This is a genomic window from Streptomyces sp. NPDC001156 (assembly GCF_053598275.1).
The window spans coordinates 1-57,671 of record NZ_JBSFJX010000032.1 but is presented as its reverse complement, the minus strand read 5'-3'; the positions used below and the strand labels follow the sequence as shown (position 1 = coordinate 57,671).

Sequence of the window (57,671 nt, the reverse complement as noted above, 5' to 3'; positions counted from 1 at the left end):
GAACTCGTCCCGGTGGCGCACCAGCGGCAGCAGCAGCATCAGCGAGATGACCACGCCGATGACCGAATGGCGGTAGACGTACTCGGCCACGGCACCCGCCGGAAGGAGCCCCACGGCCGCACGCCAGGCGCGGCGTTTGCGGCGCCGCAGTCCGTGCGCGAGGAGCAGCAGGAGGACTCCGGCGCTCAGCGACAGGGCAGCGGCGAAGGGGCCGAGCGAGCCCGGCAGGACCTCGGCCATGCGGTGCATGCGGCTGTGCCGGAAGCGCGGGAAGACGCCTGCGGCGACGTCCAGGACTCCCACGAGTGCGCAGGCCCTGGCGATCAGCGCGGGAACGGCTTCCGGGCGAGGGCCGCGCACTATGCGCCGCACCAGGGACCGCTTCGGAACCTCACCCGACTTTTCCCCATCTATCCTGACAGACATCGCATCCCGTAGTTCTGCGAGAGACCTTGAGCCCGGTGCCGATCGGGGCATCCGGCGACATTGCGCCCTCTAGGACGGTGTCTTGGGGAGAGAGGTTCACTCCCCATCACAAAGCCGGTTCAAAGCCGAAGGAAAGTCCCGGGCAAGCCCGCGTGAAGGCGCAGCGAAACCCGAGCGGACGGAAAGCGCGGGCAGGGAAAGCTCATGGGTCTCACGAGCAACAAAGTGCTGGTGCTGGCGGTCGTACTCGCCGTGCTGCTGTTCGCCGGCACGGTCTGGTACTGGCCGCGGCTGGCGCACCGGAACTGGCGGGCCGTCACCGGACGGGTGGGTCTGCTGTTCGCCACGCAGTTGATGGTCTTCGCATCGGTCGGGCTGGGCGCCAATCAGGCCTTCGGGTTCTACGCGGGCTGGGCGGATCTGTTCGGGCAGGAGAACGAGCAGGGTGTGGTGGTCGACCATGGCGCGTCGGGGGCGAGCGGCGGTCCTCTCCGGGTGGTCGACACACGGCAGGTGGCCGTGCCGGGCGGGGCGCGGACGCAGGACGGCGGTGAGGTCCAGCAGGTGGACATCGTGGGCCGTACGACCCGTATCGCCTCGCCCGCCTTCGTGTACCTGCCGCCCGAGTACTTCCAGGCGCAGTACCGCGCCCGGACCTTTCCCGCCGCGGTGGTGCTCACCGGTTACCCGGGTACGGCGGAGGCGCTCATCAAGGGGCTGCACTACCCGCAGACGGCGCACGAGCTGGCCAAGAACGGCAGGATGCAGCCGATGATCCTGGTGATGATGCGGCCGACGGTGGCGCCGCCCAGGGACACGGAGTGCGTGGACGTCCCGGGGGGACCGCAGACCGAGACCTTCTTCGCCAAGGACCTCCCCGACGCGGTCGCTGCCCACTACAGGGTGGGCAGGCAGCCCGGCAGTTGGGGCGTCATCGGCGACTCCACGGGCGGCTACTGCGCGCTGAAGCTCGCGATGCACCACCCGGACGCGTACGCCGCCGGGGCGGGGCTGTCGCCGTACTACAAGGCCCCGATCGACCCGACCACGGGCGACCTCTTCCACGGCAACGACGACCTGCGCAACCGCGCCGACCTGTTCTGGTGCCTCAAGCACCTGCCGGCCCCCGACACCTCACTGCTCGTCACCAGCAGCAAGGCCGGAGAGAAGGACTACAGGTCCACGGTCAGGTTCATACAGCTGGTGCAGGCCAGGAAGCCGACCCGGATCTCGTCGATCATCCTCGACAGCGGCGGCCACAACTTCAACACCTGGCGGCGGGAGATCCCGGCGGCGCTGCAGTGGCTGAGCGGGCGGCTCAGCGACCGGTAGCAGCTGAATGGCCGGCGCGCCGCCCGGATTTCGCGGCAAGCGGCAATCCGAAGGGGACCGGTACCGCCGGGGAGCGGTGCCCTTCGGTGTCGCCCGGGGCGGGCGCTTTTCCGGGCGGGAGCCGTCGAGTTCCTTTACCCGGTGGTGGAAGCCGGGACGGAGATCGTGATAAGCGTCCGGCAAGAAACGATCTTGCAGGGCCGCTTCCCCGTATCAGGGGCGCTTCCCCGTATTCGGAGGGCACGATCGCAGTTCCGAAGGGGGCCCGGCAGGGCCGCCAGGGCGGGCGGTGCCGGTCGTCGGCCGTACCGTGCCCGAAGGGGATGCGCGGGATTGGCTTTCTGCCGGATTCGGGGGCCGCGATGCCTTTCCGGAGGCCGTGGGACGGTGTGAAGAGTTCGCAGTGGCCGTGTTTTTACCACGCGGGCCACCATCATTCGCCTACGCGCGGTAAGTTTCTGGCCATGCCACGTGGACGTCACCGCCATTCTCCGCCCTTGCACAGGCTGCTGCCTCCTTCGGTGATCGCCGGTGTCTCGGTCGTCTGCGCCGTCGGGCCCTGGCTGTTCACGGAGCCGCTGGTGCTTCGTGGGCTGGCCGCGGGTGCTGCGGCGACGACGGCCGTGGGCTCGGTCGTCATGCGCCGCTGGGATCTGGCCGCGGGCAAACGCGTCGCCGACCTCACGCGCGCGCGGGCGAGCGACGAGTGGCGCCATGAGGAGCGGGTCGCCGAACTGGAGACCGACCTCGACGAATCGCGTGAGCTGCGCACCAAGCTGGAGCAGAAGCTGCGGGCCAAGCGCACGGAACTGGCCAATCTGCGCAACGAGCACGCCGCACTGCTGCGCCGGTACGCCACCGCGGAGACGGAGCGCGCCAGCGCCCTGGAGGGCCGCCGGCTGCTGGCCATCGAGACGACGGGCCCCGCGAAGGCGCTGCCTGCGGCGGAGCCGAAGCCCCCTGCCGAGCAGGAGACGCCCGACGACGCCGAGGACCTGGTCGCCGCGAGTGCCGGGGACGCCGCCGCCGCGGAGGACGCCGAACCGTCGGCCGAGGACGCCGAGCCGTCGACCGCCCGGGTGTTCTCGCCGGAGGGCTCCTCGCTCTTCATGCGGGCCGACTCGGCGCTGGTGCGTCTGATCAAGGACAACGCCGAGGCGCAGGAGGAGTCCGGCGCTTCCGAGTCGGACGACGCCGAGTCCGACGCCGAAGAGGACGGGACGCAGGCTGCCGGCACCGACCCGGCGGGCGACGACGAGGCACAGGCGGACGGCGCCGCGCAGGACGGCGAAGCGGCCGAGCCGGCTGCCGTCACCGGCGACGGGCAGCCCGGCCGGACGCCGAAGTCCGCCCCGCGGAGTGCCGGCCGCAAGGCGACCGCCAAGGCCTCTCCCCCGGAGGGCGGGCCCGGCAACGGAGGCGGCAGGAAGCCGAATGCCGCGCCCGAAGCCCCCGAGTCCGCCGCCAAGGAGGGCGGTTCCGCGGAGGCGGTCGAGGCCGAGGGGAAGCCCACGGCGGTCGCCGGCCCGGAGCACGCCGCCGCCCCGACCGCGCAGCAGCCCCAGCCTTCCGTCACCAGGCCCCCGCACGCCTCCGGCCACTTCACGGTGCCGACCGCCGTGGCCGTCGTACCGGCAGCCCCGCGGCGGCGCCCGACCGTCGAGGGCGGATTCGACTTCTTCGGCACGCAGAAGTCGCGGGAGTCGCTGGAGTCCGTGCAGAACGAGGACCTGGCGGACGTGGTCGGCCAGGAGGCGCTCGCGATGCACAAGGCGGAGTCCGAGTCCGGCTTCAAGGCCATGGACCCGCAGGCCCGCGGCATGGGCCAGGTCATCGATCTGACGGCGCACGACGAGACGGAGCAGATCGACGTCCAGGGGCTGCGCACCGCGGCTTCCTGACACCGGCCTCACACACGCCAGGGGCGGCGGCACTCCATGTGCCGCCGCCCCTCGTCGTGCGAGCCCTCGCCTACGAGGCCATCCACCGGTCCGGCCGGGCGCCACGGCGCCCCGTGCGCGACCGGTCGGCCTGCGCGGACAGCAGCGCCGCGGCCTCCCCAGCGTCCCGCAGACGGGCCGTGACCGTCTGGCCGGCGCCGGTGTCCACATGGACGTCGGCGACGCTCCTGAACCGTTCCCACGGCCCCTGGGTGAGCCGCACGCTCTGCACCTTGGCATGCGGTACGAGGGCAAGGTGCCGGCGCAGCAGTCCGTGCCGGGCGGCGAAGACCGTGTCGGTGACGGCGAGCCCGTGGCCCCGCCACCACAGCGGGACGCACCAGCGCGCCCGGCGCGGCGGCCGGGACAGCGACGCGGGCACGGTCACCCCGGGCAGCACTTGGGCGATCACCGCCTCCGCGATCGGGCGCGGGGCCACCGGCACGAGCACCGAGTTGGAGGAGCCCGCCACGTCCAGCCTGACCTCGACCCAGCCACGCCGCCGCCACAGCAGCGGCTCCACGATGCGTACGGTCTGCACCCGTCCCGGTGGCACGGTCTCATGGGCGCGGTCGAGCAGACCGTGGTCGATACGGAGCCCGTCCGGCGATTCGCTCACCGTCCAGTCGTAGGCCTGGGCGAACCGTCCCGCGCTCCGGGTGGCCGCCGTGCCGAGCAGCGGCAGCCCGACGGCGAACACCGTCCACAGGCTGTGGGTGACGAACCACAGCACCGGAGGCACGACGAGCGCGGCGAACAGCGATCCCCAGGTCGCACCGGAGAGCAACAGGGAGACGGCCAGTACGCGCGGTGGCACGTGCACCAGCACCCGGGACGGCGCCTCGCCGACCTCGTGCGCCGTCTCAGGTGCGAAACCGGCAGCGCGGGCGAGGAGTTCGGCCCGCAGCGCACGCGCCTCACCCTGACTGAGATATGCCAGTTCGTCCTTCTTGTCCGTACCGATGACGTCGAGCTTGAGCTTGGCGACGCCCGCGATGCGGCCCAGCAGCGGCTGGGTGACGTCGACGGCCTGCAGCCGCTCCAGCCGGATATGGGCCGTGCGGCGGAACAACAGGCCCGTGCGGATGCGCAGTTCGGTGTCGGTCACCGCGAAGTGGGTGAACCACCAGCTCAGGAAGCCGTACAGGGCGGCGGCCAGGACGAGTGTCGCGAGGCCTATGAAGACGGTGGTCCCGGTCAGCCTCGTCAGCTGCTGACGGGTCTGGCCGGGATCGTGCGCGGCCCAGCCGGCGACCACGGTGACCGGCGCCCAGGCGCGCCGCAGCGGGGTCACCGGGTGCAGCCGCCGCTCGGCGACCTCCCGGCCGCCGGGTATGGCGGGGCCGGCCGCGGTCCCGCTCACAGCCCGGCCGATCGGGCCTCGCCCAGCTCGGTCAGCCGGTCCCGCAGCCGTTCCGCCTCCGCCGGGTCGAGACCCGGGATGCTGGCGTCGGTCGCGGCGGCGGCCGTGTGCAGCTGCACGCTCGCCAGCCCGAAGTGGCGCTCCACCGGCCCGGAGATGACCTCGACCAGCTGCATGCGGCCGTACGGCACCACGGTCTGCTCGCGCCACAGCACGCCCCGGCTGATCAACAGGTCGTCGGCCCGCTCGGCGTATCGCCAGGAGCGCCAGTTGCGGCCCAGCAGCACCCAGCCCCAGCACAGCGCCGCGAGCGGCACGAGTGCGAACAGCGCCCAGAGGGGCCCGGCGAGCAGACCGAGGAGCAGCCCCACGGCCAGTGTCAGCAGTCCCAGCCACACCACCAGCAGCAGTCGCCGCATCCGCAGCAGTCCCGGCGGCAGCCCCGTCCAGACGGGCTCGCCGCCCCTCCCCGCAGTCCCCGTTTCCATGCCGCAAGCGTACGTAGGAGAGACTGTGTCCATGACTCCTACGACGGAGACCATGGTCGGGATCGGCGGTGCCGCGGAGAGCACCGACATGGTGCTCAACATCGGGCCCCAGCACCCGTCCACACACGGGGTGCTGCGGCTGAAGCTCGTGCTGGACGGCGAGCGCATCCTGCGCGCGGAGCCGGTCGTCGGCTATATGCACCGCGGTGCGGAGAAGCTGTTCGAGGCGCGTGACTACCGCCAGATCATCGTGCTCGCCAACCGTCACGACTGGCTCTCCGCCTTCTCGAACGAGCTGGGCGTGGTCCTCGCCGTCGAGCGGATGCTCGGGATGGAGGTCCCCGAGCGCGCGGTGTGGATGCGCACGCTCCTCGCGGAGCTGAACCGGGTCCTGAACCACCTGATGTTCCTCGGGTCGTACCCGCTGGAGCTGGGCGGCATCACACCGGTGTTCTACGCCTTCCAGGAGCGCGAGGAACTCCAGGGCGTCATGGAGGAGATCTCCGGCGGGCGCATGCACTACATGTTCAACCGCGTGGGCGGCCTCAAGGAGGACCTGCCCGCGGGCTGGACGGCACGCGCGCGTGCCACCGTCTCGGCGGTGCGCTCCCGCATGGACCGGTTCGACGACCTGGTGCTCGGCAACGAGATCTTCCGGGGGCGCACCCGGGGCGTGGGTGCACTGTCGCCTCGGGCCGTGCACGCGTACGGCGTGAGCGGTCCGATCGCACGAGCCTCCGGCGTGGACTTCGACCTGCGCCGCGACGAGCCGTACCTGGCCTATCCGGAGCTCCAGGACACGCTGAAGGTCGTCACCCGCCAGGAGGGGGACTGCCTGGCCCGCTTCGAGTGCCTCCTGGAGCAGACGCACAACGCGCTCGACCTGGCCGACGCCTGCCTGGACCGGCTGGCGGACCTGCCGCCCGGGCCGGTCAACCAGCGTCTGCCGAAGGTACTCAAGGCGCCCGAGGGCCACACCTACGCCTGGACCGAGAACCCGCTCGGCATCAACGGCTACTACCTGGTCAGCAAGGGCGACAAGACCCCGTACCGGCTCAAGCTGCGCTCCGCCTCGTACAACAACATCCAGGTGCTGACCGAGCTGCTGCCGGGGACACTGGTCGCCGACATGGTGGCCATCCTCGGCTCAATGTTCTTCGTGGTCGGGGACATCGACAAATAGCTCCCCGAGACGGGCCGCCGGGACGCTGACCGGCTGGAGCAGCCAGCCGAAGTCGCCGAGGCCTCCGGGCGCGATCAGTTCCGCGGCGGTTCCGGCCTGTGCGAGGGCGTGCACATAGGCCGCCGGGTGGGTGGACGCGAGGGCCAGCGGGGGACGTGCGCCGCTGACACCGAGAGCGCGCAGGGCGGCGCGCTGGGTCATGAGGCGTGCGCCCGGCAGCGCGCACGCGTCCAGTGCCACATGCGCGGTGATGTCGCAGGATCCATCGGGTACGGGCGCGCACTCCCGGCCGGCGCGGAATCCGGTGAGCGTCCCGAAGGGCGGCCGGGCGTCCGTGCGGTGCGCGTAGTCGACGGCGACGGCGAGTCCCCGGCTCAGGGTGGCGACGGCCTCGGCCCAGGCGGTGTCCCTGGGGAGGCCGATCTCGGCGCGGCACCCTTCGGCGGACAGCGGCCACCAGCGCTCGAGCCACTGCGCCTCCGCGCCCGCGACCGGCTCCCCGAGGCGCTCGCTGCCGTCCTGACGTACCAGGACCAGCCGGGGCGCGCCGTCGGCGCCGGCCTCCGCGACCTGGACCGGCACGTTGTCCAGCCACTCGTTCGCGAACAGCAGCCCCTCGATCCGCGCCGGGGGCTCGCCGAGCCATTCGATGCGGGAATCGAGGCCCTCGGGGCGCTCGGCGATCTCTACGGCACACGCGCGAGTGCGGTCCGCGACCTCCCGGGGCAGCGCGTCGAGGACGCCGGTGACCAGCTCGCCCCTGCCGGCCGCCATGTCCACGAAGGCGAGCTCCTCGGGCCGTCCCAGCGCCTCGTCGACCCGGCACAGCAGCCGGGCCACGGCGGCGGCGAAGAGCGGCGAGGCGTGCACGGACGTACGGAAGTGCCCCGCGGGTCCCTCGGGCCGCCGGTAGAACCCGTCCGCCCCGTACAGCGCCTCCTCGGCCGCCGCCCGCCATCCGCGCCACTCGCCGTCGCCTCTGTCTGCCACGCGTTCAGGCTAGGCGGGGTGCGGACGGGCCATGCGCGGGGAGCGTGCGGTCCGGGCACGAGCCGGGAGCCCGGAGGCGTGCCGCGCGCCCCGAGCGTGCGGCACGCCACCGGAGCGCACCCCGCGCGCCCGGCGCCCAAAGCCGCTCCTAAGCGACCGGAGTCACAAGACATCCACCTTGCGGAGTACGCGTGTCCGCCCCGGATCGGCCCTCCGGTTGACCCCGCACACGCTGGGCTTCCCTACGCTGGGTTACGTGCAGGGCCTCTATGACTTCCTCCGCAGACACCCCACGTGGGTCGACGGCTTCTGGGCCGTGGTCCTGTTCGGGCTTTCCTGCGTGAGCCTGACGAACCTCGACGGGGCGCGGAACTACCACGGGTCGCTCCCGGTGGGGCTCGCGATCTCGGCTGTCCTGTGCGTGGTCGTCGCGCTCCGCCGCCGGATGCCCGAGAAGATGCTCATCGTGGCGGCGGCCATGGGGGTGGCCCAGCTGGCCCTGGACCAGGAGTCGATGGTCGCCGACTTCGCCATGCTCGTGATCATCTACACGGTCGCCGCGGACGGCGCCGGCTGGGCCTCGCGCGTCGGGCTGATCGGCGGTCTGCTCGCCGGGCCGCTGGCACAGGCACGCTGGGCGCAGCACCACTCCAGTCCCCTGAGCAATGTGGCGATCGCCGTCTTCCAGAGCGTGCCGTTCGCGCTCGCCTGGGTGCTCGGCGACTCGGTGCGCACCCGCCGCGCCTATCTCGCCCAGCTGGAGGAGCGCGCCGCCCGGCTGGAGAAGGAGCGCGAGGCGCAGGCCAAGGTGGCCGTCGCCGCCGAGCGCGCGCGGATCGCCCGCGAGCTGCACGACGTGGTCGCCCACAACGTCTCGGTGATGGTGGTCCAGGCGGACGGCGCCGCCTACGTCCTCGACACCGCCCCCGAGCAGGCGAAGAAGGCTCTGGAGACGATCTCGGGAACGGGCCGCCAGGCTCTCGCGGAGATGCGCCGCCTGCTCGGCGTGCTGCGGACCGGCGAGCACAAGGAAGCCGGCGAGTACGTTCCCCAGCCCGACGTCGGGCAGATCGACGAGCTCGTCGAGCAGTGCCGCAGCGCGGGGCTGCCCGTCGACTTCAAGGTGGAGGGGACCCCGCGCCCGCTGCCCAGCGGCGTGGAGCTCACCGCGTACCGCATCGTCCAGGAGGCGCTCACCAACACGCGCAAGCACGGGGGTCCCAACACGGGTGCGAGCGTGCGCCTGGTGTACTTCGACGACGGCCTCGGCCTGCTCGTCGAGGACGATGGCAAGGGCGCCCCGCACGAGCTGTACGAGGAGGGCGGCATCGACGGCCAGGGCCATGGACTGATCGGCATGCGCGAGCGTGTCGGCATGGTCGGCGGCACCCTGGACGCGGGCCCCCGCCCCGGAGGAGGCTTCCGCATCAGCGCCCTGTTGCCGCTGAAACCGGCTCACTGACACGTGCGCGCCAGACCGCCAGCCGCCCGCCACACGATCCAGCCCACCGACCGAAGGCCGACCGGAGGACCCCCCATGCCGATCCGCGTGATGCTCGTCGACGACCAGGTGCTGCTGCGCACCGGGTTCCGGATGGTGCTCGCCGCCCAGCCGGACATGGAGGTCGTCGCGGAGGCGGGCGACGGCGTCGAGGCCCTTCAGGTGCTGCGCTCCACCGAGGTGGACGTGGTCCTCATGGACGTCCGTATGCCGAAGCTCGACGGGGTGGAGACCACCCGCCGCATCTGCTCGGAGCCCAACCCGCCGAAGGTGCTGATCCTGACCACCTTCGACCTCGACGAGTACGCGTTCTCCGGGCTGAAGGCGGGCGCCTCCGGCTTCATGCTCAAGGACGTGCCGCCCGGTGAACTGCTCGCCGCCATCCGCTCCGTGCACAGCGGCGACGCCGTGGTCGCGCCCTCCACCACCCGCCGGCTCCTGGACCGGTTCGCGCCCATGCTGCCGGGCGGCACGACGGAACCACGGCACAAGGAGCTCGAACGGCTCACCGACCGCGAGCGCGAGGTCATGGTGCTGGTCGCCCAGGGGCTGTCCAACGGTGAGATCGCGGCGCGGCTGGTGCTCTCCGAGGCGACCGTGAAGACCCACGTCGGCCGCATCCTGACGAAGCTGGGCCTCCGGGACCGCGTACAGGTGGTCGTCCTCGCCTACGAGACCGGTCTCGTACGGGCGGGCGGACACGGTTGAGCCACCGCGTTCCCCGGAGGTGAAGGGCACCCACTAGGGTCGGCGCATGCTCCTGTGGATCAACGGCCCCTTCGGGGGCGGCAAGACACAGACCGCACACGAGATACAGCGTCGCCTGCCCGGCAGCGTCATCTGCGATCCGGAACATGCCGGCTTCGGGCTGCGCCGCATGCTGCCGCCCGATCTGCGCGGGGACTTCCAGGACCTGGCGTCCTGGCGGCAGGGCGTGGTCGAGGTCCTCGACCTGGCGCTGAGCAAGCACGACGGCGACGTCATCGTCCCCATGACCGTCACGGATCCGGACTACTTCGCGCAGACGATCGGTCGGCTGCGTGAACTGGGCCATGACGTACGGCACTTCGCGCTGCTCGCCGACCGCGAGACCGTACTGCGCAGGCTGCGGGAGCGCGGTCTCGGCCACCTCATGCAGTACGTCGGCGGCAAGGACGCCCCACTGCGCAGGGAGAGCTGGGCCGTCCAGCAGCTCGACCACTGCCTCGAGCGGCTGCGGGAGCCCGAGTTCGCCGAACACCTGTGGACGGACCACTCCACGGTGCCCAAGACGGCGGACCGGATCGCGGTGCTCGCCGGACTGACCCTCACACCCAACACGGGCGGCGCCCTACGGACCCGGTTGCGCCAGGCGAAGGTGGGGCTGAAGCACATCCGGTTCGACTGACCGGAGGCCGGCTACCGGGCCGGTGCGCCGAGGGACGGGAGGCGTTTGCGTCCAGGAGCCGTGTGCCGGCGAGGTCCGGTCGCGGACGGGAGCCCGTCGCGGACGAGGGGCCGATCGTGGCCGGGAGCCGGGAGCCGGGAGCCGGGAGCCGGGAGCCGGGAGCCGGGAGGGCCCATCGCCCACGGGAGTCCGATCGGCCGGTGGGCGGCCACGGATCCGTGGACGGCCAGGGACCGGTGGATCCCACTGGTGCCACGTCTACCTCTGATCTTGCGCAGTGCTCCCCGTTTACGGGGGAGGTGAGGCGCATCTCAAAACTGCTCTGACCCGCACGTGCGCACGGGTCCGCACTGTTTCGGTCAGCCCGCGGGGCGCTGCTGGTTCTCGATGTACTGGCGTACGACGGTCAGTGGTGCCCCGCCGCATGATCCGGCGAAGTAGGAACCGGACCAGAAGTGCCCGCCCCACAGGTACCGGCGCACGTGCGCGCTGTACTCCTTCCTGAGCAGGCGGGCGGAGACGCCCTTGAGGGAGTTGACCAGCTTGGAAAGCTGGACCTTGGGTGGGTAGTGCACAAGCAGGTGGACGTGGTCGTGTTCGCCGTTGAACTGCTTCAGCTCGGCTTCGAAGTCCGTGCACACGTCTCGCATGATCTCCTCGCGAGGTGACATGTACCAAATGATATGGTGATCGCGTGATCTCGGAACTCGGCCTGGACAAGAGGCAGTTCGGGCATCGCGCCCGGCTGGCGCTGAGTCTGGCCGAGGTACGGCTCATCGACGACCAGGCCCACGCGGCCCGCACCATGTGGAACTGTCTGCACGCCTGGTGGACGATGCTGCCGAAGGAGAAGCGGTCGCTGGCCGGCGCTGATGCGGCGATACGGCAGGCCCGCAAGGAGATCAACTTCCTTGCCGTGCTCCCCGCCCAGGCGGCACAGGCCGTGTTGAAGACGTACGTCCAGGCGTGGAAGAACTGCTGGGAAGGCCGGGCCGAAGAGCCGAACTTCAAGGCCCGCTTCCGGTCGGCGATGAGTGTGGATGTACCCCAGGGCCGGGATCTTCAGATCACGCGGGTGCACCGCCGCTGGGGCATGGTCAACATCCCCAAAGTCGGGCGCGTCCGGTTCCGCTGGACTCGTGACCTGCCCGTTGGGAAGAAGGCGGACGCCGACAACCGGAACACCGGCGCCCGGCTCGTGAAGGACGCTTTGGGCTGGCACATCGCCTTCCGCATCACCACCATGGAGCCGAAGGCCGAGCCTCACCAGGGTCCGGAAGCCGGTATCGACTGCGGGGTGAACATCCCCCTCGCCCTCTCGGACGGCAACCACCAGGACCACGGGCGACCCGCCCGACTCCCGGACAAAACCTCCGACCGCGACAAGTGGCTGAACACCGACGAGAAGGCCAAGCTGCTTGGCCTGGAGAGGCAGGCCGCCCGTCTCAAGCGGCACCGCAAGCCCGGCCAGCGGTCATCGAACCGGCTGAGGGCGGTATACGACCAGATCAGCAAGCTCCGAGCGAAAGCCAAGCGCCGAGCCCAAGACTGGCAGCACCAGACCACCACCTACCTCGCCCGCTCCTACGGCGTGATCGTGGTGGAACAACTGGACATCCCGAACATGACCAAGAGCGCCCGGGGCACCATCGAGGAGCCCGGCAGGAACGTCGCGCAGAAGGCCGGTCTGAACCGTTCCATCAGCCAGGAGGCATGGGGGCGGACCGTGACGATGCTGACGTACAAGGCCGCCAAGTACGGCGGCACCCTGCACAAAGTCCCCGCCCCCGGCACCTCCCTGCGCTGCTCGGTCTGTGGTTTCACCACGCCGGGCAGCCGGGAGTCCCAAGCCGTGTTCGTGTGCAAGAACACCGACTGCGGCTGGTCGGGCAACGCCGACTGGAACGCAGCCCGCAACATCCTGCACCTGTACCGGATGGGCCTTGCGCTCATCCCGGCTGCCGGAAGGAGCAGTCGTCAGGCGCGGAAACGCGTCAAGCCCGCCACCGCAAGGTAGGTGGGAATCCCCTTCCTGAGGCTTGCCGAAGAGAGGAGAGCACTTCAACGGAGGATGCCCTCGAGGAAGTCGCTGCCCAGCCGGGCCACCGCCGTCACGTCCAGCTGGTGCAGGACGTACCGGCCGCGGCGCCGGGTGGCGAGCAGGCCCGCCTTCTTCAGGACGCTCAGATGCCGGGATATCTCCGGTGCCGTCATCCCGTGGACCTGGGCCAGCTCCCCGGTGGTGAACGCGCTGCGGGCCAGGCTGCGGCACATACGCATCCGCACCGGGTGGGACAGGGCCGCCATCCGCAGCGTCAGCTGCTCCAGCGACGGCGGAGCCGCCGGTTCCGGAGAGCTCACCGGGTAGTGCAGCACCGGCTGCCAGCCGTACCGGTGCAGCACCATCAGATGCGGCCGGCCCAGGCTGGTGGGGACGAGCAGCAGTCCTCCGCCCACCGTGGCGGTGCGGCCGTCACCGAGTTTGTCGACGGTGATCCGGGCCGCCTCCTCGTCGAGCGTCACCGCGGGCGACACCGATGCGAGGGCCTCGGCAAGGCCCTTGCGCCGCAGGAGGTCCGTCTTGTGGCGGGCGTCCGCCGCGAGCTGGTGGCGCAGCCGGGACCAGGTGTCCGCGAAGAACGCGGCGTCGCAGTCCTCCAGGAACTGCCGCAGCCAGGCCCGGATCCGCGGCGGGTCGGCCAGCAGCCGCTCGCTGAACCGCAGCTGCCGGGGCCCGCGCGCGGCGGCCAGCTCCAGGGCGCGCCGGCGCACCTCGGTGTCCGAGAGCGCGCTCGGCCCGCGCGTGCTGTAGCAGACGGCGCAGGTGAACTCCAGGGCCGCGTCCACGAACTGCTCGTCGCTGAGCTTGTCCAGAATGTCGAGGTCCTCGGCGAGCGTCGCGCCGGGCAGCGTCGCGCCGCCAGGGACGCCCGCGTAGGGCAGGAAGAGGTCCGAGAACGTCGACCGCCACAGGAAGTCGGCGTCGCACATCCGGTCCGCCAGGTGGGGGTCGAGGCCGGCGGTGACGCTTGTCACCCAGCCCTGCAGGCCCGGGTGGTGTCCCGGCTCGGACAGCGCGTGCAGCGCCATGCTGAGCTCGGCCAGGGGCGAGGGCACGACGGAGACCCTCTCCGGCCGCAGCCCGGTGATGTCGATGTCCACGCTCATGACCACATGGTGCACCGGACCACCGACAACGCGGGCATCGGTTGACGGCGGCCGTCAATCGGGGTGGAACGTGCCATGAGTGGCGGCCCTCCCCTCCCGTGCCCGGAGCCGGGCTTCCCGGCACGCAGGACGCGACGCCGGCGGGCACCCCGCGTCCGGGGTGCCCGCCGGCGGACGGCGCTCAGTTCACGCCGTCGAGCTTGGCGCGCTGCTCCGGGGTCAGCGTGAGGTCGACGGCGGCCAGGCTGTCGTCGAGCTGCTCGACCGAGGACGCACCGACCAGCGGCAGGATCGGGATGTCGCCGCCCATCAGCCAGGACAGGACGACCTGGTTCACGCTCGCACCGGTCTCGTCGGCCACCTCGCGCACGGCCTGGAGGCGGGCGGGCGTGGCCGCGTGCTCGAAGCCCGGGCCCAGCGGCTTGTCGTCGCGCACATACGCCCCGGACAGCAGCGGGGAGTAGGCGACCTGGGTGAGGGACGGGTTGGCCCGTACGTAGCTGAGCAGGTCCGCGCTGACCAGGCCCTGGTTGCCGTCGGGCGAGCGCAGGCTCGGGATGTCGGTGCGCTGGCGCAGGTAGCTGTGGTGGTGCTGGAGGACCTCGTAGCCGGGCAGCCCGGCGGCCTTGGCGATGCTGCGGGCGGCTTCCACCCGCCAGGCCCAGTGGTTGCTCGCGCCGAGCAGGCCCGCGACGCCGTCGGCCACGACCTCGGCGAAGCCGGTGACGGTCTCCTCGAGGGGGGTCTTCTCGTCCATGATGTGCGCGTACAGGAGGTGGATGCGCTCGATACCGAGGCGCTCCCGGCTGCGCTCGGCGGATTCCCGAATGGTTTTGGCCGAAAGTCCCTCGATGTCGAGGCTGAAACCGGTCGCCGGTGCGTTCGGGCGGGCGCCGAGTTTGGTGGCGATGGTGATCTCGTCGCCGATGCCCCGGCTGCGGATCCAGCGGCCGAGCAGTTCCTCGCTTTCCCCGCCCTGCGTTCCGTTGACCCAGAACGCATAGTTGTTTGACGTGTCGATGAAGGTTCCGCCCGCCTCGACGAAACGATCGAGAATGGCCAAAGACGTCGCTTCGTCGGTCACCGTCCCGAAGAGCATCGAGCCGAGGCTCAGGACGCTCACCTCGCGGCGGGTTGCCGGGTCGCTGCCGATGACGCGGTATTTCATGGAGAATCCTCTTCAGGGCTTCGGACGTTCATGGCGGAGGCCGGAATCATTAACTCCGGGTGAATGCTTGAGGGTCGCCTGTCGTGTCGAGAACCGTTGCGACACTCTCCACGACGGAAGCGAGATGCGGTACGAGAAAGAAGTGACCCCCGCCGAATACACGCAGCTGGAACTCTTCCGTCGTGTGCGCGGCCCAGGCCCGGCCCATGGGGGCGTCCACGCGGGGATCGGCGTCCCCGATGAACGCGGTGACGGGGCAGTCGAGCCGGGGCGCCCCCCGGTAGCGGTACGTCTCCGTGGCGACGTAGTCGCTGCGTATCGCAGGCAGGATCGCCGCGAGCAGCTCGGGGTTGTCCAGCATCCGCGTGTCCGTGCCGCCCAGGAGCTTCATGTCGGCGATCAGCTCGTCGTCGCTCGCCCGGTGCACCGAGCCTGGCGCGGGCACCGAGGGGGCGCGCCGCCCGGACACGAACAGGGCGCTCGGACGGGTCCCGGCGGCGTGCAGCCGGCTGCCCACCTCGAACGCCAGCGTGGCTCCCATGCTGTGCCCGAACAGGGCGAACGGCTCGTGGGCCCACGCGGTGAGCTCCGCGGCCACGGTGTCGGCCAGGACGTGCAGGTCCTCGATGCAGGGCTCGTCGAACCGCTCCTGGCGTCCCGGATACTGCACGACCAGCACCTCGGCCCGCGGTGCGAGCCGCGCCGAGAACGGGTGGAAGAACGAGGCGTTGCCACCGGCGTGCGGGAAGCAGAACAGCCGCATCGCGCCGGGTTCGGAGGTGTGGAAGCGGCGCAGCCACGGGGTGGACGGCGCGGTCACGGCCATCGTCGCGTCACCCGGCCTTGCCGGCGCCGCGGCGCGGCCGGGCGGTGATGGGCACGTGCTTCCAGCCGGAGACGAAGTTCGAGGCGAGGCGTTCCGGCTTGCCGGCCGGCTGGAAGTCCTCGAAGCGGGTGAGCAGTTCCTCGAAGAGGATGCGTAAGGTGACACGGGCCACACTGTGCCCGATGCAGTAGTGCGGGCCGATGCCGAAGGCCACGTGCTTGTTGGGCTTGCGGCGGATGTCGAAGGTCTGCGCGTCGGGGAACACGGCCTCGTCGCGGTTGGCCGAACCGAGCCAGACGACCACCGCGTCGCCCGCGCCGACCTTGGTGTTCCTGACCTCCACGTCGCGGGTGGCGTAGCGCAGGAAGTGGTTGACGGGCGAGGCCCAGCGCAGCGCCTCCTCGGTGGCCGAGGTGGTGACGTCCGGGTGCGCGGCCCAGTCCTGGAGCACGCCCTTGTCGATGAACTCCGCCATCACGTAGTTGGGGGAGTGCGGGGTGGTGACGTTCGCGCCGAGCAGCAGGCTGTAGCAGTTGGCCACGATCTCACCGGGGTCCATGTGGCGGCCCTCGAACTCGGTGGAGATCAGCACGCTCAGCAGGTCGTCGCCGAGGCTGTGGCGGCGGAAGCGCATCAGGTCCTGGAAGTACGCGAACAGGTCCCGGTGGGCCCGCGCCAGGGTGGCCGCCTTGCCGCCGGGGTCCTGGTACTCCGGGTCGTCCGCGGCGATGCAGATGGTCGTCAGACGGCTCAGCCAGGGCCAGTCCGCCTTCGGCAGCCCCATCATGGTGCCGGTCACGGACATCGGCATCGCCAGCATCGCCTCGGCGAAGTCGAAGGTGCCGCCGTCGCCGAGCGGTGCGATCAGGTCGACGACCAGCGGCCTGATCATGTCCTTCTGCCGCTCGACGGCCTTGACCGCAAGTGCTTTCTTCAGGCGCGTCTGCATCTCGGTGTGGCGCGGCGGGTCGGTGACTGCGAGCTGCTTGCCGCCGGCCGGGTCGTCCGTGCCGAGGAGGTCGAGCATGGTGCCGCGCTCCGAGGTGAAGGTCTCGGTGTCGCGCAGGACACGTTCGGCGTCGTCGAACCCCACGATGTTCCAGAAGCCGCGCTCTTCGTCCACCTCCTGGCGCGTGAGGGTCTCCTGCGCGCGCATCCGGCGCCATACGGCGTGTGCGTCGCCGCCGCTGTACAGCCAGGGGTCGACGAGATCGGCCGTCGCACCAGGGTGCACGGGGCATCCGGAAATCGCGGCGTTGGTTATGGCGGCGTCATGGACTTTCAAGGCGGCTGTCCTTTCGTCCGGGCGCGGAGCCCCTCCTCCTGGTGCGGTGGAAGCCGGCGGGGGCGGGGACGCCGCGAGACAACGTACACGATCGGTGTCGATTAAAGCTCAATGATTTGACCATGTACTCTCGGGTCACGCGAGCGTGCAATGAATTGGACATGTTCCGCGTGTCGGAATTGCTTTGAGCCAGGTGGCCGAAAAGCAATGCATAACGGTTGATCGGCAGGTCCGGGAGCGTTGAATTCCGCCGAGTCCGACCGCCCTTGACATGTTCATCGGGCGCTGCCTAGGGTCATTCAGCCATTGGACGTCGGTGCTGCCCTGCTTAGATTCACACCCCCTTCTGCGCCTTGCGGCGAAAACATGCCGCGCGGGGGTCGTTGTGTTCCGTGTGTCGTCGACTGTATTCGCGCTTCCAGTAAGCGGTTCCATTGCTGTATGAGTTTCGGGGGAATCTCACTTGTTGTCCGATTCGTCGTTACACGTGCCGGAAGAGTCTCTTTGGTACCCGGCCACTCGGATGCAGCAGGGTCTGTGGGTCCTCGATCGCGACGAACTGCAGAGACCCACCCAACTCGTCCCATCCGTCGTCGAGTTCACCGGTGAGGTGGACCACGGGCAACTCGTCGAGGCCGCCCGGCTGACCATCGCCCGGCATCCGTCGCTCCGGGCCCGCTTCCGGTTCAACGCCAGGCTCCGCCGCGTCGAGTACAGCACCCACGGTGAACCGGGCGAGGCGGTGCTGCGCGACGCCGAGGCCGAGGGACTCGGCGCCCCGGAGGTCGACGCGTTCGTGCGGCAGCTGTGCAGCACCCCGTTCGACCTGGGTGCCGACGCGCCCGTGCGGGCCGTGGTCGTCCGGCTCGACGCCCGGCGCACCCTGCTGGTCCTCGTCTCGCACCACATCGTGGTCGACGGCCTGTCGCGCACGATGCTCCTGGAGGAGATCTTCGCCGTCTACCGGGCCCGGCTCGCCGGCACCCGGCCGCAGCTGAGCGATCCCCCGCACCCCGCCTCGGTCGTCGCCGACCGCTCGCCCGACGAGGTGGCCGCCCAGGTCACCGAGGTCGTCGAGCGGCTGCGCGGCGCACCCGTCGACGTACGCCTTCCCTTCGATCGCGGCGCCGGAGACGACCTGGAGGCCGCCCGGCTCGGCGCCACCGTCACCACCCGCCTGGATGCCGAGCGCACCGCGAAGGCCCTGGCGGTCGCCTCCGAGGAGGGGTGCACGACCTTCATGCTCGGCGTCGCCCTGCTCGCCGGCACGCTGGCCCGCGGCAGCGGACAGCGGGACTTCCTGATCGCCTTCGCCTGGCCGGGCCGCGACCATCCCGACGCCGCCGACGTCATCGGCATGTTCATCACCACCGTGGTGCTGCGTATCTCCCTGGAGCCGGACACCAGCTGGCGGGAACTGCTGCGCGGCGCCCGGGGCGCGAGCATGGAGGCGTTCATGGACGCCGATGTGCCGCTCGACGCGCTCGCCGCCGAACTCAACCCCGACCGGACCCGGCTCTGGCCACCCCTGACCCCGGTCCTGCTCAATCTCGACGACGCCCCGCACACTCCCGTGCTCGCCCCCGGCGTCACCGGCCGGCTGCGCCCGCTCGACCCCCTCTACGTCAAGTACGACCTCGCGGTGTTCGTCCGGATCGCCGACGACGTCGACGGCCGGCAACTGGAGCTGTCCCTCGACCACCCGACGGACGTCACCGATCACTCCGCCGTGTCCGCCTTCCTGACAGATCTGCGGCACAGCGCCGCGGACCTTGCCACCTCACCGGAGGAACCCGTGCTCGAACAGCCCGTCGAGACGATCAACCTGGACGACCCCGAGGAGCGGCTCGAACTCGTACGGTCCATCTGGCGCGAGATCCTCGGCATCGACGCCGCCGACGACATCGACGACGACGTCAGCTTCTTCGAGGCCGGCGGCGACTCGCTGCTTCTCGTGGTCCTGGTGGAGCGCCTCAGCCAGACCTCCGGGCGGACCCTGCGCACCATCGACCTGTTCCGCTCCGCCACCGTCGGCGGCCAGGCCGATCTCCTCGCGAGCCCCGCCGAGGCCGTCTGATGGCGCCGACCCGCGAAGCGCTGGCCGCCGCCGTCCTCGGCGGGGCGGACCCGGCGAGCTTCGCCACGGAGACGTTCCTCTCCCTCGGCGGCGACTCGCTGCGGGCCATGCGTCTGGCCGCCCAGGCCCAGGAGCGGCTCGGCCTGCGCATCGCCGTGAAGGAGCTGCTCGGCGGCCGGCCGCTCGCCGAGGTCCTCGCCGGGGCGCGGGCCGAGGAGACAACCGAGGTCACCGCCGAGGTGGGCCCCCACGGGGACACGGCCCTCTCGCCGGCCCAGCGCGGTATGTGGCTCATCGAACGGGTGGCCGGTGGATCCCCGTACAACCTCGTCTTCACCTGCCACGCCGAGGACGGCGGTCGCATCGACCGCGGCGCCCTCGCCAAGGCGCTCGCCGAGACCGCCGCCCGCCACGAGGGGCTGCGCACCGTCTTCCGGGAGAGCCCGGGCGACGGCGAGGACGACGTCGTACGGGAGGTACTGCCCTCCCACGCGCCGCAGCTGACGGAGATCGTGCACGAGGGGGCCGTCGAGGACTTCGACGCGTTCGTCCGCCGTGAGGGCGCCGAACAGGGGCGCCGTCCCTTCGACCTGTCGGCCGCGCCCGCCTGGCGGCTGCTGTACTTCTCGCACCCGGCGGGCCGCGACGCCGTCGTCCTGTCCGCGCACCACATGGTGCTCGACGGCTGGGCGGTCGGGCTGCTGTTACGTGAGCTGTTCGCACGGCACGCCGCGCTCACCGGCACCGGCACCGGAACCGGCCTCGAGCCGGAGGCCGGACCGGCCGTCCCGGTGCGGGTGCTGAGCGAGCGTCAGGAAGTCCTGCGGGCACGTGGCGTGTGGGACGCCCAGGCCGCGTTCTGGAAGGGCCACCTCGGCGGCGTGCCCACGGCTCTGGAACTGCCCGCGGACCGGCAGCGCCCCGCCGTCCAGGACGCCGAGGGCGAGCGCACCGCACTGGACATCGGGCCCGCCGTGACCGCCGCCGTCGCCGAGCGGGCCCGCGCGCTCGGCATCACCCCGTACGCCTTCCTGCTCGGCGCCTTCGCCCTGGCCGTCGGCCGCCGTACCGGGGCCCGCAGCCTGCTCGTCGGTGTGCCGCTGCTCGGGCGCGGGAGCAGCGATCTGGAGCGGCTGATCGCCGTGGCGGGCAATCTCGTCCCGGTCCGCGTCGACATCGACGACGAGCTGAGCCCCGCCGACTACCTGCTCTCCGTGCACTCCTCGCTCGTACAGAGCATCGACGCGGGCGACCTGCCCTTCGAGGAACTCGTCTCCCGGCTCGGCGTCGAGCGCAGCCTCGGCTGCCACCCGCTGGTCCAAGTCTGCTTCGGCATGCACGACCAGCTGGTGCCGCAGTCCCTCGACGCGGGTACCGCACGGCTGCGGGTCGAGGAGGGCCACGGCGGCGGCTCGCAGTTCGACCTGACCATGCTCATCGGGCACTCCGACCCGGCCTACGCGGGCCACGTCGAATACGCCACCGGTGTCTGGACCGAGGCCGAGACCCGGGCCTTCGTCGCCGACTTCGTGGCCGGCGCCGGGGAGCTGGCCACCGGTGCCGCCGAGCGCCTGGAGGACGTGCGCTGCATGTCCGCCGACGCCCACGCCCGGCTCGCCGAACTCAACGACACCCGTCGGGAGTTCCCCGACACCTCCCTCGACGCGCTGTTCCGCGCGGCCGCCGCCCGCACCCCGGACGCCATCGCCGTACGCGACGGGTCCGCCCGGCTCACGTACGCCGAACTGATAGGTGCCGCACGCGAACAGGCGCGGCTGCTGCGCGCCGCCGGGGTCCGTCCCGGCGACCGGGTGCTGGTCGGTGTCGAGCGTTCGGTCGCCGAGGCCGCCGCCGTCCTGGGAGTGCTGTGGTCGGGCGCCGCTTATGTGGGCGTGGAGCAGAGCGCGACGGACGCCCATCTGGCGAGGATCGTGGCCCGCGCCCGGCCGTCGGCCGCGCTCGTCGGACCGGTCGCCGGGGACGCCGCGCGCCGTTTCCGCGCGCTGGGCACCGAGCCGGTCGCGGTGTGGGAGCCCAGCTGGCGGCCGGCGGACGCCGACGATGAGGAGCTCGCGCCCGAGGACCCCGCCCGGCTCGCCTACGTCGCCTTCACCTCCGGTTCCACCGGCGAGCCCAAGGGCGTCGCCGTGCCGCACCGCGCTGTGATCCGTCTTGTGCATGAGGCGGGGTTCGTGCGCCTGGGGCCGGGCGAGCGGATGCTGCGCCTGTCCCCCCTGGCGTTCGACGCCTCGACCCTCGAACTGTGGGGCGCCCTGCTCACCGGGACGACCCTGGAGGTGCATCCGGCGGGGCTCGCCTCGCCCACCGAACTGGGCGCCTTCCTGCGCGAGCGCGAGATCACCGTGGCCTGGCTCACCGCGGGCCTGTTCCGGCTCGTGGAGGAGTTCGCTCCCGACTCGCTCGGCGGCCTGAGGCAGTTGCTGACCGGCGGCGACGTGGTGCCGCACGAACACACCGCTCGGGTGCTGGCCCGCCACCCCGGCATCGTCGTCACCAACGGCTACGGCCCCACCGAGAACACCACCTTCACCACCACGCACTCGGTCTCCTTGCCCGACGAGGTCGACGGCCCGCTGCCCATCGGCCGGCCCGTGCCCGGCACTCGGGTCTACGTCCTGGACGGGCGGCGCAGGCTGCTGCCGCCCGGCGCGATCGGTGAGCTGTACGCGGCGGGAGCGGGCCTCGCCGACGGATACCTCGGGGACGCGGACGAGACGGCGCGCTCCTTCGGGGAGTTCTCGCCCGACGTGCCCGAGCGGCTCTACCGCACCGGCGACATCGTGCGCATCGACTCCCGCGGCAGGCTCCGCTTCCTCGGGCGCGCCGACGACCAGGTCAAACTGCGCGGCTACCGGGTCGAACTCAGCGCCATCAGCGATGTGCTGACCGAGCACCCCGCCGTCCAGGACGCCGTCGTACAGGTCACCGACGGGGACAGCGCCGACAAACGGCTGGTCGCCGCGGTGGTTCCGGCCGCGGGCGCCGCCCTCGCCGCCACGGACCTGCGTGCCCTGCTCCAGCAGAGGCTGCCCGCCTACATGGTCCCCACCCTGTGGACGATCGTGGACCGCATCCCGGTCACCGCCAACGGCAAGGTCGACCGGCGTGCCCTCGCCGCCCGCGCCGTACCCGCAGGGCAGGCGACCCGGGCCGCGGAGGCCGAGGGCGCGGCCACGACCACCCGCATCATCGAGCTGTTCGCCGAGCTCACCGAGGAAGCCGAGCCGGGGGCCGTGATCGACGCCGACACCGATTTCTTCATGGTGGGCGGCAACTCCCTCGGCGCGGTGCGCCTCATGCGCAAGGTGAAGGAGCGCCTCGGTGTGAGCGTGCGGCTGCGCGACTTCCTGCTCTCCCCGACCCCGGCCGGCCTGCGGGCGCTCGTCGAGAAGGAGGCCGGCGGCGCGTGAACGGTACACCCCCGCTCGCGTGGGACGAGGGCCTCGAATGCTGGGTCGTCGCGCATCCGCGGCTCGCCCGGCAGGTCCTCAACCACCCCGGCTTCACATCCGGGACCTTCGAGCGCTCCTTCCAGCTGTACATGACCGGCGCCGCGCGCGAGGAGTACCACGAGCTCACCGAGTTCCTGCGGTTGTGGTTCGTGCAGGCCGACGCCCCCGAGCACACGGCGCTGCGCCGCCCGGTTCAGCGGGTGATGTCGGCCTCGTACGTACGCTCTCTCGCGCCCCGCGTCGAGGAGTTCACCGACGAATGCCTCGACGCGCTGGCCGGGGCCGTGCCGCACGACGTCGTGCCGGCCGTCGCCGACGGGCTCTCCGGCAAGGTGATGGCGCACGTCGTCGGAGTCGCCGAGCCGCCCGAGGTACTGCACCGCTGGGCGCGCACCCTCTCGCTGTTCATCGGTGCGATGTACCGCCGGGACTACGCCGCGGCGGCCCACCGCACGATGGTGGAGATGACCGAGGCCCTGTCCCGGGCCACCGCCCCGAAGGCCTTCCCGCAGGAGACCCCCGAGGACCGGGCACGCACGACGGCGACCTGGGCGATGAACCTCTTCGGGGGCCTGGAGACCACGTCGTCGCTGCTCGCGTCAGCAGTCCTGGACGTCCTGGGCGAGCCGCAGGTATGGGACGCCGTGCGCGAGCAGCGGCCCGGCGCCGCAGAGGCGTTCGTGGAGCGGGTGCTGCAACGCCGCCCGCCGCTGCGGCACTTGGGCCGCGTCGTCGCCCACGACCAGGAGCTCGCCGGAGAGCACATGAAGGAGGGGGACCTCGTCCTCGTCAGCCTCACCGGAGGGGGCCTGCTCGCCGACGGCGGCGCACCGGCCGCGGCCTGCCCGGTCACCGGCGAAGCGGCAGGCACCGCCGAGGGCGCCGCGTCCGAGCAGCATCTGGTCTTCGGGTTCGGGCCGCACTACTGCGTCGGCGCACCGCTCGCCCGGCTGGAGGCGGCCGTGCTGCTGCGCCGCTTCGCCGCACGCTTCCCGGCCGCCCGGCTCGCACCCGAGGCAGCGGTGTGGGGCCCCAACCTCTCGTACGTGGGCCTCGACCACCTCTACGTCGACCTGGGAGTGTGACCGTGCCGAGCGCAGGCGAGTACGGGGACGGCGCCGTGGCGGTCGTGGGCATGGCCTGCCGGCTGCCCGGGGCCGACAACCTGGACGAGTACTGGGCGGCCCTGATGGCCGGCGCGGACGGCATCACCCGCTTCGACCCCGAACGGCTGATCGCCCGGGGCGCCGACCCCTCCTACGTCCGCCGGGACAACTTCGTCCCCGCCATGGGTGTCATCGCAGGCTCCCGCCGGTTCGACCGGGCGTACTTCTCCTACAGCCGGGCCGAGGCGGCGGCGACGGACCCGCAGCAGCGCGTGTTCCTGGAGTGCGCGGTCACCGCCTTCGACGACGCGGGCCTTGACCCGACCCGCTTCAAAGGCCGGATCGGGGTGTACGCGGGTGCCGACCGGGTGGGCGAGCACACCGACCCCGACCTGGGTGAACTCGCCCGCTACATCGGGCGGGAGAAGGACTTCCTCGCCACCCGCGCCGCCTACAAGCTCGGGCTGCGCGGCCCCGCGCTCACCGTCCAGACGGCCTGCTCCACCTCACTGACCGCCACCCACCTCGCCGCACGCGCCCTCGTCGGCGGCGAGTGCGACGCGGCCCTCGCCGGAGGCGTCACCGTCATGCCCGACGGGGAGTGGGGCTATCTGTACGAGCCGGACGGCATCCTCTCGCCCGACGGCCGCTGCCGGCCCTTCGACGAGGAGGCGGCGGGTACGGTGCCCAGCGAGGGTGTCGCCGTGGTGGTGCTGAAGCGGCTCGTGGACGCGGTGCGCGACGGCGACCGGATCGCCGCGGTGATCACCGGTACCGCCGTCAACAACGACGGCTCCGACAAAATGGCGTACACCGCGCCGTCCCTGACCGGGCAGAGCGAGGTGATCCGCGCCGCGCAGCGCATCGCGGGAGTGGACCCGGCGGACATCGACTACGTCGAGGCGCACGGCACCGCGACCCGGCTCGGCGACCCGGTGGAGGTGCAGGCCCTCGCCGATGTCTTCGGGATTGCGGCGGGCCGCGAGCGGTGCGCGCTCGGCGCCGTGAAGGGGAACATCGGTCACACCGGTGTGGCCTCCGGAGTCGCCGGGCTGATCAAGACCGCGCTGATGCTGGAGCACGGCCGGCTCGTGCCCACCGCGCACTTCGCCAGGCCCAACCCGCTGCTGGAACTGGACAGTTCGCCGTTCCGGATCGTCGAGCGGTGCGAGCCGTGGACGCCCCGCCGGGACGACGGGGCCCGGGTCGCAGCCGTCAGCTCCTTCGGCGTGGGCGGCACCAACGCCCATGTGGTCCTTCGGTCCGCGCCCCGCCGCGCCCCGCTCCCGGACCGGGGCGGGCCACGGCCGCTGCTGGTGTCCGCGGCCGTGCCTCACGCCCTCGGCCGGATGGCCGGGGCGCTCGCCGACCGGCTCGTGCCGGATCCGGCCGCGCCGTCCGTCGCCGAGGTCTCCCGCACCCTCGCCGGGCGGCGCGCGTACCGGCACCGGGCAGCCGTCGTGGCGCGCGACACCCGGCAGGCGGCCCGGCTGCTGCGCGGCGTCGCCGAGCGGGAGGGCGCCCGGGACGCCACCGCCAAGCCGCGCAGGATCGGCAAGGTCGCGTTCGTCCTCCCGGGCCAGGGCACCCTGCGGCACGCCGCGGGCGCGGCGGCCCATCGCCTGCTCCCCGGATTCCGGACGGCGTTCGACGCGATACGCAAGACCGTGCTCGACGCTCACGGCATCGACCTGACGCCCGTCGTCGCGGAGGGGGACGACACGCCGCAGGAGTGGTTCGCCGACACCGTGCACCAGCAACTCGCCCTGTTCGTCCTCGGATACGCCTTCGGCAGCCAGCTCCAGCAGTGGGGCGTACGGCCCGCCGCCCTGCTCGGCAACAGCGTCGGCGAATACACGGCCGCCGCCCTCGCCGGGGTCTGGTCGCCGCAGGACGCGGCCGGCCTGGTGTGCCGCCGGGCCCGCGCCATGTGGGACACCGAACCCGGCCGCATGGTGAGCGTCACCGCCGACGCCGGCGAGATCGCCGCCAGGCTCCCCGTGGACGGCGAGGTCACCGTCGCGGTCGAGGGCGCGGGCTCCGTCGTCCTGTCCGGGCCCGAGGCCGCCGTCGCCGACCTGCTCGCGGCCGACACGCTCGCGGGCCTGCCCGTCACACCGGTGCACACCCGGCGAGCCTTCCACTCGAAGGCCATGGAACCGGCAGCCGAGGCGGTACGTGCGTCCCTGTCGTCGGTGCCCGCCCGCACGCCCCGGCTGCCACTCGTCTCCAACGCCACCGGCGACTGGGCCGATCCGGCGCAGGTGGCCCGCCCCGACTACTGGGCCACCCAGTTGCGCAGCCCCGTGCTGCTGGCCCGGGCCATGGAGACGCTGCTCGCCTCGGGCTGCACGACGTACGTCGAACTCGGCCCGGGCAGTTCGATGCTCGGCGGACTGCGCCGCAGCCCCGGCTGGGACACCGCGTTCACCGCCGTGCGGCTGACCGGGCGCCCCGGGGAACCCGCCGACGACGCCCTGCTGTCGGCGCTCTGCACCCTGTGGGAGCTGGGCGCCGACCGCGCGATCGACGACGTACTGGAACCCGCCGGACCCGGGGCGGTACGCGTCTCGCTGCCCGGCTACCGGTTCATGGGCGAGGACCCGCGCGGCGAACGGGAGCCGCGCCCGCCCGCACCGGCGCCGGTCGCGCCCCGGTCCGTCCCCGGGCCGGACGGCGTCCGGGCCGTGCTCGAGAAGCTGTGGTGCCGCACCCTCGGGGTGAGCGGCGCGCGCGACGACGACGACTTCTTCGCCCTGGGCGGCGAGTCCCTCATGGCCGTCACCCTCATGTCTGCGGTCAGGGAGCACACCGGGTGCGCGCTGTCCGTCACCGACTTCTCACGGCACCCCGCCTTCGGTGACCTGGTGGCGGCCGTCACGAGCCGGCTGCCGGCATCGGGCGGGGGGCCGGCGACCGCGTCCGGCGGCGGCCCGGCCCTGGTTCCCGGCGTGGCCGTCCTCGCCGAGGGACGACCGGGGCAGCGGCCGCTGTTCCTCGTCAGCGACGCCGTCGGCAACGCGCTGCCCTACCGGGACCTCGCCGACGAGCTGGCGGCCGCCGGCGGCAGACCGGTGTTCGGGCTGGAGGACACCGACGACCCGAGGGGCACACCGCGCACGGTCGGTGCCGTCGCCGCGGCACACCTCGCGGCCCTGCTGCGGGCGCAGCCCGAAGGCCCGTACACGATCGGGGGCTGGTCCTACGGTGCCGTCGTCGCCCATGAGCTGGCCCGGCTGCTGATCCGGCGCGGCGAGCACGTCGACCTGCTCGTGTGCCTGGACGGGTTCGTGCCCGACACCGGCGGCCTGCCCGTGGGCTTCGCCCCGGAGTTCCTCCGCGCGGGCCTGCGCGCCCAGGCCGAGGCGGCCTTCGGCGTCGGCCCGCTCGCCCGGCGGCTGCGCCGGGACCCGGCCCAGCGCCGGCGGTTCGCGGCCCGCCAAGCAGGGCTGCTGCGCTATCGGCCGCGGCCGCTGCCCTGCCGCGCGGTGCTGTTCAAGGCCTGCGGTGAACCGGCGCGGGCCGGCGGGCCGGACGGCACGGACCGGCTGCGCGATCGCCTGGCCGGCCTGTACTGGGGCGGGCTGCGCATCGAGCCGGTGCCCGGCGACCACTGGTCGATGCTCGTCCCGCCGCACGCGGGTCCGCTGGCGCGCAGGCTCCTCGCCGTGCTGGACGCGGGGGAAGCGCGGCATCCCAGGGACGACGTCAGCGAAGCCCGGCAAGGAATGGAGTGACCATGGCTGACAAACCGGCCGACATCGATCTGGAGCAGGGACCGGGTGCGGCTCCGGCGGATGACGCGATCACCGACAGCGTCCCTGCGACGGCGCTCCCGGCGCAGGCCCAGGAGCAGCCGCGGGAGCCCAAACCCCTGCTGCGCAACGCCGACTTCCAGGCACTGTGGACCAGTGAGGCGTTCGCCGCGCTGGCCAAGGAGACCGCAGAGGTCGCGTACCCGCTGCTGATCCTCGCCACGAACGGCTCCGCGCTCTACGCGGGCGCCGTCGGGTCCGCGCAGCTGGTCACCGCCAGTCTGATGTCGATCCCGGGCGGCACCCTCGCCGACCGGCTCGACCGGCGACTGCTGCTCATCGCCTGCAACATGGTGCGCGTCGTCCTCCTCGGCCTGCTGGCGCTGCTCGTCTCCACCGGGCACACCCACCCCGCCGTCATCTTCGGCGTCGCCATCGGCTCGGCGGCCTGCCTCGGCATCTCCAACCCGACCGGCCTCGCCGTCATCAAGCAGTTGGTGCCGCCCTCGCAGCTGACGCAGGCCACCGCCCAGAACCAGGTCCGATACTTCGCGGCCACCATGGGCGGACCTCCCGCGGGCGGTTCGCTGTTCGCCGTCGCGCGGGCCTTCCCGTTCCTGACCGCGGCCGTCTCGTTCCTTGTCTCGTCCGTGCTGTTGCTGTTCATCCGCAAGCCGCTGAAGGTGGAGAACGCGGCGCCCGGGGAGAAGCGCAACGCCGCCGAGGGCTTCCGCTTCCTGGCCCGGCAGCCCGTACTGCGGCTGCTGATCATCTGGATCATGGGCTCGAACATGGCGTTCACCCACACCGGTGTCTTCCTGGCGCTGATCGCCACCGCCGAGAGCCGGGGCGCCTCGGCCACCTTCACCGGCCTGCTCCTGTCGATCGCCGGCATCGGCGGCGTGGTCGGTTCGCTCTTCGCGAGCCCGATCATCAAGCGTGTGCCGCCGCCGGTGGTGTTCCTGTGCGCCGCCTGGATCGGGCCGGTCGCCGCCGTGCTGCTCGCCACCGTCTCCGGCCTCGTCCCGCTCGGCATCATCGTCGCCTGCGTCTTCCTGCGCGGGCCGATCACCAGCGCCCTGTTCCTCGCCTATCTGGCGGCCATGGCGCCGGACAAGACGCAGGGCCGGGTGCTCGGTGCCGTGATGTTCATGTCGATGGTCGCCGCCCCGCTCGGTGTGTTCGGCGTCGGCACCATCTTCGATCTGGCCGGACCCACCTGGGTGTTCACGGCCATGGGCATCGTCTCGGGCCTCGCCGCCCTGCCCACGCTCAGCCCTCGCATCCGCAAGCTCGCCCCGCCGGAGGCGTACGCCGTCACCACGGCGGACCCGTCCGGGGACCCGACCTCCAAGGAGACGTGATGCCCGCCGACACCTCACGGCCTACCTCCGCCCCCGCGACCGCCCGGGCCGCCGTTCCGGCGCAGCCCGACGGCCGGGGTGCCCCGGCACACGACGCCGACCCCGCCGTCACGGCCCTGGCCGTCGCGACGGGCGGCGGCGACCGGTTGCCGCCGGAGTTCTTCACCGACCCCGACCCGGCGCCCGGTGCCACCCACGCCGCCAACGCCGGGCTACGGGCGACCGGTTGCCCCGTGCACCCCATCAACTACCCCCCGGGCGGGGACGCCTACGTGGTCGCCGACTACGAGACCGCGCTCAAGGGGTTCTCCGACCCGCGGCTGTCCAAGTCCGTCGACAACGCGCCCGCCTGGTTCCGCGACCTCCTCAAGGACAGCAGCCCGGTCCTGATCCGCAACATGATCACTGCGGACGCGCCCGAGCACACCCGGCTGCGCCGCCTGGTCAGCCGGGCCTTCGTACCGCGCCGGATGACCCTGCTCCGCCCCCGCATCCAGGAGATCACCGACGAACTCATCGACGCGCTGCCCGAGTCGGGCGAGGTCGACCTGATGGAGTTCGCCTTCACCCTGCCGATGCGGGTCATCTGCGAGTTCCTCGGCGTACCCATCGAGGACCGCCCCGACCTGCACGCCTGGGGCTACTGGCTGAGCGGTGCGCCCTTCGCGGACGAGGAGTCGAACCGCAAGCTGAAGGTGGCCAGCGACAGCATCGAGCAGTACCTCATCGGGCTGCTCGACCGGCGCCGCGCCGAAGGGCTCGGCGACGACCTGGTCTCCATCCTGCTGCGGGCCGCCGACGAGGAGGACGTCTTCACCAACGACGAACTCGTCTCGACCCTCGTCCTGCTGATCATCGCCGGTCACAAGACCACCGCGAACCTCATCGGCAACGGCATGCAGGCCCTGTTCCGGTTCCCGGACCAGCTGGAACTCCTGCGGTCGGAGCCCGAGCTGGCGGAGTCGGCGGTCGAGGAGTTCCTGCGCTTCGAGCCGCCCGTCTACCGCGGCACCCTGCGCGTGGCCACCGAGGACATGGAACTGGGCGGCTGCCCCATACCGCGCGAGGGCTTCGTCCACATCCTCATGGACTCGGCCAACCGCGACCCGCAGGCCTTCGAGGATCCCGACCGCCTCGACATCACCCGCACCGCCAACCGCCACTTCGCCTTCGGCCATGGCGCGCATTTCTGCGTCGGCGCCCCGCTCTCCCGCGTCGAGGGCTCGGTCGCCTTTCCGGCACTGCTGCGCCGGCTGTCCGGGCTCGAACTCGCCGTCTCGCACGACCGGTTGGAGTGGGTCTTCGACAACTCCACCAGCCGGGGCCTGAAGAGGCTGCCGGTGCGGTACACGGCCCGGCTCGCCGCCGACGCGGAACAAGCGCACTGAGATGACGAGAACCGACGGCACGGGAGAGGCGCACTGAGATGACGACGAGCACCACCGCCACGACCCTTGTCTGCCTGCCCTTCGCCGGCGCGGGCGCCTCCTTCTTCCGCCCGTGGCAGCGCGTCGCGGGCGAGCGTCTGGCGATCCTGCCGCTCCAGCTTCCCGGCCGCGAGCGCCGTATCGACGAGGAGCCGTACACCGACGCCCGCACGGCGACCGAGGGCCTGCTCGGCGACCTGCGCGCCGCGCTCGCCGCCGACCCCGGACTGCCGCGCAGATTCGCCCTGTTCGGCCACAGCCTGGGGGCCGTCCTCGCCTACGAGCTCGCCCACCGTCTGGCCGCCGAGCCGGGCGGCACCGAACTCGCCCGCCTCTTCGTCAGCGGCTCCCCGCACCCGGCCGAACAGCGGACCCGGCGCGCCACGGGCCTGCCCGACGACGCGTTCCTCGCCCGCGTCCACGAGTTCGCCGGCTACACGCACGAGGCGCTCGACGACCCGGAGATGCGCGAGCTGATCCTGCCGACGCTGCGCGCCGACGTGGAGATGCACGAGAACTACACGCCCGCTGCCGACCTGCCGCTGCCCGCACCGCTCACCGTGCTGCGCGGCAGCCACGACGAACTCGTCAGCCGCGACGAGGCGGCGGCCTGGGCGAAGGTCGCGGGCGCCGGCTTCCGCTCCGTCGAACTGCCCGGCGGCCATATGTACCTGACCGAGTCCGCGGGGGAACTGCTCGACGTCGTCTCCGCCGACCTCGACGCCAGGTGAGCCGGACACCGAGCCGCGGGGGGAGCGAGTCATGCGCTTGAGGGGGAAGACCGTCGTCGTCACCGGGGCGTCCCGCGGCCTGGGGCGCGCCACGGCGGTGGCGTGCGCGGCCGAGGGCGCCGACGTCGCGCTGCTCGACCTCTGCGACGACCTGTCGGCAGTGCCGTATCCGCTGGGCACCGCCGGCCAGCTGGAGCACACCGCGGCGCTGTGCCGCAAGGCCGGTGCCGGGGTGCTCACGGTCCGCTGCGACGTGCGCGACCTGGCGTCCGTCGAGGAGGCGGTCGCGCTTGCCGAGGACCGGTTCGGCCCGCTCGACGGTGTGGTCAACAACGCGGGGATCGCGGCGCCCTCGGGCCGGCCCGCGCACGAGATCGGCGAGGACGAGTGGGCGCTGATGATCGACGTCGACCTCTCCGGGGCGTGGCGGATGATCCGTACGGTCGGCAAGGCGATGAGCGCCCGCCGGGCCGGCAGCATCGTCAACATCGCCTCCACGGCGGGCCTGGTGGGATATCGGCACTTCGCCGGATACGTCGCCGCCAAGCACGGCCTGATCGGGCTCACCAAGGCGGCGGCGCTCGACTACGCGCCCAGGAAGGTGCGGGTCAACGCCGTCTGTCCCGGCTCGGTCCGCGACGACCCGACCGCCGAGGGCCGGATGCTCGCCGAGATCGCGCGGGCCCTGGAGGTGCCGGTGAGCGAGCACGAGGAGACGTTCGTCGCGGCGCAGCCGATGAACGCGCTGATCGAGCCGGAGGACGTGGCGGCGGCCGTGGTCTACCTGCTGTCGGACGACGCCCGGCAGGTGACGGGGACGACCCTGACGGTGGACGGCGGGTTCACGGCCCGCTGAGCCGTGCGGCGGCACACGGAAGCCGGAAGTCGGACAGGTAAGGAACACGACAGGGAGGACACCCCGTGCCAGGTGCACAGTGCCACGCGGTCCGCGTCTCGGTGACCGGGCTCGGCGTACAGCGGCTGGAGGAGCGGCTGGCCGTCGCGGGCCCTTGGCGGCTGTGGGCGGACGACGTGCCGGCCGCACCGGCCCAGCCGCTCGCCGTACGCCGCCGCGAGGCCGAACTGCACCGTCCGGTGACCCGGGGCGTGCGGTGCGTCCTGCTGCGCTATGCCGACGGCACGGCGGATCTGGTCGTCGTGGCACACCGGGACCGACTGGACGGGGCCGGTCTGCGTCACCTGGCGGAGGTGCTGACGGGGGAGCGCCCGCCGTCGCCCTGCCCGCGACCGGCCACATCCCGCGCCGAGCCGACGCCCATGGCCGACGCCCCGGACTGGGGTGGGGGCGATCCGTCCGCCACGGCCCACGGCACGCACCACCTCGACCTGCCGGTCCCGTACGCCACCACACCCCCGTTCCTCCGCCTGCCCGCACTGGCCCTGACTCTCGCCCGCTACCACGGCCACGGCTCGACGGGCTCGGCCACGGTCGCGATCTCCGGGGCGGCGGGAGCGCTGGAGTACGCGGTGCCCCCGTCGACCACGCTGCGAGAGCTGGGCACCGCGGAACCGGCGCGGGTGACACGGGCCGTCCTCGCGGGCGTCCTCGAGGAGGCCGAGCCCGACCCGGCCCCGCCGCACGAAGCCGGGGCACCCGCGACACAGGCCCGGGGGGCGGTGCCGGACCCGAACGGCAGGGTCCCCGGTGTTCCGTCCGGTGGTGGCCCCGTGCCGGGCGTCAGCGGCGCCGGGCTGCGGGAACGGCTGCCCTGCCTCGCCCCGCCCTTCCCCCTCACGTTCGCCTTCTCGGCCCTTCCCGACGGTGGCACCCGGCTGTCCTGCTTCTTCTGGCACAGCCATGTCTCGCCGGCGGTCGCCGAGGGGTTCACCCGGCACTTCGGCGAGGTGTACCGGCAGTCGGTGCTCGCACCGGGGACGGCCGTCGCGGACGTGGATCCGCTCGACGCCGACGAGCGGGACCGCGTGGCCCGGCTCGGGCGGCCCGCCACCGCCCTTGTGTCCGAACCGGACACCCTGGCCGGGGTGTTCGCGAGGGTGGCGGCCGCCACGCCTGATGCCGTGGCCGTCTGCGACGGCGAAGTGGAGCTCAGCTACCGGGAGTTGGACGAACGCTCCGCCCGTATGGCCGCCGGGCTGCGGGCCCGCGGAGTGCGCCGCGGCGACCGCGTGGGCGTCTGCCTGGAGCGGACCGCGGAACTCGTCGTCACCCTGCTCGCCGTCGTCAGGGCGGGGGCCGCCTATGTGCCGACCGACCCGGCCTACCCCACCGAGCGTCTGGCCCACACCGTCTCGGACGCCGGGCCGCGCGTCGTGGTGACCCGCCTCGGCGGGTTCCCGTGCGACGGCGGGGTCGCGCTGCTGACCCCCGACGAACTCGCCGACGCCGCCCCCGCCGAGGGAGGCGAGCTTCCCGGCGCGGGTCCCGACGACCCGGCATACGTCATCTACACCTCCGGTTCCACTGGCCGCCCCAAGGGCGTGATCGTGCCGCACCGCAACGTCGTCTCCCTGATCGACTCCACCCGGGACGAGTACCGGCTCGGCGCCGACGACACCTGGACGCTGTTCCACTCGGCAGCCTTCGACTTCTCGGTGTGGGAGATCTGGGGCTGCCTCCTGACCGGCGGACGGCTCGTCGTCGTCCCGTACTTCGTCACCCGCGACCCGAACGACTTCCGCGACCTGCTCCTCGCCCGGCGCGTCACCGTGCTCAGCCAGACCCCGTCCGCGTTCTCCCAGCTCCTCCAGGTCGACCACACCCGGCTGCCGGTCCGGCTCGTGGTGTTCGGCGGCGAGCCGCTGGACAGCCGCATGCTGCTCCCCTGGTTCGACCGGCATCCCGAGAACACCTGCCGCATGGTCAACATGTTCGGCATCACCGAGACGACCGTGCACGTCACCGCCCAGACCGTGACCCGCGAACTCGCCCTCGCCGGGTCCCGCTCCGTGGGCCCCGCCCTGCCGGGCTGGCATCTGTACGTCACCGACGAGCAGGGCCGCCTCGTGCCCCCGGGCGTCACCGGCGAGATCTGCGTGGGCGGCGCGGGCGTCGCCGCCGGGTACCTCGACCGGCCCGATCTGACCGCGCAGCGCTTCCTGCCCGACCCGTACGCCCCCGATCCCTCGGCCCGCATGTACCGCAGCGGAGACCTGGGCCGGCTGCGCCCCGACGGACGGCTGGAGCACCTCGGCCGGATCGACAGCCAGGTCAAGATCCGCGGCTTCCGCATCGAACTCGACGAGATCCGCGCGGTCCTCCTGGAGGACCCGGACGTCGCCGCCGCGGCCGTCGTGGTGCGCCGCGACGACCCCGCCGACCCGGCCACGGCCCGACTCGACGCCTATGTCGTACCGGCCGACGGCGCCCCGGCCGACGATCCGCAGGGCATCCGCAAGCGCGCCGCCCGCATCCTGCCCGAGCACATGGTCCCGGCCACGGTCACGGCCCTCGACCTCCTCCCGCTGACGACCAACGGCAAGCTGGACCCGGCGCGGCTGCCCGCCCCGGTCCGCTCGACGGCGTCCGTGCCGCCCGGACCCGGACCTTCCGGCGACAGACCCGACGCCGGGGGTGACACCGGTCTCGCCGAGTCCCTCCGGGAGATTTGGGAGGCGGTCCTCGGCACTCCCGTGGGCCTCGACGACGACTTCTTCGAACTCGGCGGCAACTCCCTGTTCGCCGTGCGTGTCAGCGCCGCCCTGCGCGCCCGTGGGCTGCCGTCACTGCCGCTGCGCGACCTCTACCGGACCCCGACGATCCGGGCCCTCACGACCGCACGCTGAAGGGCGATCCGGCCCTCCCCAAACCGCCCCGAACCCCAATCGCGTTAACATGACGAGAAATCGTCCGGTACCCAGCGCGGACTGGAACGGGAAGGCCACCGTCGAGTGAGTACATTCCAGCAGCCAGACCCCAAGGACCGCCCCGCGCGGCTCACCGTGGGCGTGGTCGGAGCGGGCCGGGTGGGGCCCGCGCTCGCCGCGTCGCTGCAGCTGGCCGGGCACCGGCCGGTCGCCGTCTCCGGGGTCTCCGACACCTCCAGACGACGGGCGGCGCTGATGCTCCCGGACGTGCCGGTCGTCCCGCCCGCCGAAGTCCTGGACCGTGCCGACCTGGTCCTGCTGACCGTCCCCGACGACGTCCTGCCGGGCCTGGTGGAGGGCCTGGCCGAGACCGGGGCCGTACGCCCGGGGCAGCTGCTGGTGCACACCTCCGGGCGGTACGGGGCCAAGGTGCTCGACCCCGCCCTGCGCGCCGGGGCGCTGCCGCTCGCCCTGCACCCCGCGATGACCTTCACCGGCACCCCGGTCGACGTCCAGCGCCTGGCCGGGTGCTCCTTCGGCGTCACCGCGCCCGAGGAGCTGCGGCTGGCCGCCGAGGCGCTCGTGATCGAGATGGGCGGCGAGCCCGAGTGGATCGCCGAGGAGCGGCGCCCGCTCTACCACGCGGCCCTCGCGCTTGGCGCGAACCACCTGGTCACCCTGGTCGCCGAGTCCATGGAGCTGCTGCGCGCGGCGGGCGTCGAGGCCCCCGACCGGATGCTCGGCCCGCTGCTCGGCGCCGCGCTGGACAACGCCCTGCGCTCCGGCGACGCGGCCCTGACCGGCCCCGTCGCGCGCGGCGACGCGGGCACGGTCGCCGCGCACATCGCCGAGCTGCGCGAGCACGCCCCCCAGGCCGTGGCCGGCTATCTGGCGATGGCCCGCGCGACCGCCGACCGGGCGCTTGCCCATGGACTGCTCAAGCCCGAGCTCGCGGAGGACCTCCTCGGGGTACTCGCCAACGGCACCCATCTGCCCGGGAGCCCGGAGGAGTCCGGGACGCCGGAGAACCCCGAGGACCCCGAGAACCCTGCGAACGGGGAAGACCGATGAGCCGACGCCCCTTCGAACTCGTCCCCACGGTGGACGACCTGCGGTACGTCCAGGACCACTACGCGGTGCCGGGCCGCACCGCCGTCGTGATGACCATGGGCGCCCTGCACGAGGGCCACGCCAGCCTGATCCGGGCGGCCCGGAGGCACGTCGGCGGCAAGGGCTTCGTGATCGTCACCGTCTTCGTCAACCCGCTGCAGTTCGGCAAGGGGGAGGACCTCGAGCGCTATCCGCGCACCCTGGACGCCGACCTCAAGGTCGCGGAACAGGCCGGGGCGGACGCCGTGTTCGCCCCCTCCGTCGACGAGGTCTACCCCGGCGGCGAGCCCCAGGTCCGGATGTCCGCGGGATCCATGGGCGAGCGCCTCGAAGGGGCCTCCCGCCCCGGCCACTTCGACGGCATGCTCACCGTCGTCGCCAAGCTGCTGCACCTCACCCGCCCCGACGTGGCCCTGTTCGGGCAGAAGGACGCCCAGCAGCTCGCTCTCATCCGCCGGATGGTGCGCGACCTGAACTTCGGTGTGGACATCGTCGGCGTGCCCACCGTGCGCGAGCCCGACGGTCTGGCCCTCTCCAGCCGCAACCGCTACCTCTCGCCCGCCGAGCGGTACACCGCGCTCGCCCTGTCCCGCGCCCTGTTCGCGGGCCGTGACCGGCACGCCGCCCAGGAGGCCCTGCGCGCGCGTGCCCGTGAGGTGCCCGCCACGCGCGCGCGTGCCGAGGCCCTCAGCGCGATAGGCGAGTCGCGCGCCGCAGCCGACGCGCACGCCGTCGCCAAGGCCGCACCCGGCGGTCCGGCCGCCGTCCGCGCGGCCGCCCGTCTCGTCCTCGACGAGGCGGCGCAGCTGGACCCGCCGCTGGTCCTGGACTACCTGGCCCTGGTCGATCCGTCCGACTTCACCGAGATCCCCGACGACTTCACCGGTGACGCGGTCCTCGCCGTGGCCGCCCGGGTCGGGACGACCCGGCTGATCGACAACATCCCCCTCTCCTTCGGAGCCCCCGAGCCCGTCGACCCTCACGGAGCCGCCTCGTGACCAGCACAGGCATACGACTGCACGCGCCCGCACCGGGCTGGTCCATCTCCGCGGACGTGGTGGTCGTCGGTTCCGGCGTCGCCGGCCTCACCGCGGCCCTGCGCTGCGAGGCGGCGGGCCTGAGGACGGTCGTCGTCACCAAGGCACGTCTCGACGACGGTTCCACCCGCTGGGCACAGGGCGGTATCGCGGCGGCGCTGGGCGAGGGCGACACCCCCGAGCAGCACCTGGACGACACGCTGGTCGCGGGTGCGGGGCTGTGCGACGAGGAGGCGGTGCGCATCCTGGTCACCGAGGGCCCCGACGCCGTACGCCGGCTCATGTCCACCGGCGCCCACTTCGACACCGACGACGAGGGCGGCATCCAGCTCACCCGCGAGGGCGGCCACCACCGCCGCCGTATCGCACACGCCGGCGGCGACGCGACCGGCGCCGAGATCTCCCGGGCGCTTGTCGAGGCGGTACGCGCGCGTGGGCTGCGCACGATCGAGAACGCGCTGGTCCTGGACCTGCTGACGGACGCCGAGGGGCGTACCGCGGGCGTGAGCCTGCACGTCATGGGCGAGGGCCAGCACGACGGCGTGGGCGCCGTGCACGCGCCCGCCGTGGTCCTCGCCACCGGAGGCATGGGCCAGGTCTTCTCCGCTACCACCAACCCGTCGGTGTCCACGGGCGACGGAGTGGCCCTCGCCCTGCGCGCCGGCGCCGAGGTCAGCGATCTGGAGTTCGTGCAGTTCCACCCGACCGTGCTCTTTCTCGGGCCGGACGCGGAGGGCCAGCAGCCGCTGGTCTCCGAAGCGGTCCGTGGGGAGGGCGCCCACCTAGTGGACGCGGACGGCGTGCGCTTCATGGTCGGCCAGCACGAGCTGGCCGAACTGGCACCCCGGGACATCGTCGCCAAGGGCATCATGCGCCGCATGCAGGAGCAGGGCGCCGAGCACATGTTCCTCAACGCCCGCCACTTCGGTGCCGAGATGTGGGAGCACCGCTTCCCGACGATCCTCGCCGCCTGCCGCGCCCACGGCATCGACCCGGTCACCGAGCCCATCCCGGTCGCCCCGGCGGCCCACTACGCCTCCGGCGGGGTGCGCACCGACGCCCGGGGCAGGACGACCGTGCCGGGCCTGTACGCCTGTGGCGAGGTCGCCTGCACGGGCGTCCACGGCGCGAACCGGCTCGCCTCCAACTCCCTCCTGGAGGGCCTCGTCTACGCCGAGCGCATCGCGGCCGACATCGCGCGGGAACGGGCCGAGGAGGGCCTGCACGCGCGCGTGCCCGAGCCCGTGCCGTATCCCGACCGGCCGGCGCACCCGCTGCTGGCCCCGGAGGACCGCTTCGCGATCCAGCGGATCATGACGGACGGCGCTGGGGTGCTGAGGTCCGAGCAGTCGCTCCGGGCGGCCGCCGACCGCCTCCAGCGGCTGCACTCCGACGCCCGGGACGCTCTGGACGAGAACGGCAAGACCTCGGAGCCCGGCGTCGACACCTGGGAGGCCACCAACCTCCTGTGCGTGGCCCGGGTACTGGTCGCGGCCGCCCTCCTGCGCGCGGAGACCCGCGGCTGCCACTGGCGCGAGGACCACGCGGACCGCGACGACACCGCCTGGCGCCGCCATATTGTCGTACGGCTCAATCCGGACCGGACGCTGGCCGTCCGCACCACCGACACCGCAGACCTCCCCCCTACCCGGCAGCACCGTCCCCAGGAGCAGTGACAGAAGTGAGCACCCCCGACCTTCCCCTCGTCCCGAGCGACAGCTGCGGCGACGGCTGCGGCTGCGGAGCGGACGCCGACGAGGAATACCTGGAGTGCGGGCTCGACCCCGCGCTCGCCCAGCTCCTGACCGACGCCGGACTCGACCCGGTGGAGGTCGAGGACATCGCCAACGTCGCCATCCAGGAGGACCTGGCCCACGGCGTGGACGTCACGACGGTCGCGACGATCCCCGAGGACGCCGTCGCGACGGGCGACTTCACCGCGCGCCAGGCCGGTGTGGCGGCCGGCCTCAGGGTCGCCGAGGCGGTCATCTCGGTGGTCTGCTCGGACGAGTTCGAGGTCGAGCGGCACGTGGAGGACGGGGACCGGGTGGAGGCCGGTCAGACGCTCCTGACCGTCACCACCCGCACCCGTGACCTGCTGACCGCCGAGCGCAGCGCGCTGAACGTGCTGTGCCGTCTGTCGGGCATCGCGACCGCCACGCGCGCGTGGGCGGACGCCCTGGAAGGCACCGGGACGCGGGTGCGGGACACCCGCAAGACGACACCGGGCCTGCGGTCCCTGGAGAAGTTCGCCGTCCGCTGCGGCGGCGGCGTCAACCACCGGATGTCCCTGTCGGACGCGGCGCTGGTCAAGGACAACCACGTGGTGGCGGCAGGCGGTGTCTCGCAGGCTTTCAAGGCGGTCCGCGAGATGTTCCCCGACGTGGCGATCGAGGTCGAGGTCGACACCCTGCACCAGCTGCGCGAGGTCGTGGACGCGGGTGCCGACCTGATCCTCCTGGACAACTTCACGCCGGGCGAGTGCGAGGAGGCGGTGGCCATCGTCGCCGGCCGCGCGCTGCTGGAGGCGTCGGGCCGTCTGACCCTCGAGAACGCGCGGGCCTACGCGGACACGGGCGTCGACTTCCTGGCGGTGGGGGCGCTGACGCACTCGTCCCCGATCCTGGACATCGGCCTGGACCTGCGAGCGGCGGAGTAGGTAGGGCCATGCTGCTGACCATCGACGTAGGCAACACGCATACGGTCCTGGGCCTGTTCGACGGCGAGGACATCGTCGAGCACTGGCGCATCTCCACGGACGCGCGCCGCACGGCGGACGAACTGGCGGTGCTCCTCCAGGGCCTGATGGGCATGCACCCGCTGCTCGGCGAGGAACTGGGCGACGGCATCGACGGCATCGCGATCTGCTCGACCGTCCCGTCCGTGCTGCACGAACTGCGCGAGGTCACCCGCCGCTACTACGGCGATGTCCCCGCGGTCCTGGTGGAACCCGGCATCAAGACGGGCGTCCCGATCCTGATGGACAACCCGAAGGAGGTCGGCGCCGACCGCATCATCAACGCGGCGGCGGCGGTCGAGCTCTACGGCGGTCCGGCAATCGTCGTGGACTTCGGTACGGCGACCACGTTCGACGCGGTCTCGGCGCGCGGCGAGTACACGGGCGGCGTCATCGCCCCCGGTATCGAGATCTCCGTCGAGGCCCTCGGCGTCCGCGGCGCCCAGCTCCGCAAGATCGAACTGGCCCGGCCGCGCGCGGTGATCGGCAAGAACACGGTCGAGGCGATGCAGGCGGGCATCGTCTACGGGTTCGCCGGACAGGTGGACGGCGTGGTGAACCGGATGGCCCGCGAGCTGGCGGAGGACCCGGACGACGTCACGGTCATCGCGACCGGCGGCCTGGCCCCGATGGTCCTGGGCGAGGCCTCGGTGATCGACGAACACGAGCCGTGGCTGACCCTGATCGGTCTGCGGTTGGTGTACGAACGGAACGTCTCCCGTATGTGAGCGCCCCGCGCCCGGCAGGGGCGCGGGGCCGTGGCATCGCACGGTTCCGCCGCCGGCCGCACACGACGCGCAGTCGCGTGCGGCCGGCACCGCCGACGGCGAACGGACGCACCTCGCCCCCACCTGAGGGAAACCGGAAGCGACACGACAGCCTGGTAGGTCGGCTTTGTCCGATTAGCGGTAGCGTCCCCGCATGCCCACGCCATACGGATCCCGCGGCGGCCTGGCGTTCGGCACGGAGGAGCTGTACGTGCTCCGCCGCGCCCTCGCCCTCGCCCTCCAACCCCGCACCGCTTCCGCAGAGGACGTCCAGGACTGCCTCCGCCTCGCCGCGTCCGTCGACGAGGCGGTGCGGGAGGGTGCCCGCCTGAGGACCTTTCTGGTGGCGGACCTCGCGCGCTACCGTGCCGCCCTCCCTGGCGCCGCCGTCGGCTACCTCGCCCTCCTGGACGACGCCCTCCGCGCCGGCCACCGCCCGGCCCCCGACGACCTCGCCGCCCTCGCCGCCCTGCGCGGCACACCGGCTGCCGCCGCCCTCCTGGACCGCTGCCGAGCCGTGGCCGAACTCGACGTACGCGCCCACCCGACGCCCCGCAAGGCGGTCATCCCCGCCTCCCGTGCCCGGCTCACGGCCCTTCCGGGCGGCCGCGCGAGCGGAGAGGAGCCGGCCGCGAAACCGGCCCGCAAACCCGGCGACAAGCCCGCCGAGAAGCCGGAGAAACCCGGTCCGCGTCCCGAGCCCGGGACCCCGCGCCCGTCTCGCCCCATCCCCACCCCCGGCGAGGTCTTCCCGCCGAAGCGCAAACCCGGGCCGCCGCACGCGCAGCGGGAGCTCGCCGTCGGCTGACCCGCAGCGAGGCGCCGCGCCCGTGCCCGCCCCACCTGCCGCAATCCGGTAACGCCGACCCGACCGGGACCGATCGGACAGGCCCTGGCTACTCTGGTCGCATGGACTACGTCTCCGCGCTCGTACCCCCGGTCGTCATGGCCGTGTTCTTCATCGGACTCATCAGGGTGATCGTGAAGACCCAGGGCGGCGCCAACAAGGCCAAGGAGGACGCGGCCGTCGACGCGGCCCTGGCCCATGCCGAGCATGCCCACAAGGGCGCTCGGGACGCCGAGGTCTGACCCGGCCGGCGCATCGGCGGGCCGCCGCGTTCCAGGTGTCTCCAGCCCACCCGGGCGTACGACTCGTAGATCTTTCGAGTCGTACGCCCTTTTTGTTGCGGTTCGCCGTGTAAGCGCACGTCCGGTAGGCCATGGACGACTTCTCCCACTATTGTGCTGAACGTGCCTCGCCCATTGGGAGAACTCGAAGACGCGGTCATGACGCGGGTGTGGAAGTGGAACCGCCCGGTGACCGTTCGAGAAGTCCTGGAAGACCTTCAACAGGAACGGTCCATCGCGTACACCACCGTGATGACCGTTTTGGACAATCTCCATCAGAAGGGCTGGGTCCGCCGAGAGGCGGAAGGCCGTGCCTATCGATATGAGGCGGTCTCCACCCGTGCCGCCTACGCGGCGGCCCTGATGAACGACGCCTGGTCGCAGAGCGACAACGCGGCCGCCGCACTGGTCGCCTTCTTCGGCATGATGAGCGACGAACAGCGGCAGGCCCTGAACGACGCCGTACGCATCGTGCAGGGCCCGGAGAGCCGGGGGTCGTCGAGTACGGAAACGCCGGGCGCCGAGGATGCCGAATCCCCCGAATCGAGCGCACGTCCGGGTGGTGCCGAGGGGAGCGGCGGCGAGAACCCCGCCGGGAACCCCGCGGAGATGCCTGACGAGAACAACCCCGCCGCTGCTGAGGACGACACCGGGCGATAGCGTCCGCCCATGCCGGCAGAGAGCACCGAAGCCACCACGAAAGCCATCACTGTCCGACGGGCCAGGACGAGCGATGTCCCCGCGGTGCGCCGACTGCTCGACGCCTACGTCCGGCGCGGCATCCTGCTCGACAAAGCGACGGTGACGCTTTACGAGGACATCCAGGAGTTCTGGGTGGCGGAACGCGACGACAGCAGCGAGGTCGTGGGCTGCGGCGCCCTGCACGTCATGTGGGAAGACCTGGCGGAAGTGCGCACTCTGGCGGTGAACCCCGGGGCCAGGGGGCTCGGTGTCGGGCATCAGTTGCTGGAGAAGTTGCTGCAGACCGCCCGTTGGCTCGGGGTTCGCCGTGTTTTCTGTCTGACCTTCGAAGTGGACTTCTTCGGGAAGCACGGCTTCGTGGAGATCGGGGAGACACCGGTGGACAGGGATGTCTACGCGGAGCTGATGCGTTCCTATGACGAGGGTGTGGCGGAGTTCCTCGGTCTCGAACGAGTGAAACCGAACACCTTGGGCAACAGCCGGATGCTTCTGCATCTGTGATCGCCAAGTGATCGCCCGCGACTATTCAGCCGTGCTTCAGCCGGACGACCTTGCCCGGGTTCCCTATGTCCGAAACGCGTATCTTTCCGCTCTCAGGGTCGTCCACTGACCTCTCCCAGAGGGTTTGTGTTTTTCCAGCAAAAGCGGTTTGCTTTCCGACGTACTGCAGTACTGCATATACAGGGGACGCGAAACGGGCGGCACAGGCCGCAGACCCTCGGCCCTGAGATATCGATGAAAGGAAATCCGGTGGCACAGAAGGTTCAGGTCCTTCTTGTCGACGACCTCGACGGTGGCGAGGCGGACGAGACCGTCACGTTCGCGCTGGACGGCAAGACGTACGAGATCGACCTCACGACCGGCAATGCGGACAAGCTCCGTGGCCTTCTCGACCCTTATGTGAAGGGTGGTCGTCGTACCGGTGGCCGTGCGTCGGGCGGACGCGGCAAGACCCGTGCCGCGGCTTCCGGCGGCAGCCAGGACACCGCGCAGATCCGTGCCTGGGCGAAGGAGAACGGTTACGAGGTCAACGACCGCGGCCGTGTGCCGGCGTCCATCCGCGAGGCCTACGAGAAGGCGAACGGCTGAGCGCTCGCGCTCCTCAGCCGGACCCGGTGGCACTGCGTTGCCATCGTGTCGACCAGACGTACCAGATCGGGGGCGCCCCCACCGCCCCGCACGGCCGACAGCGCCGGCAACAGCAGTTCGACGTCGCATCCCGGCTCGGGGGGCCGCAGCCAGACGGCGGCCCCCTGTGAATCGTTCCGATCCAGGGGAAGCGGCCGGGATTCCGGGATGCCGTCCGGATCCGACGGCACCTTCGCCAGGGGGCGTCCCGGCGGCAGCGGAGCCTCCATGTGCCCGCCCTCCCCGGTCGCCATGAGATCGAGGGCCACAGCGCCCCACTCCAGCCAGTCGAGCAGCCCAGGCACCTCCTCCGCGCTGCCCGCGGCCACCAGCAGCCGCATCCGCCGTCCGCACAGCGCCACCGGCGACGAGGGCCCCAGATGCCGCAGTGCGGCGTAACCGGCCTCCGCGGGCACTTCCAGGACATCGAAGCGCACACCCGTCACCAGCCGCACCGGCTCTCCGGGCAGGGTCTCCCAGCCCAGTTCCCGCTCGTACCAGTGACGCACCGCACCGCTCGCGCCGGACGCCGTCCCGGGCGGCGGCACGGCGACAGGCGGGGGTGGCGCTGAGCGCCCCGACGAGAGGTGGCGGTCGGGCGACGGGCGGGCCATGTCAGGAGCAACAGCGGAAGTCCGTTCGGAGTTACTCTATGTATCGAGCTCGTTGCGCAAAGTGCCGAAAATGGGGACGTCAAGGGGTGTTCGGCGGCGCAAGGATGTTCGCCCGTAGCGGAGGGAACCGGTGGGCACGGCATGGAGTGTCAGTGCGTGCGGGTAAGACATCCCTAGTGGGAGGGGGCGTCGCGGAGGAAAGGCGGTCTCACGTTCGCCAACGGCGTACTGGCGAGTGGGGTATCTGCCTGGCCTGCGGGAACATCGTCTCGCACCATCGGGTTGGAGCAGATGTCGGCGTTCGGGGTCAGGAGGCCAAGGACGGTGTCGGCAGTTGGAATGAGCGGTCCCCGCTTGCGGGACTAAGCTGCGGAAGGACAGCGAGGGGAGCGTCCCCTCACTGCCTGACCGCTCTGAGGAGCGATTAACGATGTTCGAGAGGTTCACCGACCGCGCGCGGCGGGTTGTCGTCCTGGCTCAGGAAGAAGCCCGGATGCTCAACCACAACTACATCGGCACCGAGCACATCCTCCTGGGCCTGATCCACGAGGGTGAGGGTGTCGCCGCTAAGGCCCTGGAGAGCCTCGGGATTTCGCTCGAGGCGGTCCGCCAGCAGGTGGAGGAAATCATCGGCCAGGGCCAGCAGGCGCCCTCGGGCCACATTCCCTTCACTCCCCGTGCCAAGAAGGTCCTGGAGCTGTCGCTCCGCGAGGCCCTCCAGCTCGGCCACAACTACATCGGCACGGAGCACATCCTGCTCGGCCTGATCCGTGAGGGCGAGGGCGTCGCCGCCCAGGTCCTGGTCAAGCTGGGCGCAGACCTCAACCGTGTCCGCCAGCAGGTCATCCAGCTGCTGTCGGGCTACCAGGGCAAGGAGACCGCCACCGCCGGCGGCCCGGCCGAGGGCACCCCCTCGACCTCCCTCGTCCTGGACCAGTTCGGCCGGAACCTCACCCAGGCCGCTCGTGAGTCCAAGCTCGACCCGGTCATCGGGCGCGAGAAGGAGATCGAGCGGGTCATGCAGGTGCTGTCCCGCCGGACCAAGAACAACCCGGTCCTCATCGGCGAGCCCGGCGTCGGCAAGACGGCGGTCGTCGAGGGCCTGGCCCAGGCCATCGTCAAGGGCGAGGTGCCCGAGACCCTCAAGGACAAGCACCTCTACACCCTCGACCTGGGCGCACTGGTCGCCGGCTCCCGCTACCGCGGTGACTTCGAGGAGCGCCTGAAGAAGGTGCTCAAGGAGATCCGCACCCGCGGTGACATCATCCTGTTCATCGACGAGCTGCACACGCTGGTCGGTGCGGGTGCCGCCGAGGGCGCCATCGACGCGGCTTCCATCCTGAAGCCGATGCTGGCCCGCGGTGAGCTGCAGACCATCGGTGCGACCACGCTGGACGAGTACCGCAAGCACCTGGAGAAGGACGCGGCCCTCGAGCGCCGCTTCCAGCCCATCCAGGTCGCGGAGCCGTCCCTGCCGCACACCATCGAGATCCTCAAGGGTCTGCGCGACCGTTACGAGGCGCACCACCGCGTCTCCATCACGGACGAGGCCCTGGTCCAGGCGGCCACCCTCGCCGACCGCTACATCTCGGACCGCTTCCTGCCGGACAAGGCGATCGACCTCATCGACGAGGCCGGTTCCCGGATGCGCATCCGCCGGATGACCGCTCCGCCGGACCTGCGCGAGTTCGACGAGAAGATCGCGGCCGTCCGCCGGGACAAGGAGTCCGCGATCGACTCCCAGGACTTCGAGAAGGCGGCGTCTCTCCGTGACAAGGAGAAGCAGCTGCTCGCCGCGAAGGCCAAGCGGGAGAAGGAGTGGAAGGCCGGCGACATGGACGTCGTCGCCGAGGTCGACGGCGAGCTGATCGCCGAGGTGCTGGCCACCGCCACGGGCATCCCGGTCTTCAAGCTCACCGAGGAGGAGTCCAGCCGACTGCTCCGCATGGAGGACGAGCTCCACAAGCGGGTCATCGGCCAGGTGGACGCCGTCAAGGCGCTCTCGAAGGCGATCCGCCGTACGCGTGCCGGTCTGAAGGACCCGAAGCGTCCGGGTGGTTCGTTCATCTTCGCGGGCCCGTCCGGTGTCGGTAAGACCGAGCTGTCCAAGGCGCTCGCCGAGTTCCTCTTCGGTGACGAGGACGCGCTGATCTCCCTCGACATGTCGGAGTTCAGCGAGAAGCACACGGTCTCGCGTCTCTTCGGTTCGCCCCCCGGTTACGTGGGCTACGAGGAGGGCGGCCAGCTGACGGAGAAGGTGCGGCGCAAGCCGTTCTCGGTGGTCCTCTTCGACGAGGTCGAGAAAGCCCACCCGGACATCTTCAACTCGCTGCTGCAGATCCTGGAGGACGGTCGTCTGACCGACTCCCAGGGCCGGGTCGTGGACTTCAAGAACACGGTCATCATCATGACGACCAACCTCGGCACCCGGGACATCTCCAAGGGCTTCAACCTGGGCTTCGCCGCCGCGGGCGACACGAAGAGCAACTACGAGCGCATGAAGAACAAGGTGTCGGACGAGCTGAAGCAGCACTTCCGGCCCGAGTTCCTCAACCGCGTCGACGACGTGGTCGTCTTCCCGCAGCTGACCCAGACCGACATCCTGGCGATCGTCGACCTGATGATCGGCAAGGTCGACGAGCGGCTCAAGGACCGGGACATGGGTCTCGAGCTCGCCCAGTCCGCCAAGGAGCTGCTGGCGAAGAAGGGCTACGACCCCGTGCTGGGCGCCCGGCCGCTGCGCCGCACGATCCAGCGCGAGATCGAGGACACGCTGTCCGAGAAGATCCTCTTCGGAGAGCTGCGTCCGGGCCACATCGTGGTCGTCGACACGGAGGGCGAGGGCGACGCCAAGACCTTCACCTTCCGAGGTGAGGAGAAGTCGGCACTGCCGGACGTCCCGCCGATCGAGCAGGCGGCCGGTGGCGCCGGACCCAACCTGAGCAAGGAGGCGTAAACCCTCCAAGGGTTTCGCTGAAGGGGCTGCCCCGGGACTTCGGTCCCGGGGCAGCCCCTTTTTCCATTCCTTCGTTTCCCCGTGGATCTCCCGGTACTCAGTGACCGATCCATGAGGAAGGCAGGCCCGGCAAACGGCGGCGGTGACATGCCGCACACGCGAACCGGGTGGTACTAGGCGCACTAGTCGAGCGTCCGGCGAATAAAGGGGACATTTCATTCTCTGAACCGGGGTGAGGGCCCGAGTGCGCCTTGTCAGATGCGTGCCCGATATCTACGTCTGGTGTCAAGTGTTCCAAATCATCCGCACTGATTACGAACTATCACCGTAGATCGTGAATTTTGGCGTCAGCCCATCCAGCGGTTACCAAGGGATGGTCAAGTCCCCGACCTCCGAGGTTCCGCATGTCGAAGCGCGCCCTGTCTCTTGTGACCCGTACGTTCCGATTCCGCACCCGCGTCGCCGCTCTGGCCGCCGGTGTGGGCGCCTCGGCCGTGCTGGGAATCGGGGTCGCGGCCGCCACCGGTGCCACCGAGGACAAGGCCCCCACCGAGGCCGTCGCCGCGAAGGTTCCTGTCCAGACGAAGGCGCCCGCCAAGCCCGCCGAGGCGAAGCCGAAGGCTCCCGCGCGCAAGGCGCCGGCGAAGCCGCCCTCCTGGGTGGGCCCGGTCGGCCACTACACGCTCTCCGCGAGCTTCAACCAGTCCGGCGGCATGTGGAACTCCACCCACAGCGGTCAGGACTTCGCGGTCCCGAGCGGGACGGACGTCGTCGCCGCGCACGGCGGCACGGTCGTCAAGGCCGGCGGCTACGGCGCGGGCGACGGACCCGCGTACGGCAAGGCCGTCGTCGTCAAGCATGCGAACGGCATGTACTCCCAGTACGCCCACCTCTCCCGGGTCGACGTCAGGGTCGGCCAGGCGGTCGGCACCGGGCAGCACATCGCGCTCTCCGGCAACACCGGGAACTCCAGCGGGCCGCATCTGCACTTCGAGATCCGTACGAGCCCCGACTACGGGTCCGCCGTCGACCCCGTCGCCTTCCTGCGGTCCCAGGGCGTGTCGCTTTGAGCCGCCGCTACTGGGCCTGCGTGCCCGAATGAGCCTGCGTGACGAGGTCTATGGCCACCTCGAGGACCGCCTTGCGCTTGTCCTCGGGATCGCCCTCGACCTCCTGGAGGACGAACATCCCCGCGTGCATCGTGAAGAGCGCGCTGATGCAGCGGACCTGGTCGGTCAGTGACGCGTCCGGGTCCCTGATGATGTCGCGCATCTGCAGCATGCGGTCCTTGAACTGGTTGCCGATGCTCAGTTCCCGGACGGTGGCCTGGTTCTCCTGCATGAAGCGGAAGAGCGGGGCCGCGCCGGCCAGCGCCTCGCTGTAGCGGCGCAGCACCTCCTCCTTGGTCCGCAGGCTGTGCGGCTGCCCCTTGGCCCACTCGATCAGCTCGTCGATCGGCCGGGAGAGGTCCTCGAAGATGCTGACCAGGATCTCTTCCTTGGTCTTGAAGTGGTAGTAGAGCGCCGCCTTGGTGACGTCCAGCTGCTCGGCGATCTCCCGCAGTGAGGTCTTCTCGTAACCCTGCTCGGCAAAGAGTTCGAGCGCCACGTCCTGGATGCGCTGGCGCGTGTCCCCGCGCCGCTGCCGCTTGGTGCCGTCCATGGTGGTGCCGCCCATCGCCGTACTCCTCGCACTTCCGATACCGACTTGCCTGCCCGACCGGCAGGCCCGCCGAAACTTACTTGACGCCCGGCTAGTTACGGGACTACCTTCCCAGTGTAGTCAACTAGCCGGTCGGCAAGTAAGTGCCCGAGCGGCACGCGGTACCAGGGGAGTGGGAGCATGGCGGACAGCGCGGCACCGGCGGAAACCGGGAAACAACCACGGAGCGTGCGGGTCGTCCTGCTCGCTCTCATGATCACCATGATGCTCGCCATGCTCGACAACATGATCGTGGGCACCGCGATGCCGACGATCGTGGGCGAGCTCGGTGGGCTTCAGCACCTGTCGTGGGTGGTGACCGCGTACACACTCGCGACCGCCGCCTCCACCCCCCTGTGGGGCAAGCTCGGCGACATGTACGGGCGCAAGGGCTCCTTCATGTCCTCGATCGTGATCTTCCTGGTCGGATCGGCGCTCAGCGGCATGGCGCAGGACATGGGCCAGCTCATCGGCTTCCGTGCCATCCAGGGTCTCGGCGCCGGTGGCCTGATGGTCGGCGTCATGGCCATCATCGGCGATCTCATTCCGCCGCGGGAGCGTGGCAAGTATCAGGGCATGATGGCCGGCGTCATGGCGCTCGCGATGATCGGCGGCCCGCTGATCGGCGGCACCATCACCGACCACTGGGGCTGGCGCTGGGCGTTCTACATCAACCTGCCGCTCGGCGTCGTCTCCCTGGCCGCCATCAGTGTCGTACTGCACCTGCCCAGGAAGCGCTCCAAGACGCGGATCGACTACCTCGGCGCCCTGCTGCTGACCGTCGGCATCACCTCGATCGTGCTGGTCACCACCTGGGGCGGCACCGAGTACGCGTGGACCTCCGCACGGATCATGGAGCTGATCGGGATCGGCGTCGCGGCGCTCATCGGATTCGTGTTCTGGCAGACCAAGGCGGCCGCGCCGGTCGTGCCGCTGCACATCTTCCGCAGCCGCAACTTCTCGCTGATGTCGGTGATCGGCTTCATCACCGGTTTCGTGATGTTCGGTGCGGTGCTGTTCCTGCCGCTGTACCAGCAGTCGGTGCAGGGCGCGTCCGCCACCAACTCCGGTCTGCTGCTCCTGCCGATGCTGGGCGCGATGCTCGTCGTGTCGATGATCGCCGGACGGGTGACCACCAACAGCGGGCGCTACAAGATCTTCCCGGTGGCCGGCAGCGCGCTGATGATCACGGGTCTGTTCCTGCTCTCCCAGATGGACACCGGGACGAGCCGGTTCACCTCGGGCGTGTACATGGCCGTCCTGGGCGCCGGCATGGGCTGCCTGATGCAGATCACCATGCTGGTGGCGCAGAACAGCGTCGAGATGCGGGACATGGGTGTGGCCTCGTCGACCACCACCCTTGCCCGGACCCTCGGCTCCTCCTTCGGTGTCGCGATCATGGGCGCCCTCTTCAACAACCGGGTGCAGCACGTGATGGCCGAGCGGGCCGGCGCTCTCGGGTCGAAGATCACCGAGCAGTCCGCGCAGCTGGACGCCAAGAGCCTGGAGAAGCTGCCGGCGGCGGCCCGTGAGGCCTACCAGTACGCGGTGTCGGCGGGTACGCACTCCGCGTTCCTGCTGGGTTCGGTGGTGGCCGTGGTGGCGCTGCTGGCCGCGGTGTTCGTGAAGGAGGTCCCGCTGCGCGGTGCGGGGCCGAACAAGCAGGCCGAGACCACGGCAGGGGACGCCGTGGATGCGCAGCCGACGGTTGCAGAGGCCGTCTGACCAGCGCGAATCTCGGCTCCTGAAGGCCCCCGGTGTCGTCCGCCCCGGGGGCCTTCCCCTGTGCGCGTCGAGGCGCGTTGTCAGGGCTCCGTGGCAGCATCGAAACCGTGGACAAGATGCGGCAGCTGCGGCTCGCCAAGGACGCGATGGACCGGGACTGGGCCGACCCGGACCTCGATCTCGACGCCGTCGCCGCACATGCCGGGTACTCGCGCTACCACTTCATACGGGCCTTCAAGGCGGCCTACGGCGAGACACCCGGCCAGTACCTGACCCACCGGCGGATCGAGCGGGCCGAGGACCTCCTGCGCACCGCGAACCTCACCGTGACCGAGATCTGCCACCTCGTGGGATTCAGCAGCGTCGGCACGTTTTCCGCCCGGTTCAAGGGCTGGACCGGCCTGACCCCCAGTGAATACCGGACCAAGCACGTGGGCCGCGGGGCCGCGCTCATCCCCGGGTGCTACGCGATGCTCTGGGCCGGTGGCTTCCGTCCCGGGTCCGCCGCGCAGGACCGCAATTCCGGAGAAGCGCCCTGAGACTCGTGTTGCCTACCGTGGCAGCGCAAGCACCCCCCCGCGCATCCGGGAGAATGACCATGATCAAAGGCCTCGCCATCACGACCGTCTGGGTCCTCGACCAGGACAGGGCCAAGGAGTTCTACACACAGAAGCTCGGCCTCGAGGTCCGTACGGACATGACCATGGGGGAGGGCGGAATGCGCTGGCTCACCGTCGGCGCCCCCGACCAGCCCGATGTCGAGCTGACGCTCATGGTGCCGGGGCCGCCCGCGATGGACCCCGAGTCCGCGGAGATGATGAAGAAGCTCGTGGCCAAGGGCGCCCTGGGCGCCGGTGTGCTGGCCACCGACGACATCCACGGGGACTACAAGAAGCTCAAGGACCGCGGGGTGGAGTTCCTCCAGGAGCCCCAGGAGCGCCCGTACGGCACCGAGGCGCTCTTCCGGGACGACTCCGGCAACTGGTTCTCCTTCACCCAGCGCCGGGACGACGGCGGCCTGGACCTCGACAAGGAGTGGGCCTCCTAGGCTCTGCGATTTCTCCGGCGGCGGGTCCGCGCGGCTCAGCCGCCGGAGAGCGGCAGGATCGGGAAGCTCCCGGTGTTCGTCGGCGCGTGCTCGGGCAGCCACAGCACGGCGACCGCGCCCTCGGCCGGTACCTCCCCCGGCGCCCCGCCGGGGCGGATGTTGCGGAACGTCAGGCGCGCGCCCAGCACGCGCGCCTGGCCCGCCGCGATCGTCAGCCCCAGGCCGTGGCCGACGCCCGAGCGGTCGGAGCGGCCCGTGCGGAACCGCTGCGGACCGTCCGACAGCAGCTCCTCCGGGAAGCCGGGACCGTGGTCCCGGACCCGGATCACCCGGCCCTCGACCGACACCTCGATCGGCGGCTTGCCGTGCCGCGCGGCGTTCGCCAGCAGGTTGAACAGCACGCGTTCCAGCCGACGCGGGTCGGTGGTGACCTCCGACTCGTGGATCACCCGGACCTTGGTGTCCGGATCCCTCGCGGCCACCCGCCGGCTGACGAACTCACCGAGCATGATGTCCTGCAGTTCGGCGCGCTCGGACGCGCCGTCCAGGCGGGCCACCTCCAGGACGTCCTCCACCAGCGTCCGCATGGCCTTGGCACGGTCCAGCACGAGTTCGGTGGGGCGGCCGGGCGGAAGGAGCTCCGCCGCGGTGAGCAGGCCCGTGACAGGGGTGCGCAGCTCGTGCGCGATGTCCGCCGTCACCCGGCGCTCCGCCTCCAGACGCTGCTGCAGCGCGTCCGCCATCGCGTCCACCGCGCGTGCCAGATCGTCGGTCTCGTCGCGCACGACCCCGCCGATCGCCTCCCGCACCCGGACGTGGGCGTCGCCGGCCGCGACCCGGTTCGCCGCGGCCGCCGCCTTGCGCAGCCGCCCCGAGAGCTGGCCGCCGATGAGGACCCCGAGCGCCGACCCGCCCAGCACGACCGCGATCGAACCGATGAGCAGCGCCTGGTCGAGGTCCTTCATCACCTCGGCGCCGCGGTCCGTGAACCGAGTGTGCAGGGACAGCACCCGGCCGTCCTTGAGCGGCAGGGCGGCCCAGATGTCCGGCACGCCGTGCGCGCCCTCCGACACATAGGTGGCCCGCCGGCCCTCCGCGACCTTGTCCAGCAGGTCCTGCGGGATGGTCGGGTCGTCGACCTTGACCCCGAAGGCCAGGGTGCGCCCCGACTCGTACATGCGCTGGGCCACCTGGATCCGCTCGTCCGCGAGGTCGCGCGAGTTGTTGAGCATCGAGACGCTCGCCGCGTTGTGCACGACGAGGCTCAGCGCGATCGCGACCATCGCGCCGACCAGGGCGATGGCCGCGCTGAGCTTCCAGCGCAGGCCCGTGCGTATGGCGTCGTCCGGGATCACGCGTCGAAGGAACCGGCGCATACTCCCGCTCAGGCCTTCAACTTGTAGCCGAAGCCGCGGACCGTCTCGATCCGGTCCTGGCCGATCTTCGTGCGCAGCCGCTGCACATGGACGTCGACGACCCGGGTGTCCCCGCCCCAGCCGTAGTCCCACACGCGTTCCAGAAGCTTGTCGCGCGACAGCACGCTGCCCGGCGATGAGGAGAACTCCAGCAGCAGCCGCATCTCGGTCGGGGTGAGCGCCACCGTCTGACCCGAGCGCCGGACCTCCATGCCGTCGGTGTCGACCTCCAGGTCGCCGAAGGCGAGTACACCGCCGTCCGCCGACGAGGTGTCCTCGGCTGCCCGGTCGGCGCCGCTCGCGTGCCCGAAGCGGCGCAGCACCGCGCGGATGCGGGCGACCAATACGGCACCGTCGAACGGCTTGGTCACGTAGTCGTCGGCGCCCGCCTCCAGGCCCAGTACGACGTCGATGGAGTCGGCACGCGCGGACACCATGATCACGGGCACGGTCGACTCGTCACGGATACGGCGGCACAGACTGACCCCGTCCAGTCCGGGGACCATCACGTCCAGCAGGGCGATGTCGGGACGGCGGGCACGGAACGCCTCGAGGCCCGACAGGCCGTCGGGCATGGCCGTGACCGCGAAGCCGTCCCGCTCCAGTGCGAGCTGGGTGGCCTCGCGGATGACATCGTCGTCCTCGACGAACAGGACGTGGGTCTGCTCTGCCATCCGGTGCTCTCAGTTTTTGGTCGGGGCGGCCGAGCCGCCGTTGCCCACCGCGTTGCTGTATTCGTTGTGCGTCCGGGACACCTCGGTGAAGTGGTTCGTCCGCCAGTTGTAGGTGATCACTTCCTCGATGGAGGGGTACGACACCGGGTCGCCCTTCTCGTACATCTGCTGAGTCACCACCAGGTCGCCGCGGTCTATCTCCGCGTAGACCGGCGGTTCTTCCGCCTTGAACACATTCTGGTACCTGTGGTTCTTCATCTGGTACACGTACGACCCCATGCCGACGGCGTCATGGCAGGTCATCACGTTGACCACGATGTCGCTGACGGTCCCGTCGGTCAGATCGCCGTAGGAGACGTCGACCGGGTACTCGTCGGCCACGCAGGGCTTCAGATCCTCCTTGACCGCCCTCGCGACCTGGGGATCGTCCTTCACGAGCTGCACCACGTCCAGCCGTGTGGGCTCCGCGGTGGTCGGCGAGGCCGAGGGCTTCGCGGCGGGGCCCGGGACCACCGAGTCGCTGCGCGCCGGGCCCTCGTCCCGCGCTCCGGTGCCGCCGGTGGCACAGGCGGAGAGGAGAAGCCCGAGGGCGGCGATCGCGGTCACCGCCGCGGTCGCCGCCTTGAGGGCTCCGATGGGCCTCATGGCCCTCGTGCCTAGGCCGCGCAACGCTCCTGCTCCTCACGCTCCAGCGCACGTGCGTCCAGGTCGCGGGCTTCCAGCTCCTCCCGGAGCCGGGCGAGCGCCCGGTGCAGCGTGCTCTTGACCGTACCGGCCGACATACCGAGGGCGGCGGCCGTCTCCTCCGTGGACATCTGTTCCCAGTGTCGCAGGACGACGACACTGCGCTGCTTCGGAGCGAGAACATTCAGTACGTCCATCAGCAGGGCGCGGTCCGCGTGCTGCTCGGTGGTGTCCTCGACGGGTGCCTCCGGAAGCTGTTCGGTGGGGACCTCCTCGAGCCTGCGGGCCCGCCACCACTCCGTGCGCGTGTTGATCATCACGCGGCGGAGGTAGGCGTCCGCGAGCCGCTTGTCCGCGATACCGTCCCAGCGGCCGTAGGTGCGCACCAGCGCCGTCTGCAGCAGGTCCTGGGCGTCGGTCGGGTCCGGCACCAGCCGGCGGGCGCTGCGCAGCAGCGCGTCCTGCCGGGTGCGGACATACTCCTCGAACTCGAGCACCTCGCCCTGCGCCATTCCAACCGCCTCCGTTCCCCGTTTCCGACCTCTCCTCGGGCTGCGTCCCGCAGCCGGGTGCCGGTTCTTCAAAGCCTGTGCAGGTCGTGTGCCGCGGTCTTCCGCGGTACTGGCATGAAGCTACTGAGGAGTTGTCACGGGGTTGTCCGAGGCAGCCTGCGGAGAGCCCTCGGCTGTCCGTCGGTTGTGTAACGGATGTAGGAACGGGGTAAGGGGGGAAGGGAGTTGGGGTGTATATGAGGTGATTTGTCCGGTAGGTGGACGGAGAACTTCATGACGGACACCGCGATGGCTGTGACACGGCGAGCCGCGGGCTGTGCGACGGCTGAGTGCTGGTTGTGTACGCCGGCGTCCGGGCGCGGCCCGTGGCACGCGCCCGGACGCCGGCGGGATCAGGAGAGCGGGAGGCGGTAGAGGCCGCCGGGCAGGGGTTCCACCAGGCCGTCGGAGACCAGGCCGTCCAGGGCGCGGGCGCGTTGCACCGGCTCTTCCCAGACCCGGTCGAGCACCGACTGGGGAACCGGGGTCATGGCCTCCCGCAGCACGGCCAGCAGCCGGCCCCGCACCTGGCGGTCCGTGCCCGCGTACGTCTGACCGCGCCGTGGCGGGCCCTCGTGCTCCGGCTTCCCGGCCGACTGCCAGGCGCACAGGGCGGCGATCGGGCAGCGGTGACAGGACTCGTTCTTCGCGGTGCAGATGAGCGCGCCCAGCTCCATGGAGGCGGCGGCCCAGCGCGACGCCGTGCGCTCGTCCGCGGGCAGCAGCTCACGGGCGAGCTTGCGCTCGGCGGCGGTGGTGGCGTTCGGCGCGTACTGCACACCGGTGACCGCACGGGCCAGGACCCGACGCACATTGGTGTCCAGGACCGGGTGCCGCTGGCCGTACGCGAAGGAGGCCACGGCCGCGGCCGTGTACTCGCCGATTCCGGGCAGCGCCAGCAGCTGGGCGTGCTCGGTGGGTACGTCGCCGCCGTGCCGTTCCGTTATGGCCACGGCGGCGCCGTGCAGACGCAGTGCGCGGCGCGGGTAGCCCAGGCGGCCCCAGGCGCGGACGGCCTCGCCGGGGGGCTCCTTGGCCAGGTCGGCCGGGCGCGGCCAGCGGGCGAGCCACTGCTCGTAGACGGGCAGGACGCGGTTGACCGGCGTCTGCTGCAGCATGAACTCACTGACCATCACGCCCCACGGACCGGCCTCCGGGCGCCGCCAGGGGAGATCGCGGGCGTGCTCGTCGAACCAGGCGATGACCGGGCCGTGCAATGCCGCGCCCGGGGCCTGCCCGGTGGGGGCGTCGGAGGTGCCGTCGCTCTGGACGGGGGTGCGAGTGGGGGTGGTGGGTGCAGTCATGACGCGTTCGATCCTGCCATGTGAGAGGGCACAGGGTGGGGGACCGGCTCGGGTCGGAGTGGTGTGTCGGTCCGGGCGGCATCCGGACGGGCGGTGCGCCGGAGCCCGGGCGGGGAAGGCGCGGACCACGGCGGACGGAGTGCCGGTATCCGTCGGCCGGCTGTCTGCCGGGGAGCGTTCGGCGGTCGCCTGGCTGGAGGAGGGGAACGGGGGCGGGCGGACGGCCGCGGTCCTGTCCCATCCAGTCCGGCCGGATTTCGTCCCGCGTGAAGGCGGCTCGGTGGAGCGGGCATCGCAGGATGTGCGCCGGCCGGTGCGACTGCCGAGCCCCCGCCGTGTTCGTGTCCGCGCCGCCGCGGCGCGCGGGCGGCGGTGGGATCCCGGTATCCCAGCGCTCCGGCGCTTCGTTCGAGGGCTGCCCGTCGAGCAGACCTCGACCGGTCGACGGCTTCCCCTTGAGCAGGCTCCGACCGCTCGGCGCTCCGGTGCCCAGGGCGATGCCGTGGTTCCCGGCGAGGGCTTCACCGGGCCGGTGCGCATGGGGGTTGGGAGCTGTTCGGTTTCGGATGTGCAGGAGTGTGTGTGAGTGTGCACGAGCGTGTACCTGTTCGTGGTGTTGCAGCGCGCACGGCGCATGGCGGGCACTGTCAGTGCCGGCCGGTACCGTTCTTCCTGTTGCTGATCAAGTGTTGGGGAGGGGGGTGCATCGATGGGTGGTGAGTCGCTGCGTACGATCGCTGCCCCCTTCGTGGCCGTCGGTCCGTCGGGCGTGGCGATCCGCACCCGCCTCAAGGGCCTCACGCCGGACGACGAGCAGGTGTTACGTCTGGTCGGCGCGCATCTGGGGTCGCTGGCCTCGAGGGATCTCAAACGCCGGTGCGCTGAGGGCCTGGAGCACTCCGCGGATACGTGGGCGGGGCGCAAGCGGGCCCTGACCGACACGTCGTCCTCGCGGTGGGCCGGTTCGATCACGAAGGCCACCCACGATCAGTGGGCGCTGTCCCGGCGTGCCCAGCTCGCGCACCTCCGCAGCCTTGAGGCCGGTATCAAGACGATCGCGCACCGGTTGTCGCTGCCGGTGGGCGAGAAGGGCTCGAAGCGGGCTCCGGGCGGATACCGCACCCGGCAGGAGTGGTTCCAAAAGACCCGGCGACTGCATCTGCTCAAGGATCGGCTGGAGCGGGAGCGGGCCGATCACGAGGTGGGGCGGGTGCGGGTGGTGCGGGGCGGCAAACGCCTGCTCCACACCCGACACCACCTCGAGGCGGCGCAGCTCACCGAGCACGCGTGGCGGCGTCGTTGGGAGGCGGAGCGCTGGTTCCTGCAGGCGGACGGCGAGTCGGGCAAGCGGTTGGGGAACGAGACGATCCGCGTCACCCCGGACGGCGAAGTGTCACTGAAGCTGCCTGCTCCGCTTGCACACCTGGCGAACGCCCCGCACGGCCGGTACGTCCTCGCCTAACCGTGGTCTTCCACCACCGCAGCGACGAGTGGGCCGACTGCGTCTCGACGAACCGGTCCGTGGCCTACCGCATCCACTACGACACAGACCGCTGCCGCTGGTACCTGACCGCCTCGTGGACGATCCCGCCGGTCACCACCGTCCCCTTGTCC

At 71.5% G+C, this 57,671-nt stretch carries 46 protein-coding genes and 2 pseudogenes (1 of these 48 running past the window's edge); 32 read left to right on the top strand and 16 right to left on the bottom strand.

Annotated elements, in window-relative coordinates:
- On the bottom strand, positions 1–426 hold the start of the coding sequence (locus tag ACWDA7_RS18150; protein ID WP_450605273.1) for a phosphatidylglycerol lysyltransferase domain-containing protein. Its footprint begins 1,410 nt before the window's first position; only the first 426 of its 1,836 coding nucleotides appear in the window; the start codon lies at positions 424–426; its stop codon lies beyond the left edge, outside the window.
- Positions 427–630: 204 nt separating this feature from the next.
- Between ACWDA7_RS18150 and ACWDA7_RS18145 the strand changes: the two genes are divergently transcribed.
- Positions 631–1,758 (top strand): alpha/beta hydrolase, encoded by a 1,128-nt coding sequence (locus ACWDA7_RS18145; protein ID WP_450605272.1) that lies wholly within the window; start codon positions 631–633, stop codon positions 1,756–1,758.
- A gap of 497 nt (positions 1,759–2,255) precedes the next feature.
- Positions 2,256–3,659 carry a hypothetical protein gene (locus tag ACWDA7_RS18140; RefSeq protein ID WP_450605271.1) on the top strand — a complete coding sequence of 468 codons (1,404 nt, stop codon included), beginning with the start codon at positions 2,256–2,258 and terminating at the stop codon, positions 3,657–3,659.
- A 70-nt stretch (positions 3,660–3,729) separates the two neighbouring features.
- Here ACWDA7_RS18140 and ACWDA7_RS18135 read toward each other — a convergent pair whose 3' ends face one another.
- The gene (locus ACWDA7_RS18135) at positions 3,730–5,061 is read right to left on the bottom strand and encodes a PH domain-containing protein (RefSeq protein ID WP_450605270.1); all 1,332 of its coding nucleotides are present in this window, start codon (positions 5,059–5,061) and stop codon (positions 3,730–3,732) included.
- Positions 5,058–5,582 (bottom strand): PH domain-containing protein, encoded by a 525-nt coding sequence (locus tag ACWDA7_RS18130; protein WP_450605269.1) that lies wholly within the window; start codon positions 5,580–5,582, stop codon positions 5,058–5,060. Before ACWDA7_RS18130 ends, ACWDA7_RS18135 begins: the two co-directional genes overlap by 4 nt.
- Here ACWDA7_RS18130 and ACWDA7_RS18125 point away from each other — a divergent pair.
- Complete coding sequence (locus tag ACWDA7_RS18125; RefSeq protein ID WP_450605268.1) at positions 5,581–6,732, top strand: NADH-quinone oxidoreductase subunit D; 1,152 nt, start codon at positions 5,581–5,583, stop codon at positions 6,730–6,732. The two genes, ACWDA7_RS18130 and ACWDA7_RS18125, sit on opposite strands and share 2 nt — an antisense overlap.
- Here the strand turns inward: ACWDA7_RS18125 and ACWDA7_RS18120 are convergent.
- Complete coding sequence (locus ACWDA7_RS18120) at positions 6,697–7,722, bottom strand: SAM-dependent methyltransferase (RefSeq protein WP_450605267.1); 1,026 nt, start codon at positions 7,720–7,722, stop codon at positions 6,697–6,699. The genes ACWDA7_RS18125 and ACWDA7_RS18120 overlap by 36 nt on opposite strands.
- Positions 7,723–7,978: 256 nt before the next feature.
- Here ACWDA7_RS18120 and ACWDA7_RS18115 point away from each other — a divergent pair, with 256 nt between their 5' ends.
- The 3 genes from ACWDA7_RS18115 to ACWDA7_RS18105 all read left to right on the top strand — a co-directional run bounded on the left by ACWDA7_RS18115 (position 7,979) and on the right by ACWDA7_RS18105 (position 10,610).
- Positions 7,979–9,184 carry a sensor histidine kinase gene (locus ACWDA7_RS18115; RefSeq protein WP_359394751.1) on the top strand — a complete coding sequence of 402 codons (1,206 nt, stop codon included), beginning with the start codon at positions 7,979–7,981 and terminating at the stop codon, positions 9,182–9,184.
- Positions 9,185–9,259: 75 nt separating this feature from the next.
- On the top strand, positions 9,260–9,931 hold the full coding sequence (locus ACWDA7_RS18110; RefSeq protein WP_450605266.1) for a response regulator: 672 nt from the start codon (positions 9,260–9,262) through the stop codon (positions 9,929–9,931).
- A gap of 46 nt (positions 9,932–9,977) precedes the next feature.
- The gene (locus tag ACWDA7_RS18105) at positions 9,978–10,610 is read left to right on the top strand and encodes an AAA family ATPase (protein ID WP_359394756.1); all 633 of its coding nucleotides are present in this window, start codon (positions 9,978–9,980) and stop codon (positions 10,608–10,610) included.
- Between the two features lie 359 nt (positions 10,611–10,969).
- On the opposite strand, the pseudogene tnpA reads toward ACWDA7_RS18105, so the two are convergent.
- Positions 10,970–11,263: pseudogene (tnpA, locus tag ACWDA7_RS18100) on the bottom strand (IS200/IS605 family transposase); the annotation flags it as partial.
- 44 nt (positions 11,264–11,307) lie between these two features.
- On the opposite strand from tnpA, the gene ACWDA7_RS18095 reads away from it, so the two are divergent.
- A complete protein-coding gene (locus ACWDA7_RS18095) occupies positions 11,308–12,627 on the top strand; it encodes an RNA-guided endonuclease InsQ/TnpB family protein (protein ID WP_450605285.1) in 1,320 nt (439 codons plus the stop codon).
- A gap of 44 nt (positions 12,628–12,671) precedes the next feature.
- Here ACWDA7_RS18095 and ACWDA7_RS18090 read toward each other — a convergent pair whose 3' ends face one another.
- The 4 genes from ACWDA7_RS18090 to ACWDA7_RS18075 all read right to left on the bottom strand — a co-directional run bounded on the left by ACWDA7_RS18090 (position 12,672) and on the right by ACWDA7_RS18075 (position 17,057).
- Positions 12,672–13,778 (bottom strand): DUF5937 family protein, encoded by a 1,107-nt coding sequence (locus ACWDA7_RS18090; RefSeq protein WP_450605265.1) that lies wholly within the window; start codon positions 13,776–13,778, stop codon positions 12,672–12,674.
- 181 nt (positions 13,779–13,959) lie between these two features.
- Positions 13,960–14,946: an aldo/keto reductase gene (locus ACWDA7_RS18085; protein ID WP_450605264.1), complete on the bottom strand. Its 987-nt coding sequence runs from the start codon at positions 14,944–14,946 to the stop codon at positions 13,960–13,962.
- Positions 14,947–14,995: 49 nt separating this feature from the next.
- The gene (locus ACWDA7_RS18080; RefSeq protein WP_450605263.1) at positions 14,996–15,772 is read right to left on the bottom strand and encodes a thioesterase II family protein; all 777 of its coding nucleotides are present in this window, start codon (positions 15,770–15,772) and stop codon (positions 14,996–14,998) included.
- A gap of 7 nt (positions 15,773–15,779) precedes the next feature.
- Positions 15,780–17,057 (bottom strand): cytochrome P450, encoded by a 1,278-nt coding sequence (locus ACWDA7_RS18075; RefSeq protein WP_450605262.1) that lies wholly within the window; start codon positions 17,055–17,057, stop codon positions 15,780–15,782.
- Positions 17,058–17,544: 487 nt separating this feature from the next.
- Here ACWDA7_RS18075 and ACWDA7_RS18070 point away from each other — a divergent pair, with 487 nt between their 5' ends.
- The 19 genes from ACWDA7_RS18070 to ACWDA7_RS17980 all read left to right on the top strand — a co-directional run bounded on the left by ACWDA7_RS18070 (position 17,545) and on the right by ACWDA7_RS17980 (position 43,346).
- A complete protein-coding gene (locus tag ACWDA7_RS18070) occupies positions 17,545–19,134 on the top strand; it encodes a condensation domain-containing protein (RefSeq protein WP_450605261.1) in 1,590 nt (529 codons plus the stop codon).
- Positions 19,134–22,565: a non-ribosomal peptide synthetase gene (locus tag ACWDA7_RS18065; protein ID WP_450605260.1), complete on the top strand. Its 3,432-nt coding sequence runs from the start codon at positions 19,134–19,136 to the stop codon at positions 22,563–22,565. Before ACWDA7_RS18070 ends, ACWDA7_RS18065 begins: the two co-directional genes overlap by 1 nt.
- Entirely contained in the window at positions 22,562–23,692 is a 1,131-nt protein-coding gene (locus tag ACWDA7_RS18060) for a cytochrome P450 (protein ID WP_450605259.1), read from the top strand. The genes ACWDA7_RS18065 and ACWDA7_RS18060 overlap by 4 nt, the downstream gene beginning before the upstream one ends.
- Before the next feature lie 2 nt (positions 23,693–23,694).
- Positions 23,695–27,450, top strand: a complete 3,756-nt coding sequence (locus tag ACWDA7_RS18055) for a type I polyketide synthase (RefSeq protein WP_450605258.1) — start codon at positions 23,695–23,697, stop codon at positions 27,448–27,450.
- Between the two features lie 2 nt (positions 27,451–27,452).
- Complete coding sequence (locus tag ACWDA7_RS18050) at positions 27,453–28,832, top strand: MFS transporter (RefSeq protein WP_450605257.1); 1,380 nt, start codon at positions 27,453–27,455, stop codon at positions 28,830–28,832.
- Entirely contained in the window at positions 28,832–30,220 is a 1,389-nt protein-coding gene (locus ACWDA7_RS18045; protein ID WP_450605256.1) for a cytochrome P450, read from the top strand. Before ACWDA7_RS18050 ends, ACWDA7_RS18045 begins: the two co-directional genes overlap by 1 nt.
- Before the next feature lie 38 nt (positions 30,221–30,258).
- A complete protein-coding gene (locus tag ACWDA7_RS18040; RefSeq protein WP_450605255.1) occupies positions 30,259–30,990 on the top strand; it encodes a thioesterase II family protein in 732 nt (243 codons plus the stop codon).
- A 31-nt stretch (positions 30,991–31,021) separates the two neighbouring features.
- A complete protein-coding gene (locus ACWDA7_RS18035) occupies positions 31,022–31,846 on the top strand; it encodes an SDR family oxidoreductase (RefSeq protein WP_450605254.1) in 825 nt (274 codons plus the stop codon).
- 65 nt (positions 31,847–31,911) lie between these two features.
- A complete protein-coding gene (locus ACWDA7_RS18030; RefSeq protein ID WP_450605253.1) occupies positions 31,912–34,755 on the top strand; it encodes an amino acid adenylation domain-containing protein in 2,844 nt (947 codons plus the stop codon).
- A gap of 105 nt (positions 34,756–34,860) precedes the next feature.
- Entirely contained in the window at positions 34,861–35,847 is a 987-nt protein-coding gene (locus ACWDA7_RS18025; RefSeq protein ID WP_450605252.1) for a Rossmann-like and DUF2520 domain-containing protein, read from the top strand.
- On the top strand, positions 35,844–36,884 hold the full coding sequence (panC, locus tag ACWDA7_RS18020) for a pantoate--beta-alanine ligase (protein WP_450605251.1): 1,041 nt from the start codon (positions 35,844–35,846) through the stop codon (positions 36,882–36,884). Before ACWDA7_RS18025 ends, panC begins: the two co-directional genes overlap by 4 nt.
- Positions 36,881–38,599 carry an L-aspartate oxidase gene (locus ACWDA7_RS18015; RefSeq protein WP_450605250.1) on the top strand — a complete coding sequence of 573 codons (1,719 nt, stop codon included), beginning with the start codon at positions 36,881–36,883 and terminating at the stop codon, positions 38,597–38,599. Before panC ends, ACWDA7_RS18015 begins: the two co-directional genes overlap by 4 nt.
- Positions 38,600–38,604: 5 nt before the next feature.
- Complete coding sequence (nadC, locus tag ACWDA7_RS18010) at positions 38,605–39,582, top strand: carboxylating nicotinate-nucleotide diphosphorylase (protein ID WP_450605249.1); 978 nt, start codon at positions 38,605–38,607, stop codon at positions 39,580–39,582.
- Between the two features lie 8 nt (positions 39,583–39,590).
- On the top strand, positions 39,591–40,388 hold the full coding sequence (locus ACWDA7_RS18005) for a type III pantothenate kinase (RefSeq protein WP_359394800.1): 798 nt from the start codon (positions 39,591–39,593) through the stop codon (positions 40,386–40,388).
- A gap of 193 nt (positions 40,389–40,581) precedes the next feature.
- Positions 40,582–41,235 (top strand): hypothetical protein, encoded by a 654-nt coding sequence (locus ACWDA7_RS18000; protein ID WP_450605248.1) that lies wholly within the window; start codon positions 40,582–40,584, stop codon positions 41,233–41,235.
- 101 nt (positions 41,236–41,336) lie between these two features.
- Positions 41,337–41,516 (top strand): hypothetical protein, encoded by a 180-nt coding sequence (locus ACWDA7_RS17995; RefSeq protein WP_359394805.1) that lies wholly within the window; start codon positions 41,337–41,339, stop codon positions 41,514–41,516.
- A 198-nt stretch (positions 41,517–41,714) separates the two neighbouring features.
- Positions 41,715–42,215: a BlaI/MecI/CopY family transcriptional regulator gene (locus ACWDA7_RS17990; protein ID WP_450605284.1), complete on the top strand. Its 501-nt coding sequence runs from the start codon at positions 41,715–41,717 to the stop codon at positions 42,213–42,215.
- A gap of 9 nt (positions 42,216–42,224) precedes the next feature.
- Positions 42,225–42,758 (top strand): amino-acid N-acetyltransferase, encoded by a 534-nt coding sequence (locus ACWDA7_RS17985; protein ID WP_359394810.1) that lies wholly within the window; start codon positions 42,225–42,227, stop codon positions 42,756–42,758.
- A 249-nt stretch (positions 42,759–43,007) separates the two neighbouring features.
- Positions 43,008–43,346 (top strand): histone-like nucleoid-structuring protein Lsr2, encoded by a 339-nt coding sequence (locus ACWDA7_RS17980; RefSeq protein ID WP_450605247.1) that lies wholly within the window; start codon positions 43,008–43,010, stop codon positions 43,344–43,346.
- Here ACWDA7_RS17980 and ACWDA7_RS17975 read toward each other — a convergent pair.
- Positions 43,325–43,999, bottom strand: coding sequence for an SCO3374 family protein (locus ACWDA7_RS17975; protein ID WP_450605246.1), 675 nt, complete (start codon positions 43,997–43,999; stop codon positions 43,325–43,327). The genes ACWDA7_RS17980 and ACWDA7_RS17975 overlap by 22 nt on opposite strands.
- Before the next feature lie 430 nt (positions 44,000–44,429).
- Here ACWDA7_RS17975 and ACWDA7_RS17970 point away from each other — a divergent pair, with 430 nt between their 5' ends.
- Together ACWDA7_RS17970 and ACWDA7_RS17965 are read left to right on the top strand one after the other, a co-directional pair.
- Entirely contained in the window at positions 44,430–46,955 is a 2,526-nt protein-coding gene (locus tag ACWDA7_RS17970) for an ATP-dependent Clp protease ATP-binding subunit (protein ID WP_360997238.1), read from the top strand.
- A gap of 404 nt (positions 46,956–47,359) precedes the next feature.
- The gene (locus ACWDA7_RS17965) at positions 47,360–48,025 is read left to right on the top strand and encodes a M23 family metallopeptidase (RefSeq protein WP_450605245.1); all 666 of its coding nucleotides are present in this window, start codon (positions 47,360–47,362) and stop codon (positions 48,023–48,025) included.
- Between the two features lie 7 nt (positions 48,026–48,032).
- Here the strand turns inward: ACWDA7_RS17965 and ACWDA7_RS17960 are convergent, their stop codons facing one another.
- Positions 48,033–48,632: a TetR/AcrR family transcriptional regulator gene (locus ACWDA7_RS17960; protein WP_450605244.1), complete on the bottom strand. Its 600-nt coding sequence runs from the start codon at positions 48,630–48,632 to the stop codon at positions 48,033–48,035.
- Between the two features lie 165 nt (positions 48,633–48,797).
- Between ACWDA7_RS17960 and ACWDA7_RS17955 the strand changes: the two genes are divergently transcribed.
- The 3 genes from ACWDA7_RS17955 to ACWDA7_RS17945 all read left to right on the top strand — a co-directional run bounded on the left by ACWDA7_RS17955 (position 48,798) and on the right by ACWDA7_RS17945 (position 51,429).
- Positions 48,798–50,381, top strand: a complete 1,584-nt coding sequence (locus tag ACWDA7_RS17955) for an MDR family MFS transporter (RefSeq protein ID WP_450605243.1) — start codon at positions 48,798–48,800, stop codon at positions 50,379–50,381.
- A 116-nt stretch (positions 50,382–50,497) separates the two neighbouring features.
- Positions 50,498–50,920: a helix-turn-helix transcriptional regulator gene (locus ACWDA7_RS17950; protein WP_450605283.1), complete on the top strand. Its 423-nt coding sequence runs from the start codon at positions 50,498–50,500 to the stop codon at positions 50,918–50,920.
- 59 nt (positions 50,921–50,979) lie between these two features.
- A complete protein-coding gene (locus ACWDA7_RS17945; protein ID WP_450605242.1) occupies positions 50,980–51,429 on the top strand; it encodes a VOC family protein in 450 nt (149 codons plus the stop codon).
- Positions 51,430–51,464: 35 nt separating this feature from the next.
- On the opposite strand, the gene cseC is transcribed toward ACWDA7_RS17945, so the two are convergent.
- The 5 genes from cseC to ACWDA7_RS17920 form a co-directional block, all read right to left on the bottom strand.
- Positions 51,465–52,805, bottom strand: coding sequence for a two-component system sensor histidine kinase CseC (gene cseC / locus ACWDA7_RS17940; RefSeq protein WP_450605241.1), 1,341 nt, complete (start codon positions 52,803–52,805; stop codon positions 51,465–51,467).
- An 8-nt stretch (positions 52,806–52,813) separates the two neighbouring features.
- Positions 52,814–53,518, bottom strand: coding sequence for a two-component system response regulator CseB (gene cseB, locus ACWDA7_RS17935; protein WP_450605240.1), 705 nt, complete (start codon positions 53,516–53,518; stop codon positions 52,814–52,816).
- A gap of 9 nt (positions 53,519–53,527) precedes the next feature.
- Positions 53,528–54,163, bottom strand: a complete 636-nt coding sequence (locus ACWDA7_RS17930) for a hypothetical protein (RefSeq protein ID WP_450605239.1) — start codon at positions 54,161–54,163, stop codon at positions 53,528–53,530.
- 11 nt (positions 54,164–54,174) lie between these two features.
- Complete coding sequence (locus ACWDA7_RS17925; protein ID WP_432931002.1) at positions 54,175–54,714, bottom strand: SigE family RNA polymerase sigma factor; 540 nt, start codon at positions 54,712–54,714, stop codon at positions 54,175–54,177.
- Positions 54,715–55,106: 392 nt separating this feature from the next.
- Positions 55,107–56,057 (bottom strand): A/G-specific adenine glycosylase, encoded by a 951-nt coding sequence (locus ACWDA7_RS17920; RefSeq protein WP_450605238.1) that lies wholly within the window; start codon positions 56,055–56,057, stop codon positions 55,107–55,109.
- 709 nt (positions 56,058–56,766) lie between these two features.
- On the opposite strand from ACWDA7_RS17920, the pseudogene ACWDA7_RS17915 reads away from it, so the two are divergent.
- Positions 56,767–57,671 (top strand): annotated as a pseudogene (locus ACWDA7_RS17915) (IS200/IS605 family accessory protein TnpB-related protein); the annotation flags it as partial.

What these genes read in the sequence shown, in the direction of transcription:
- ACWDA7_RS17920 (WP_450605238.1), bottom strand. Translation starts at nt 56,057, where the DNA reads ATGACTGCACCCACCACCCCCACTCGCACCCCCGTCCAGAGCGACGGC.
- ACWDA7_RS17950 (WP_450605283.1), top strand. Translation starts at nt 50,498, where the DNA reads ATGCGGCAGCTGCGGCTCGCCAAGGACGCGATGGACCGGGACTGGGCC.
- ACWDA7_RS18145 (WP_450605272.1), top strand. Translation starts at nt 631, where the DNA reads ATGGGTCTCACGAGCAACAAAGTGCTGGTGCTGGCGGTCGTACTCGCC.
- ACWDA7_RS18050 (WP_450605257.1), top strand. Translation starts at nt 27,453, where the DNA reads ATGGCTGACAAACCGGCCGACATCGATCTGGAGCAGGGACCGGGTGCG.
- ACWDA7_RS18130 (WP_450605269.1), bottom strand. Translation starts at nt 5,582, where the DNA reads ATGGACACAGTCTCTCCTACGTACGCTTGCGGCATGGAAACGGGGACT.
- ACWDA7_RS18080 (WP_450605263.1), bottom strand. Translation starts at nt 15,772, where the DNA reads ATGGCCGTGACCGCGCCGTCCACCCCGTGGCTGCGCCGCTTCCACACC.
- ACWDA7_RS17945 (WP_450605242.1), top strand. Translation starts at nt 50,980, where the DNA reads ATGATCAAAGGCCTCGCCATCACGACCGTCTGGGTCCTCGACCAGGAC.
- ACWDA7_RS17985 (WP_359394810.1), top strand. Translation starts at nt 42,225, where the DNA reads ATGCCGGCAGAGAGCACCGAAGCCACCACGAAAGCCATCACTGTCCGA.
- ACWDA7_RS17970 (WP_360997238.1), top strand. Translation starts at nt 44,430, where the DNA reads ATGTTCGAGAGGTTCACCGACCGCGCGCGGCGGGTTGTCGTCCTGGCT.
- ACWDA7_RS18110 (WP_450605266.1), top strand. Translation starts at nt 9,260, where the DNA reads ATGCCGATCCGCGTGATGCTCGTCGACGACCAGGTGCTGCTGCGCACC.
- cseB (WP_450605240.1), bottom strand. Translation starts at nt 53,518, where the DNA reads ATGGCAGAGCAGACCCACGTCCTGTTCGTCGAGGACGACGATGTCATC.
- ACWDA7_RS18105 (WP_359394756.1), top strand. Translation starts at nt 9,978, where the DNA reads ATGCTCCTGTGGATCAACGGCCCCTTCGGGGGCGGCAAGACACAGACC.
- ACWDA7_RS17925 (WP_432931002.1), bottom strand. Translation starts at nt 54,714, where the DNA reads ATGGCGCAGGGCGAGGTGCTCGAGTTCGAGGAGTATGTCCGCACCCGG.
- ACWDA7_RS17930 (WP_450605239.1), bottom strand. Translation starts at nt 54,163, where the DNA reads ATGAGGCCCATCGGAGCCCTCAAGGCGGCGACCGCGGCGGTGACCGCG.
- ACWDA7_RS18035 (WP_450605254.1), top strand. Translation starts at nt 31,022, where the DNA reads ATGCGCTTGAGGGGGAAGACCGTCGTCGTCACCGGGGCGTCCCGCGGC.
- ACWDA7_RS17955 (WP_450605243.1), top strand. Translation starts at nt 48,798, where the DNA reads ATGGCGGACAGCGCGGCACCGGCGGAAACCGGGAAACAACCACGGAGC.
- ACWDA7_RS18090 (WP_450605265.1), bottom strand. Translation starts at nt 13,778, where the DNA reads ATGAGCGTGGACATCGACATCACCGGGCTGCGGCCGGAGAGGGTCTCC.
- ACWDA7_RS18000 (WP_450605248.1), top strand. Translation starts at nt 40,582, where the DNA reads ATGCCCACGCCATACGGATCCCGCGGCGGCCTGGCGTTCGGCACGGAG.
- ACWDA7_RS17965 (WP_450605245.1), top strand. Translation starts at nt 47,360, where the DNA reads ATGTCGAAGCGCGCCCTGTCTCTTGTGACCCGTACGTTCCGATTCCGC.
- ACWDA7_RS17975 (WP_450605246.1), bottom strand. Translation starts at nt 43,999, where the DNA reads ATGGCCCGCCCGTCGCCCGACCGCCACCTCTCGTCGGGGCGCTCAGCG.
- ACWDA7_RS18005 (WP_359394800.1), top strand. Translation starts at nt 39,591, where the DNA reads ATGCTGCTGACCATCGACGTAGGCAACACGCATACGGTCCTGGGCCTG.
- ACWDA7_RS18125 (WP_450605268.1), top strand. Translation starts at nt 5,581, where the DNA reads ATGACTCCTACGACGGAGACCATGGTCGGGATCGGCGGTGCCGCGGAG.
- ACWDA7_RS18085 (WP_450605264.1), bottom strand. Translation starts at nt 14,946, where the DNA reads ATGAAATACCGCGTCATCGGCAGCGACCCGGCAACCCGCCGCGAGGTG.
- panC (WP_450605251.1), top strand. Translation starts at nt 35,844, where the DNA reads ATGAGCCGACGCCCCTTCGAACTCGTCCCCACGGTGGACGACCTGCGG.
- ACWDA7_RS18045 (WP_450605256.1), top strand. Translation starts at nt 28,832, where the DNA reads ATGCCCGCCGACACCTCACGGCCTACCTCCGCCCCCGCGACCGCCCGG.
- ACWDA7_RS17995 (WP_359394805.1), top strand. Translation starts at nt 41,337, where the DNA reads ATGGACTACGTCTCCGCGCTCGTACCCCCGGTCGTCATGGCCGTGTTC.
- ACWDA7_RS18040 (WP_450605255.1), top strand. Translation starts at nt 30,259, where the DNA reads ATGACGACGAGCACCACCGCCACGACCCTTGTCTGCCTGCCCTTCGCC.
- ACWDA7_RS17990 (WP_450605284.1), top strand. Translation starts at nt 41,715, where the DNA reads ATGACGCGGGTGTGGAAGTGGAACCGCCCGGTGACCGTTCGAGAAGTC.
- ACWDA7_RS18065 (WP_450605260.1), top strand. Translation starts at nt 19,134, where the DNA reads ATGGCGCCGACCCGCGAAGCGCTGGCCGCCGCCGTCCTCGGCGGGGCG.
- cseC (WP_450605241.1), bottom strand. Translation starts at nt 52,805, where the DNA reads ATGCGCCGGTTCCTTCGACGCGTGATCCCGGACGACGCCATACGCACG.
- ACWDA7_RS17960 (WP_450605244.1), bottom strand. Translation starts at nt 48,632, where the DNA reads ATGGGCGGCACCACCATGGACGGCACCAAGCGGCAGCGGCGCGGGGAC.